Origin of the sequence: Janthinobacterium sp. HH106, from assembly GCF_001758725.1 — a bacterium.
Classification (GTDB): domain Bacteria; phylum Pseudomonadota; class Gammaproteobacteria; order Burkholderiales; family Burkholderiaceae_D; genus Janthinobacterium.
In genome coordinates this window covers 57,672-108,955 of the sequence record NZ_LRIC01000031.1, presented here as the reverse complement: position 1 = coordinate 108,955, position 51,284 = coordinate 57,672, and the positions used below count along the sequence as shown (strand labels likewise).

Below are 51,284 nucleotides of genomic sequence, written 5' to 3'. Positions count from 1 at the left end.
CGCCGATGATAGTGCTGCAACCAGTGTGAAAGTAGGTTATCGTCAGGCTTGTTATACGCAGTAAGAGAAAAACCCCGCCGGATTCCGGTGGGGTTTTTTTTCGTCTGGCGATTCCTCGCCACTCCTCCTCTTTTCAGCTACCCCCTGCTACTTTGTGCATAAAATGCAACAGCTTTCAGTATTTATATAAGTGCTTATGTAAATGCTGTTACTATCGCTACATGAAACAAGGACTCGGAACACAACTACGCCACCTGATCGAACTGCTGGACGGCGCCGTCCAGCAAGCCTACGCGGACGCGGGTCTCGATTACCGGCCGCGCTACACGCCCGTGATGCGGGTGCTGGCGCAACAGCAGAGCGCGACCATCGGCCAGTTGGCCGAGCTGGCGGGCATCACGCAGCCAGCCGTCACGCAAACGGTGGCATTGATGAAAAAGGAAGGCTTGCTGCTGGTGGCAGCCGGTGGCGAGGATGGCCGCCAGCGTGTGGTACGCCTGAGCAGCCAGGGCGAGGCCTTGCTGCCCCATCTGCAGAGGTGCTGGCAGGCGACCAAGTGTGCTGCCGATAGCCTGGATGCGGAATTGGCATTTCCTTTATCCACATGCCTGGCGCAAGCCATCACGATGCTGGAACAGCGCTCATTTGGCGAGCGCATCCGCGATACAAGCAAGCAGCTAAAAACAACGCCCTGAAAACTGTCTGAGGAAAGCGACGATGGACAATACCCTGAGCATGGCAACAAAAAAATCCCCTCTGGCCCGCCTGATGGCCTATCCCCTGGTGCAGATTGTGCTGGGCATGGTCCTTACCTTTGCCGGGATACCGCTGGTAATGGGCACCGCTTCCCAACTGGTGGAAAAGCCCTACCGCATCCTGTGGCCGCAGTTGCTGGCGGCGCTGCTGGTGTGGTGCGGCTACCGTTTCTATGTGCGGTGCATCGAGAAGCGCCAGCCGGCCGAATTGGCAATGCCGGGCATGGCGCGTGAACTGGGACGCGGATTGCTGCTCGGCGCCGGACTGGTCTTTCTCACCTTTGTCGTGCTGGCAGCGCTGGGCGTATATCAGTTTAGCGGCGTCAACGCCCCGAGCTTCATGTTGCTGCTGCCGCTGGCGGAACTCGTGCTGGTCGGCATGGCCGAGGAGATGATGTTTCGCGGCATCCTGTTCGGCGTGACGGCACGTGCGCTGGGCAGCAAGGCCGCCATCGTGATTTCATCGCTGGTGTTCGCCCTGGCCCATTTTCCCAATGCCGGTTTTTCGCTGCTGGCCATCGCCGCGATTGTCGCCTATGGCGTGCTGCAGGCCGCACTGTACATGCGGACGCGCCGCCTGTGGGTGTGCATCGGCACGCATGTCGGCTGGAATTACTGTGTCAGCCAAGTGTTTTCCTCGACGGTATCGGGCCACGCGGCCACGGACGGCCTGCTGCGCGGCGAACTGGCGGGCAATGCCATGCTGACGGGCGGCGCCTTCGGTGTGGAAGCGTCGCTGGTGACGATCCTGCTAATCGGCGCCGTCGCCGCGTATGTGCTGCGCCTGGCGTTTGCCAGCGCACCACGCTAGGCCGCTACCGGCCTTATTGGCCGGCCACCACCGGCACGGCGCCGCTCCTGGCCACCCACTCGATCAGCGCATCGACGGCGGCGCGGCCATTGCCATTGCCCGCCAAGTCGCTATTGATCATGGCGACCACTACGCACTGTTGATTATTCGCATCAGGTACGTAGCCGGCGATGGCGACCACATTTTTTAATGTCCCCGTCTTGATGCGGGCCCGCGCGGCGGCCGGGCTGTTCAGCAGGCGCTTGCGCATGGTGCCGTCCAGCGCCACGATGGGCAGGCTGGATTGGAACTCGGGCGCCCACGGGCTTTGCTGCATCGCCTGCAGCACGCCAGCCATTTGCGCTGGCGCAATGCGTCCCGTGCGCGACAAGCCGGAACCGTTGTCGACCAGCATGCCCTGGGTGTCGATATGGTGCCGCTGAAACCATTCCTGGATCACTTGCCGCGCCCGGCTGGCCGTGTCTTCCGGCGCAGCCATGGCGACGGGGCGGCTGCCTAGCCAGCCATCGCTTTGCAAGCTGCCCAAGCTGAGGAACAGGGTGCGGGCCAGGGTGTTGTCGGAGGTCTTGTTGATATCGCGTAATACTTCCGGCAAGGCGCGCGCCACGTGGTCGGCCAGCATGCGCGTGCCGACGGGTTCGGCCGTCGGCGGCAAGCCGGTCAACGGCGCTTCGCGCACCGTGCCCGTAATCGTGCCGCCCAGGCGTTTCCACGTGGCGCGGAACAAGCGGTCTGCATAATCGTTGCGGTCAAGCACATTGATGCTGGTCGCCTTGCTGCAGTTTTGCGGGAAAGTGCCGTGCAGAATCACTTGCAGCTTGCCGCTCGCATCGCGCCGGTATTCTGGCGGACGCCAGCCATCTTCCCATCGCGCGCAATTGCCCTTGACCAGTTTCATGTCGCTCGTGATGCTGACATTCTCGAGCGGCGGCTGCATGAGGATGCTCAATTGCCGGTCCGTCGAGTTCATATTGATATCGAGCAAATTAGTGTTCAACAACAAGGCATCGGGGATGACGTTGTAGCGGAACTCGGCCGACTCGTCGAACGGCGGCACGCCGATATCGGGCCGTGCCGGCTGGAACAACTGGCGGTCGAGGATCAGATCGCCCTTGATTTTCACGATGCCCTGGTTGCGCAGGGTTTGCAGCATGTGTTCCAGCACGTCCGCGTTGAAATCCGTGTCGGCGCCGCCGCGCAGGATCAGGTCGCCCTTCAGCACGCCATTGATGACGTCGGCGCTGGTGCGCAGTTCCGTGCGGCCGCGGAAGATGGGGCCCAGCTGCTCCAGGCCCACGGCCGTCGTCACCAGCTTCATGGTGGATGCGGGTTGCATGCTGCGCTCGGCCCCATGCGACAGCACGGTGGTGTTGCCGCGCAAGACGATGGCGCCCATGGCGTCTTCGGGAATATTCGCGCCGCGCAGCAGCAGGCTGACGGATTCGGGCAATTGCGCCTGTGCATTCGACAAGCCGATGCCAGCCAGCAAGGCGGCGATGAGGATGGGACGGAACATGGCTCTCCTTAGTGGAAAAAGACGTAGGCAACGAAGACGGCGGTGATCACGCCGGCCAGATCGGCGATCAGACCGGCCGTGATGGCATAGCGCGTCTTGCGGATGCCCACCGAGCCGAAGTACAGGGCCACGATATAGAAAGTGGTGTCGGCCGAGCCCTGGAAGACGCAGGCCAGGCGGCCGACAAAGGAGTCGACGCCATAGGTATTCATGGCGTCGATCATCATGGCTTTCGAGCCGGAACCGCTAAGCGGCTTCATCATGGCAGTCGGCAGGGCGGGCACGAAGTCCGTATTGATGCCCAGGTTGGCGAAGAACCAGTTCATGCCGCTCATCAGGAAATTGAACACGCCCGCGTTGCGGATCACGCTGATGGCCACCAGCATGCCGACCAGGTAGGGAATCACGGTGATCGAGGTCTGGATGCCGCCCTTCGCCCCCTCGATGAAGGCGTCGTACACGTTCACCTTCTTGCGCAAGGCGCCGATAATGAAGATGGCGATGACGCTGATCAACACCAGGTTGCTGACCACTTTCGAGACCAGCTCGATTTCCTGCTTCGTCAGGTATTGCGTGAAGTACCAGATCATGGCGACGATGGCGCTCGTCATGCCGCCCATCCAGCCCAGCACGACCCTGTTGAGCAAGTTGATGCGTTGCTTGATGGAGACCGTGATGATGCCGACCATGGTGGCGACATAGGTGGCGATCATGCAGGGGATAAAGATGTCGGACGGGTCGGCCGCGCCGAGAATTGAGCGCTGCGCCATGATGGCCAGCGGAATCAGGGTCAGGCCCGAGGTGTGCAGCACCAAAAACATGATTTGCGCATTCGTCGCCTCTTCCTTGTTCGGGTTCAAGGTTTGCAGGCTTTCCATGGCTTTCAGGCCGAAGGGCGTGGCCGCATTGTCCAGGCCCAGCAGGTTGGCCGAGAAATTCATCACCATGTGGCCCGTGGCCGGATGGTCCTTGGGAATTTCCGGGAAGATGCGCGAAAAGAAGGGCGCGATGACTTTTGCCAGCCAGCCGACGATGCCCGCCTTTTCACCGATGTTCATGATGCCCAGCCACAAGGTCATCACGCCCGCCAGCGGCAGGGCGATATCCATCACTCCCATGCGCGCCGTTTCGAACGTGCCGTCGATGATGCGCTTGAAGATATCGGTATCGCCGAGAAACAGCCACTGCAGCACTGCGGCCAGGAAGCCAACGAGGAAAAAGCCGGACCAGATGTAATTAAGTGCCATATGCGATCAGTTCTGTCTTTCGGGGAGGTGAAAAGGTACTGCAAACAAAGTATAGAGGCAGCCCGATACGAGTTGATGAAAGAATGCAGCAATCGCATGCCAAAAAGTTATAAGCTGGCAGCCTGTTTTCATTGGCGCCCCGTAGCTTGCCCGCGTAGTGTGGGGGATGTCTGTCGCTTATCGCTGTTCGTTACCCTTGTCTGCACTGGATCACTGATGATGTTTTTACGCAAAACCGCCTGCGCCGCCGGCCTGGCCCTGTTGACGCTGTTTACCGCGCCCGCCGAGGCCGCCACCGATGCCCGCGCGAACAAGACCCTGCACTTATTTTTAAGCACCAGCGAGACGGGCCTGGACCCGGCCGTGGCCTCGGACCTGGCCAGCCTGAATTTGATGGAAAACATTTTTGACCCCTTGCTGCGCTACGACTACCTGGCGCGCCCGGTACAGCTGCAGGGCAATACGGCGCGCGGCTTGCCGACCGTGGAAGATGGCGGCCGCATGTATACCTTTCACTTGCAGCCCGGTATTTTTTTCACCCCTGATCCCGCCTTCAAGGGCCAGCCGCGCGAAGTGACGGCGCAGGATTATGTGTACAGCCTGACGCGGCTGTATGACCCCAGCCTGAAGTCGCCGTGGCTGTTCTTGCTGGAAGATAAGCTGGTGGGCGACGCGGCCCTGAAAAGCAAATTCAGCTACGACACGCCGATCGCCGGCCTGCAGGCGCTGGACAAATACACCCTGCGCATTCGCCTCAACGCCATCGACCCGAATTTCCTGTTCTACCTGGCCATGCCGGCGACCGCCGTGGTGGCGCGCGAAGTGGCCGAAGCGTACCCGGCGGCAGGGCAGATCGGCAACCATCCCGTGGGCACGGGACCGTTCCTGGTGAAGGAATGGAAGCGCAGCGACAAGATCGTGCTGCAAGCCAACCCGACTTTCCGCCCCACCGTGTTCCATACGGAAACCACTGCGCTGGCCGCCTTGCCGGTCGACGCGCGCGCCATCGCCGCCGCGCTGGAGGGTAAACGTTTGCCCCTGGTCGAGCGCATCGAGGTGCGGATCGTCGAGGAATATCAATCGCGCATGCTGGGCTTTCTGAAAGGCGAATTCGATTACCTGGAACAAGTGCCGGAATCGATGACGGACATGGTGCTGGAAAACGGCGCCTTGAAACCGGCGCTGGCCGCCAAGGGCTTGCAGCTGACGCGCTTTCCCGTGCTGCAGACGTATTACATGTGGATGAATATGGACGATCCCGTGCTGGGCGGCATGAGCAAGGACAAGCTGGCCCTGCGGCGCGCCATTGCCCTCAGCTACAACAGCCGCGAAGACATCGCGCTATTAAAGAAAGGCCTGGCCTTGCCGGCGCAGTCGCCGCTGCCGCCCAACGTGCTCGGCTACGACAAGCATTACCGCAGCCCCGTCGGCTACGATCCGGCGCTGGCGCGTGCGCTGCTGGACCGCTTCGGCTACAAGGCGGGCGCCGACGGCTTTCGCACGCAGCCGGACGGCACGCCCCTGATCCTGACCATGCACACGGAGCCGAGCACGGTGGGCCGGTTGCGCGATGAATTGTGGCGGCGCAACCTGAACGCCATCGGCCTGCGCGTGGAGTTTAAAAGCGACAAGAAGACGGAAATCATCAAGGCGTCGCGCCTGGGCAAGGTGCAGATGTTCGAGACCAATTGGATCGCCGACTTCCCCGATGGCGATAACTTTATGCAATTGTTGTATGGTGGCAACGTTGGCCGCGCCAACTATGCCCGCTTCAATTTGCCCGATTACAATAAACGTTATGAGGAGGCGCGCCTGCTATCCGATACGCCGCGCCGACGCAGTCTGTACTTCGACCTGTTTCAGCTGATCCACGCTTACACGCCGTGGGTGCTGCTGACGCATCCCATCTCTGCCGACCTGCAGCAACCGTGGCTAAAAAACTACAGGCGCCACCCTGTGGAATTCACGTCCTGGCGCTATCTGGACGTGGACAAAACCAAGGGTAGCCCCGCAGGCAAGTGACCACGTCGCTGAAAAGGGCATTCATTCCAAAAAGTTATGGTTAGGAAAGCATTTTTCATTGGCTGGGCCCGGACGCATCGCGCTACTCTGAAAATGAAAACAAATAAAGTAAAGCGCTGGCGTCATAAAAAAATGTACCGCGAGACAGACGCCGCGACCTTACAAAACAGCCTGGACTTGAGAACTCAAGTTTCGATTGCCCAACAAGGAGAGACCAGTGAAATTGAAGAAACTAGCGCAGTTGGTGGCATTGATGGGGGTGGCGGGGCCGGTGATGGCACAGGAAGCGGCGGCGCCAGCGATGCAACGGGTCGAAGTGACGGGCAGCAGCATCAAGCGCGTGGCCAAGGAAGGCGCGCTGCCGGTGCAAGTCATCACCTTTGATCAGATGGAAAAGCAGGGCATCACGACGGCCGAGCAACTGGTGCGCACCCTGTCGGCGAATGGCACAGGTGCCGAGAACATGACTTCGGGCAATAACGTGTTTGGCGCCGACGCCGACCGTCTTGCCGGTGGCGCCTCGTTCGCCTCGCTGCGCGGGCTGGGACCGGGCGCGACTTTGGTACTGCTGAATGGCCGCCGCGTGGCCACGCATGGTGCCAGTGGCCGTGCCGTCGACTTGAATTCCATTCCGCTGGGCGCAATTTCTCGTGTGGAAATCCTCAAGGATGGCGCCTCGGCCATCTACGGCACGGACGCCATCGGCGGCGTGATCAATTTCATTCTGAAAACCAATTACAGCGGCGTGGAAGCGTCCGTTTCCACCAACGATACGCAGGCAGGCGGCGGCGCCACGCGCCGCGCCTCGCTCCTGGCCGGCACGGGTTCGCTGGAAGAGGATGGCTACAACCTCATGGCCAGCCTGACCGTCGACAAGGCGCAGCGCCTGAACGGCAGCGACCGCTCCTTCGTGAACGGCTACCAGCCTGGCCGGGGCCTGTCGCCCGACACCACGGGCACGCCATTCGCCAACCAGATGTCGGGGCCGGGCACGGCACTGCAAATCCCCAATCCTGATCCGACAAAACCAGGGACGTTTATTGGCGGTTACACCTTGCCTGGCGACCCGACGGTGTATCTGCAAGCCAATCCCCTGAGCTTCCAGGGCAAGTGCGACAGCATCGCCGGCATGTCGCAGTATCAGACGGCACTGTGGAAAGACGTGACCTCACCGCGCAGCACCACGCATTCGTGTGCGTATGATTACGGCGCCGACTATGTGCTGCAATTTCCCGTCGAGCGGGCCAATCTGCTGTCGCGCGGCACCTTCCAGCTGGCACCCGACCACCGCATGTTTGTCGAAGTGCTCGGTTCGCGCACCAAGGCCACGGCCATCCTGACGCCGATGCAGGTGCAGACGAGCATCGCCAACAAGGCCGTGTATCCGGTCGGCGGCGCGTATTACCAGGATTTGTCGGCCTATATTCCCACGTTCGACAATACCAAGCCGATTGCCTACAAATGGCGCGCCAATGAGATCGGTAACCGCACGCAGGAAAACACCACCGACAATGCGCGCGTGCTGCTGGGTTTTGAAGGCAACTTCGGCAAGTGGGATTACAAGACCGGCGTTTCCTACGCACAGAGTACCACCAAGACCAAGCTGACCGATGGCTATTCCTACACGGACAAGTTATATGCGGCCTTGGGGACAGGGATCATCAATCCATGGGTGGGCGCCGGCCAGAGCCAGACGGAAGCGGCCAAGCAATTGATCGAATCGACCAAGTTCCGTGGCGACTTCCAGCATGGCAAGACGACCCTGACGCAGATCGACGGTTCCGTATCCGGCGAGCTGTTCCAGCTGCCGGCTGGCGCCGTGGCGATGGCCGCCGGCTTTGATTTACGCCGCGAGGGCTACAGTTTTGGACAGGATGTCGATGCCAACCTTATTCTATTGGCGCCAGGAAATGCCGCCTTGAAGGATGTCAGCCGCAACGTCAAGGCCGTGTATGCCGAGTTGCTGGTACCCATCATGAAAGACCTGGAAATGCAGCTGGCCGTGCGTCGTGACGATTACAGCCAGGTGGGCGCCACCACGAATCCCAAGATTGCCTTGCGTTACCAACCGGCCGATTTCGTCCTGTTCCGCGCCTCGGCCAGCAAGGGATTCCTGGCGCCGAGTTTCGACCAGCTCTATTCAGGTGTATTGACGCAGGAATTGCCGAATGGTGTGAAAGATCCGGAAGGCTGTATCAAGCATCCCGGCGTGACCGAATACTGTTCCATTCCCCGCCTCATTTACACGACGGGCGGCAACCTGAACCTGAAGCCGGAGACGTCGAAGCAGGGCAGCGTAGGTATCGTCATCGAACCGGTGAAGGGTTACTCCGCCTCGTTCGATTACTGGGCCATCAATACCCAGGACCAGCTCCTGAAACGCACGCCGCAAGTCGTGCTGGCCAATTACCAGGCGCTGAACCAGTACATCTTCCGCAAACCCGATGGCACCATCGATTACGTGCAGGCGGGCTGGTTCAATGCGGGTGGCAGCCGCGTGCGCGGCCTGGACGTGAGCTTGCGCGGCGAAGGCAAGGTCCAGGACGCGAAATGGACTGCAACCCTGGACGGCACGTATATGGACAGCTTCAAGTTTGCCGAATACAAGGGGCAAGAATACAAGGAGCTGGTTGGCAACTTCTACACGCGTGATTTGTACTTGCGCTGGAAACACAATGCCAGCTTCAGCGTATCGCGCGGCGACTGGAGCGGTTTGCTCGTGCAGAGTTTTGCTTCCGGCTACAAGGACCAGGTACCGAATGATGGCAAGGGGACGCCGCCACCAGGTTTCAAATCCGATGTGTCCAGTTACACCACGTACAGCTTGTCGGGCACGTACACGGGCTTCAAAAATACCACCATCACAGTGGGTATCCAGAACTTGTTCGACCGCGACCCGCCATTCACTGCGCACAACGTGGATGACGTGGTGGGCGCCGGCTGGGACCCGCGCGTGGCCGACCCGCGCGGCCGCTCGCTGTCGTTCCAGCTGAAGTACAAGTTCATGTAAGGCGGTCATGCCGGCGGCGATCCCGTCGGCATGCTAACCTCGTGCGGCGGCGCCTGGCGTCGCCGTTTTTATTCCAGGAAAGGGCCGCATGTCCAGTCAGACCAATCTCAGCCGGCGCCGCTTCGGCGGCTTGCTGGCCGCCACTCTCGGGGCGGCAGGTACACCGGCATGGGCGGCGGCCGCGCAAGGGAAGGGCAAACGCATGCAACAGCCACACGCATTGATCAAACCGGCGCGCTTGCGCGACGGCGACCTGGTGGCCATTATCGCGCCGGGCGGTTTTACGGATGAGGAATCCATCGCCAAGGCCCAGCGCAACATCGAATCGCTGGGACTGCGCGCCAGTCTGGGCGCTAACATCCGCGCCGTGCACGGCAACTATGCGGGCACGGTGCGGCAGCGCCTCGACGATCTGCACGCGGCGTTCGCCGATCCCGAGGTCAAGGCGATCTGGGCCATCCGTGGCGGCTCAGGCTGCATTTCGCTGCTGGCGCTGCTCGATTACGCCTTGATCCAGCGCAATCCGAAAGTGCTGATCGGCTATTCCGATATCACGGCCCTGCACCTGGCCATCGCCAGCCAGACGGGCCTGGTGACTTTCCACGGGCCCGTGGCTTCGTCCACGTTTTCCGACTACACGGTGACGCAGCTGCGCAATGTGCTGATGACGCCGCAAGACAGCTATACGATACCGATGGCGCTGGACAACCACCGCCGCGCGCAGACGCAGCCGAACTTCGCCATCCGCACCGTGCATGGCGGCCAGGCGACGGGGCGCCTGACGGGCGGCAACCTGTGCATGGTCAGCGCGCTGGCCGGCACGCCGTATGCGGCCGATTTCCGTGAGCATATCTTGTTCCTCGAAGAAATCAATGAAGTGCCGTACCGCATCGACCGCATGCTGTGCCAGCTCGACCTGTCCGTCGGTTTCAAGCACGCGGCGGCCTTGATGCTGGGCATTTTCGAGCATTGCGAGGCGGCCGAGGGCGATACGGCGCTGACCCTCGATGCCACCCTGGACCAGCATTTGCTGCCCTTGAGCGTGCCGGCCGTCAGCGGCTACTCGTTTGGCCACATCCGCCACCAGTTCACGCTACCGATGGGCATATTGGCCACCCTGGATGCGGACCGGCAAACCTTGACCTTGCTGGAGCCGGCCGTCTGCTAGCGTACGGTGCAGCGGGGCGATTGTCAGTATGCTAGTGTGATAAGGCGTGGCACGAGGCCGCGCCGCCTTCTACACCGCTTCCGCCATGATCAACCGCCACGCCAGTACCTACATCCTCAGCCACCCGCTGGCCTTCGCGCTGCAGGTGCTCAAGGGTTTCCGCGCCAACCAGGGCTTGCTGCTGGCGGGCGCCGTCGCGTATTACTCGCTGCTGTCCATCGTGCCCCTGCTGATGCTGGTGGTGGTGGCCCTGTCGCACGTAATCGCGCAGGATGAATTGCTGCAAACAATCGGCCACTACCTGGAATGGCTGGTGCCGGGGCAATCGAAGGCCATCGTGGGCGAGATCGCGCATTTTCTCGACAACCGGGGCGTGATCGGCTGGCTGCTGCTGCTGACCATGCTCTTTTTCAGCTCGCTGGCGTTTACCGTGCTGGAAAACGCCATGAGTGTGATCTTTGTCCACCGCGTCGCCATCCGCCGCCGCCATTTCCTCATTTCCGCCGTGCTGCCGTACTGCTACATCCTGTGCCTGGGCGTGGGCATCTTGCTCATCACGCTGGTGGCGGGCGGCTTGCAGGTGATGGGCGAGGAAAGCGTGCGCTTTTTGCGTCATGACTGGGGGCTGGAAGGCGTGTCCGGCGTGCTGCTGTATCTGCTGGGGCTGGGCGGCGAAATCCTCGTGCTCAGCTCGATCTACCTGGTCATGCCGGTGGGAAGATTGTCGATCACGCATGCGCTGATCGGCGGCGTGACGGCGGCCCTGCTGTGGGAAATTGCCCGCCACGTGCTGGTCTGGTATTTTTCCACCTTGTCGCAGGTCAATGTCGTGTACGGCTCGATGACGACGGCCATCGTCGTCATGTTCAGCCTGGAAATCGGCGCCACCCTGCTGCTGCTGGGCGCGCAAGTGATTTCCGAGTACGAAAGAGTGGCCCGTGGCGGCGAAGAAGACAAGCCGCTGGCGCTAAGGACTTGATTTAACGTATGGCTTCAATTCATTGTTGCATTGCACAAAAAGCTGTGCTATACTCCGTTCAGTGATTGAGATTTGGCAACAAATTATCTCACCATCCAGTTTCAGCGCGGCGACCGACAGGTGTAATGTCGATGGCGTGACAGTGCGAAGAAATGGATTTTGTAATTCCGGATACGATGGTCGATTTACACCTTGGAGTCACCATGCAGATAGCATGGGAGTCCGAAAATCAGGAGGCACTTTGCAGATAGCACTGGCGTCCATGACACGATTAAAGCATTGGTAATACATTGGAACAAGCCCGCGTTTTAGCGGGCTTTTTTTCGTCCATCGTTGGCGTATGGGGTCAGACCCACAACAACGCTAACGCAAAGCTCCGCGCCAACGCATATGGGGGGTCTGACCCCAGCTTTTGCCTGGGGTTTACAGCGCCCGCGCAATCAAAATCTTCTGGATATCGCTCGTGCCCTCGTAAATCTGGCACACGCGCACGTCGCGGTAGATGCGCTCGACGGGGAAATCGGACACATAACCGTAGCCGCCGTGCACCTGGATGGCGTCCGAGCACACTTTTTCCGCCATTTCCGACGCGAACAGCTTGGCCATCGCCGCTTCCTTCAGGCAGGGCAAGCCCGCATCCTTCATGGCCGCCGCGTGGCGGATCAGCTGGCGCGCCGCTTCGATCTGCGTGGCCATGTCGGCCAGGCGGAATTGCACGGCCTGGTGTTCATAGATGGGTTTGCCGAAGCTTTCCCGTTCGCGCGCATAGCTCAGCGCTGCTTCATACGCGGCGCGCGCCATGCCCACGGCTTGCGAAGCGATGCCGATGCGTCCGCCTTCCAGGCCGGACAGGGCGATCTTGTAGCCTTGGCCTTCTTCGCCTATCAGATTTTCCGCGGGGATGCGGCAGTTCTCGAACAGGATTTGCGCCGTGTCCGACGAATGCTGGCCCATCTTCTGTTCCAGTCCCGCCACGATGTAGCCGGGCGTGTTCGTCGGCACCCAGAAGGCGCTGATGCCGCGCTTGCCGGCCGCCTTGTCGGTGACGGCCATGACGATGGCCACGTCCGCATATTTGCCACTGGTAATGAACTGCTTCGTGCCGTTGATGACGTATGCATTGCCGTCGAGGGTGGCCGTGGTGCGCAGGGCGGAGGCGTCGCTGCCCGTGTGCGGTTCCGTCAGGCAAAACGCCCCCAGCATCGTGCCTTGCGCCAGCGGGCGCAGCCATTGTTCCTTTTGCGCGTCGTTGGCGTACATCATGGCGATGCTGCACACGGGGCAATTATTCACGGAAATGATGGTCGACGTGCCGCCATCGCCGGCGGCGATTTCTTCCAGCACCAGGGCCAGCGATACATAGTCGAGGCCGGCGCCACCGAGCGCTTCCGGCACGGCCACGCCAAAGGCGCCCAGCGCGGCCAGTTCCTGCAATTCTTCTTTCGGGAAATGATGTTCCTTGTCCCAGCGGGCCGCATTGGGCGCCAGGCGCTCGCGCGAAAAACTGCGCAGCGCTTCCTGGATCATCGATTGTTCTTCATTGAGTATCATGGGACGTCGTCTCGTTTGTTTTTATGGTGTGTGGGGAGTTACCAGCCTATGGGCTTGCCGTCGTAGTTGCGGAACACGGCCTTGTCCGTGGCCGACAGGCTGGCCAGGGTGGCGCGGATGCCGGCAGCACTTTCTTCCGGTGAAATATCCGCGCCGGCGCCGCCCATGTCCGTGCGCACCCAGCCCGGGTGGAAAGCGACGCAGCTGACGCCTTGCGGGCCATGCACGAGGGACGTGTCGATCAGCACGGAATTCAAGGCGGCCTTGCTGGCGCGGTACAGCGAACCGCTGGGGTTGCCGCGCTCGCTCAGGGAGCCCATGTGCGAGGACAGCACGGCCAGCTTGCCCTTGGCGTTAGCCACCAGCGGCGCCAATATCGGCAGCAGCCGCATGGCCGCCAGCACGTTGGTGTGCATGACGAGGTCAAAATCGGCTTGCGCAGGAAAACCGTCGTGACGGGGGCCATACACGCCCGCGTTGAGGATGGCCACGTCGAGTTTTTCATCGTCGAGCTTCCAGCCCAGGCCGGCACAGCCTTCCACATCCGTCACGTCGAGCTGGTGCGCTTCCGCACCCAGTTGCTTGAGAGCCTCGCAGGCGTCCGGCGTGCGCGCCGTGGCGATCACACGCCAGCCATCGTGGCGGTATTGACGGACGATTTCGTGGCCGATGCCGCGCGAGGCGCCGATGATCAATGCGGTAGGCATATTTTTCTCCCTGAAAATAAAATGAAAGGCGCGCACCGTGAACCGCCGTGCGCGCCCGTGCTCAGGAACAGCTTATACCAGTTCGATCGCCATCGCCGTCGCTTCGCCGCCGCCGATGCACAGGGCCGCCACGCCGCGCTTGCCGCCGGTTTTCTTCAGGGCGCCCAGCAGGGTGACGATGATGCGCGCGCCCGAGGCGCCGATCGGGTGGCCCAGCGCGCACGCGCCGCCGTGGATGTTGATCTTGCTGTGCGGAATGTCGAGGTCATGCATGGCGGCCATCGGCACGGCGGCGAACGCTTCATTGATCTCGAACAAGTCCACATTGCTGCTGCTCCAGCCCGTCTTGGCGTAGAGTTTTTTCACGGCGCCGATGGGGGCCGTGGTGAACTCGTTCGGCGCCTGCGCGTGCGTGGCGTGGCCGTGGATTTTCGCGATGACGGTGCAGCCCAGTTTTTTCGCCGTCGATTCGCGCATCAGCACCAGGGCTGCCGCGCCATCGTTGATCGACGACGACGAGGCGGCCGTGATGGTGCCATCCTTCTTGAAGGCGGCTTTCAAGGTCGGGATTTTTTCCAGGCGGGCTTTTTGCGGGCCTTCATCGATGCTGACGACGGTGTCGCCGCCGCGGCCGGAAACGGTGACTGGCACGATTTCCCATTCGAAACTGCCATCCTTGGTAGCGGCCTGCGCGCGTTTCACGGATTCGATGGCAAACGCATCCTGCGCTTCGCGCGTGAAGCTGTACTGGCTCGCGCACTCTTCGGCAAACGTGCCCATCGAGCGGGCATTGCCCTTTTCATCGCGGCTGTAGGCGTCTTCCAGGCCATCCATCATCATGTGATCATAGATCATGCCGTGGCCGATGCGGTAGCCGCCGCGTGCCTTCGGTACCAGGTAGGGGGCGTTGGTCATCGATTCCATGCCGCCCGCCACCACCACGTCGGCGCTGCCGGCGAGCAAGGTGTCATGCGCGAACATGGTCGTCTGCATGGCCGAGCCGCACATTTTCGACAGGGTCACGGCGCCCGTGGAATCGGGCAAGCCCGCCTTGCGCAAGGCCTGGCGCGCGGGCGCCTGGCCTTGGCCAGCCATCAGGCAGTTGCCGAAAAACACGTGTTCAACGGCATCCGGCGCCACGCCGGCCCGCTCGACGGCGGCGCGGATGGCCACGGCGCCCAGGTCGCTGGCGGTGACGGTGGCAAAGTCGCCCTGGAAGGCGCCCATGGGGGTGCGCGCGGCACCGACGATTACGACTGGATCATTCATGTTGGATCTCCGTTTGAGGGGTGGGAAGGTGACTGCATACAAAAACGCAGGTGCTGCGGATACGGGAAGACGTCCTCGATATGGCCGTCTTCGATGCGCTGCTTGCGCGCCAGCCAGTAGGCGGCCGTCAGCAGGTCGGCATGGTGCTGCATGAAATATTTACGGATACGGGGATTGCCCAGCAGGAAGGTGCCGAATTGTTCGGGAAACACATCGTGCTTGCCGATGGGATACCACGGTTCGGCCGACATTTCTTCCTCCTCCGTGCGGGCTTGCGGGATGACGCGGAACTGGCAATCGGTGATGTACTCGATTTCATCGTAATCGTAAAAAACGACACGCTGATGACGGGTCACGCCAAAATTTTTATACAGCATGTCGCCAGGAAAAATATTCGCCGCCACCAGTTCCTTGATGGCGTTGCCATACTCGACGATGGCGTGTTCCACCAGGTCATCGCGGCCTTCTTTCTCGGCATTGCTCAGCCACATGTTCAGTGGCACCATGCGCCGCTCGATGTACAGGTGGCGGATGATGATCTGCCCGTGCTCTTCCTCGATCAGCGAGGGGGCGAACTGCTTCAGCTCGGCCAGCAGTTCCGCGGCAAAGCGGGCGCGGGGAAAAGCCACGTTGGAATACTCGAGCGTGTCGGCCATGCGGCCCACGCGGTCGTGGTGTTTCACCAGCAAATACTTTTGCTGGACTTGCGCGCGCGTGGTTTCCTTGGGAGGAGGAAAGAAATCCTTGATCACCTTGAAGACATACGGAAACGACGGCAGGGCAAATACCAGCATCACGAGGCCGCGAATGCCGGGCGCGCTCTCGAAGTGGTCCGACGAGTGTTTTAAATGCTGCAGGTAGTCGCGGTAAAACAAGGTCTTGCCCTGCTTTTGCAAGCCCAGTATCGTATAAATCTCACTGCGAGGCTTGCGCGGGAGCAAACTTCGGAGAAATTGTACATAGGCGGACGGTACTTCCATATCCACTAGGAAATACGCGCGCGTAAACGAAAACAGCACGGCGATCTGCTGCTGCTCGAACAGCACCGTATCGAGCACCAGCTTGCCGTGGCGGTTGTGCAGGATGGGCACGACAAACGGGTATTCGCGGTTGCCGTTGATGGCCTTGCCGACCAGGTAGGCGCCCTTGTTGCGGTAGAACAAACTGGTCAGGACCTGGAGCTGGTGGTTCGGCTCCAGCCGGTCGCTGCCGAACAGCTGCTGCAGGCGCGCTTCCACCTGGGCTACGTCGCGCTCCAGGTTGGCAAATGCGCAGTCCAGCTGGAAGTTGTTCACCATGCGCGTCAGGGTATCGCGCAAGCCGTCCTGGCCCGGGTAATACACGCGGTAGGTGGGTGCGGGGTCTTGCGTTTCGATGTATTCCGTGGAAACGACGGGGCGCACGAAAATATAGTCGTTATTGAAATACGTGCGGTGCAGGATGTTGCAGCAGACGGAATTGAAGAAGGTTTCCGCCAGTTCCGGCTGCTTGTGTTCCGTCAGCATGCCGATGTAGTGCAGCTTGAGTTCACGCCACACTTCGTCGCTCAACTCCGACTCTTCGTACTCATCTTCAAGCATCTGCACGCATTCCTGCACGCGCTTGTCATAGAAGTCGATGCGTTCGCGGGCCGCCGTCTGTGCCGCGCTCCAGGCGCCTTGCTCGAAATACCGCTTGGCTTGCTGGCTCGTTGCGCGGAACAGGCGGTAATGCTTGTCGAAGCCGTCGCGGATGGTGCGCGCGATATCGAATGCAATCTGGGAAGAGAGCAATTTGGGGAAGGCAATGTGCGTCATAGCTGTGCTCGCATGAATGGCTCCTCACCCAGTCGATCGCCGCGCGCCCGTGCTTACTTGGTTTCCGCAAACAGTTCGCGGCCTATCAGCATGCGGCGGATTTCGCTGGTCCCGGCGCCGATTTCGTACAGCTTGGCATCGCGCCACAGGCGGCCAGCCGGATACTCGTTGATGTAGCCGTTGCCGCCCAGCGCCTGGATCGCTTCGCCCGCCATCCAGGTCGCCTTTTCCGCACTATACAGAATGGCACCGGCCGCATCCTTGCGCAACTGGCGCACGGCTTCCGGCGTGGTGGCGCGGTCGCAAGCCTGGCCCACGGCGTAGACATAGGCCTTGCACGCCATCATGGTCGAATACATATCGGCCAGCTTACCTTGCATCAACTGGAATTCGCCGATGGGCTGGCCGAATTGCTTGCGGTCATGCACGTAGGGCACGACCAGGTCCATGCAGGCCTGCATGATGCCCAGCGGGCCGCCGGACAGCACGGTGCGCTCGAAATCGAGGCCCGACATCAGCACGTTGACGCCCTTGCCCAGGCCGCCGAGTACGTTTTCGGCCGGTACTTCGCAATCCTGGAATACCAGTTCGCCCGTGTGCGAGCCGCGCATGCCCAGCTTGTCGAGCTTTTGCGCGATGGAAAAGCCCTTGAAATTCTTTTCGATCAGGAAAGCCGTCATGCCGCGCGGACCGGCTTCCAGGTCGTTCTTCGCGTACACCACCAGCACGTCCGCGTCGGGACCGTTGGTGATCCACATCTTGGTGCCGTTCAAGACCCAGCGGTCGCCCTTGAAGTCGGCGCGCAGCTTCATGCTGACGACGTCCGAACCCGCGTTCGGTTCCGACATGGCCAGCGCGCCGATGTGTTCGCCCGTGATCAGTTTCGGCAGGTACTTCGCCTTTTGCTCGGCCGTGCCGTTGCGCTTGATCTGGTTCACGCACAGGTTCGAGTGGGCGCCGTAGGACAGGCCGACGGAAGCCGAGGCGCGCGAGATCTCTTCCATGGCGATGATGTGCGCCAGGTAGCCCATGCCGGCGCCGCCGTATTCTTCGCTGACGGTGATGCCGAGCAAGCCCATGTCGCCCATCTTGCGCCACAGGTCCATGGGGAACTGGTCGGTGCGGTCGATCTCGGCCGCGCGCGGCGCGATTTCGGCGGCGGCAAATTGTTGGATCGCTTCGCGCAGGGAGGCGATGTCGTCGCCGTGGTCAAAGGTCAAGCCTGGGAGATGGAGCATGTCGTCCTCGTCGTCGTTATAAGTGTGGCGGTCATGGGTGCCGGGTCAGTGAAGCTATGATACTCAGTTGTGACGTTTACGTAAACGTAAAGTGGCGCGCGCGGCAGGTGTGCGCCGCTTGCCTTGCTAGCTTGTTTGCGCCTTATCAAGGTTCAAGTCCGCCAGCATGCGCGCGCACGCGTCTTCATGCGCGCTGATTTCCGCCAGCGCCATTTCGATATCGATGCGCTGCTGCTCCAGGGTCTGCCGGTGCTGCGCCAGCACGCCCAAGAAGCGGTCCATCTGCGCGCGCGTGTCCTTCGGCGACTCGTACATGTCGACCAGGCTCTTGATCTCCGACAAGGCCAGGCCCAGGCGCTTGCCGCGCAGGGTCAGTTTCAGGCGGGTGCGGTCGCGCGGTGTGTAGACGCGGCTGCGGCCGCCGGCGCCTTCGCGTTTCGGGCTGAGCAAGCCCTGGTCTTCATAGAAACGGATGGCGCGCGCCGTGATGTCGAATTCCCGCGCCAGTTCGGTAATGGTATAGGTCGTCATGGGTGCGGGCGGTGTCGGTTGCATGGGTGGTCGGTCGTCAGATGGGATGCGGCGAGACAGGTGGTGGCAAAGTGCCGTTTACGTCAACGTCAATACTATTGTAGCGTGCCCTGCCCGTGCTGCAACAAAGAAAAAAGAAGGCGTAAAGGGAGAATTTGGCGAATCAGACAACAATTACTGAAAATAAATTGATTCTTCTTGCACAAACGCGCTTAAGATCGAGAGTTGGTGGCCAAGATGACACCAAAAAGAGCTTTCCTGGCATAACGGCGACATTCTTTTCGCTGCGATGGCAGTAAAATTTTTTAGGTGCAGATTCTTTCCAGTAGGCACGATCAAAAAACAACGTTTCACTATGAACACGTCGTTCATGTCGTTTCCATATTGGAAACAAAATGGCCCTTCTGAAAACTTTGTCTACAAGAAATTGTATGACATGGGCATTGCATGTATCGGCAGAGGAGGGCATTATCCGATACCGTACGTTGTAATGCCAAACCGAGGCTTTGAATCGTGCTGCAGTGCGAAAATCAAGGCTAGCCGCGAATTTGACCCGAAGCCACGCAGAATCGCAAGAGAAAATTCGGCCCACTTTTTGACCTGAAAAGCCCGGCCGGAGTGTTAATTGTTAATTGATACTCTTTTCAAATGTAACAATCTGTATGGTCATTCAAGAAACTGACTTTCATGTTACAACATGAAATAGTACACCTATGAATTCTTCTAACGAACGCGAAAGCTTCAGCCAGCGACTTCAGTTGGCTCTCAAAAACGCCCATTACTCTCCAGACAGCCCGACCAGACTGGCCCGGGAATTCAACATCCGTTTCGATGGACGCCCGATTACTGTGCATGCAGCTAGGAAATGGTTAGTAGGTGAAGCAATTCCCACGCAAGAAAAATTGCGCATGATTGCCCAATGGTTGGGCGTTCCCGCGGAATGGTTGCGTTTTGGCGGCCCGGAAAGCGCCACGCCGAATGGTGAAGCGGGCAGCGCTTTATCGCGCTTTGAGTCCGCCGATGTGAAATTAATTGCCGATTTGCAAAGATTGGATGAACATCATCGTCAAATCGCGCGAGAATTTATTCGCATGCTGGTGAGAGTCAACTACCAAAAGTAAGCATTCAGGCCCTCCCCGGCCGGCGCCGTCCGCCTTACGCTGGCGGCGCTCCCCCTGTCCTTTTATTTGCGCAAGGTCATACTGGAGACATGATTTTGCCGCACAATAAGACCTCGCATGTTGCGCTGCAGCGGAATTATTTGACAATAATCCCGTACGCAGCGGCGCAGCGGCCAATACCAGCGCATAATCACATCAGAAGCAGCCAGTTCATCCACTACGGAGCCGAGCATTTGAGCCGTCTTATGAAAAGTAACTACAGCAATACCGCGCAGCTGAAGGACTTGATGACCGTGCCCCCCATGACTGCCGCGCAACATGCGGAAGTGATGCGCAAACGGATCGCCCACCGCAGGATGGTTGAAGAAGCCAGGGATTTGAAGCAGGCCAGTGCTCATCAGTTCGACAAGAGGTGAGGGATGCCTGACCAAAGCTACTGCGCGTCGCGCTTTGCGGCCGGCGATGCTCACCGTGCTAGAGCACGGTTGCGCTTCTCGGCCACAAATCACTGCCGCTCGCTACGCTTTTGTCAGGCATCGTGATGCCAGTTAATTCGTGACGCCAACTAGAGGATAGGGGTGTCGCCAGCGGACTTCAAACCATTCCACCGCGGTGCCAGGGCGTGCTCGATGCCGAGCAGGTCGATGACCCTCGCCACCGTATGGTCGACCATCTCCGCAATGCTCTGCGGGTGGTGATAAAAGCTCGGTAAGGGCGGGAAGATGATGCCGCCCATTTCGGTCACGGCCGTCATATTGCGCAGGTGCGCCAGGTTGAACGGCGTTTCGCGCACCATCAGGATCAGGCGCCGGCGCTCCTTGAGCACCACATCGGCGGCCCGCGTGATCAGATTATCCGACAAGCCGTGCGCGACGGCCGCCAGGGTCTTCATCGAGCACGGTGCGACGACCATGCCATCCGATTGAAACGAGCCGCTGGCGATCGACGCGCCGATGTCGCGCAGCTTGTGCACGACGTGCGCCTGCGCTTCGACGTCCTTGCGTCCCACGCCCGTTTCCTGGTGCAGGGTCAAAACAGCGGCATCGGACAGGACCAGATGCGTCTCGACGCCGGGGATGGCGCCGAGCAATTGCAGCAGCCGCAAGCCATACACGGCGCCCGTGGCGCCCGTGATGGCCACGACGATACGGCGCGGCCGCTGCGTTTGGCTATCAGGCATCCAGCAGGGACTTCAGTTCGCCCGATTCAAACATTTCATTCATGATATCGGAACCACCGATGAACTCGCCTTTGACATACAGCTGCGGAATGGTCGGCCAGTTCGAGTAATCCTTGATGCCCTGGCGAACTTCCGGATCATCCAGCACGTTGACGGTAGCGATGTTTTCCACGCCGCACGCTTTCAGGATCTGGATGGCGCGGCCGGAAAAGCCGCACTGCGGGAACTGGGCCGTGCCCTTCATGAACAGCACGACTGGCGTGTTCGTCACGGTTTCTTTGATCCAGGTTTGTACGTCGCTCATAGCTGCCTCTGATGGGTAAATAAATAGATGCCGTCATTTTATAAGAAAACGACGGCACGGGTATGCGCTCAAGTCATAAATCGGGCAAGTCAGCCACGTTGACGCTTATAAGGTCTTGCCCAGACAGGTCGATTGTGCCGCGCCCACGTATTTGCCCCAGGCAAGGACCGGCACATAGCCGTGCCTGGCATAAAACGCTACCGCGCGGGCATTTGCCACGCGGGTGGACAGGTGCAGGGCCTGATAGCCATGCCGGCGCGCCTGCGCCTCCACGTGGGCCAGCAGGGCCGCGCCCACGCCTGTGCTGCCGGGATGCGCATACATGCGCTTGAGTTCGCCTATGGAACTGTCCGGCCCGCCCAGCGGGCGCAGGGCGGCGCAACCGAGCAGTGCTCCAGCCGCATCGCGGGCCAGGTAAAAGCCGCCGCGCGGCGTTGCCGCTTCGACATCGAAGGAGGAACGGCCGCTGTCGCCATTGATGCGCAGCAGCGCGTCCGACAATGCGTCGAGCAGCAGCTGGGCATCCGGGCTGGCGGCGTCCACCGCCAGGATGACGAGGTCACGCCCGGCGGCCATGGGCTTAGCCGCGCAGCTTGGCGAAGGCGGCGGCCATGCTGCCGGCCGGCTCGGGCGCGTTGCGCGACTGCGACTGGTGCTGCGCCATGCTGCGGCGGTCGTTGCGGTCGCCACGCTGCTCGGGCTTGCTGCCCGCTTGCGGCGCGCTGTCCGTCAGGCGCATGGTCAGCGCGATGCGCTTGCGCTTCTCGTCGACTTCCAGCACTTTCACGCGCACGACCTGGCCTGCTTTCACCACCGTGTGCGGGTCTTTCACAAACGTGTTCGACAGGGCCGAGATGTGCACGAGGCCATCCTGGTGCACGCCGATATCGACAAAGGCGCCAAAGGCGGCCACGTTGGTGACCACGCCTTCGAGAATCATGTCCGGGCGCAAGTCGCGGATTTCTTCCACGCCTTCCTTGAAGGTGGCGGTGGTAAATTCCGGACGCGGGTCGCGGCCCGGCTTTTCCAGTTCCTTCAGAATATCGCTAATGGTCGGCACGCCGAAGGTTTCATCCGCGTATTTTGCCGGGCTGAGGGTTTTCAGCAAGGCGGTCTCACCGATGACGGCCTTGATATCCTTCTTGATGTCGGCCAAAATCTTTTCCACCAGCGGGTACGATTCCGGGTGGACGGCCGAGGCGTCCAGCGGGTTCTCTCCGCCCATCACGCGCAGGAAGCCCGCCGCCTGTTCGTAGGTCTTGTCGCCCAGACGCGGCACGGCCTTCAAGGCCGCGCGCGAGGTGAACGCGCCCTTCATGTCGCGGTAGGTGACGATGCTTTGCGCCACGCTGGCCGACAGGCCGGACACGCGCGCCAGCAGGGGAGCGGACGCCGTGTTGACGTCCACGCCCACGGCATTCACGCAATCTTCCACCACGGCATCGAGCGAGCGAGCCAGCTGGCTTTGACTCACGTCATGCTGGTACTGGCCCACGCCGATCGATTTCGGGTCAATCTTGACCAGCTCGGCCAGCGGGTCTTGCAGGCGGCGCGCGATCGAGACGGCGCCGCGCAGCGACACATCCATGTCCGGCAATTCCTTCGAGGCGAATTCGGACGCCGAATACACCGACGCGCCCGCTTCCGAGACGACGATCTTCGTCATCTTCGCTTCCGGATGCTGCTTGATCAAATCCTGCGCCAACTTGTCCGTTTCGCGCGAGGCGGTGCCGTTGCCGATGGAAATCAAGGACACATTGTGCTTGGCGGCAAGACGACCCAGCGTGTGCAAGGAGCCATCCCAGTCGTTCTTCGGCTGGTGCGGGTAGATCACGGCCGTGTCGACCACTTTACCGGTGGCATCGACCACGGCGACCTTGACGCCCGTGCGCAGGCCAGGATCGAGGCCCATGGTGGCGCGCTGGCCGGCCGGCGCGGCCAGCAGCAGCGCTTTCAGATTGGTGGCGAAGACGTTGATCGCGTCGAGTTCCGAGCGTTCGCGCAGCGCGCCCATCAGTTCAGTTTCCAGGTGCATGAAGCTTTTCACGCGCCAGGTCCAGCGCGCCGTGTCTGCCAGCCATTTGTCGGCCGGGCGGCCTTGCTGCTTGATGCCGAAGCGGGCGGCGATGCGGCCTTCGCACGGATTGTGCGGCGCATCCCATTTCGGTTTTTCCGCTTCTGTGTCCAGGCGCAGGGTGACGTCGAGGATGCCTTCGCGGCGGCCGCGCAGCAGCGCCAGCGCGCGGTGCGATGGCACGGTGGAAATGGTTTCCGAGTAATCGAAATAATCGGCGAATTTTTCGCCTTCGTCCTGCTTGCCTTCCACCACTTTCGACTCGACGATGCCGTGTTCCTGCACGTATTCGCGCAAGGTTTGCAGCAGGGTCGCGTCTTCGGCGAAGCGCTCCATCAGAATCTGGCGCGCGCCGTCGAGGGCCGCTTTGGTGTCGGCCACGCCCGGGTTGTTGCCGTCGGCACTAGTAAACGCGTCGCGCAGGAACTTGCCCGCTTCCATTTCCGGCGTCAGTTCCGGGTTTTCCAGCAAGCCGTCGGCCAGCGGCATCAGGCCCGCTTCGATGGCGATCTGCGCCTTCGTGCGGCGCTTCTGCTTGTATGGCAAATACAGGTCTTCCAGGCGTGTCTTGTCTTCCGCGTGCATGACGGCGTCGAGCAGCTCGGGCGTCATCTTGTTCTGTTCCGTGATCGAGGCCACGATGGCGGCGCGCCGCTCTTCCAGCTCGCGCAGGTAGCGCAGGCGCTCTTCGAGCAGGCGCAGCTGGATATCGTCGAGGCCGCCGGTCGCTTCCTTGCGGTAACGGGCGATGAAGGGCACGGTAGCGCCTTCGTCGAGCAGTTCGATGGCGGCGGCAACCTGCACCGGTTTGGCGGCAAGTTCAAGGGCAAGGCGTTGTTCGATAGTGGGCAGCATGGTTGTTTCCAGAGCGATCAAGCCTGGAATGATACGCAATCGGCGCGATTGCGCAATCTTGACAGCGCAAATGGACTGTGCGTTGACAAGCGCTTCAACGGGGCGGCAGCAGCGGGCTGGCGGGCGCGGGAGCCGGCGGCCTCTGCGGCGTGACGGACTTGCCAAAGGCATTGCCCATGCGGTGTTCGAGGGCGGCGCGGTTGTACAGGCCCAGCTGGTTGGACGGACGCTGCATGATCGCTTCGGCGCCGGACAGGGCGGGCGGCGGCCGGTTCATGGTGTTGCTATTCGGCAATAATTTTTCATTCAAGCAAGACATCGATGGCGCGCGCTGGCCGTTCGCTTCCACTTCCACGCAGCCCTTTGGCGGCGCGGCGGCCTTCACGACGACGGTGTGCTCGTCCGCCTGCGCGGGCAGGGCGGCGCAGATCAACAGCAACAGTGATAACAGGCGTGCCATGGCGGCTCCCGGAGCGGTGAATAAGCGTCCAGCATAGCAAGGTCATGTGTCGCGGCGATGACACAGAGCGGGACGCGGGCTGGCGCCATGTCATGCAGTTGTCATTTTATGAAGCTACCATCCTGCCATTCTGCAGACAACATTGCAGTCAAGACACTTCATGAGCAGGATTTTTCGTTGCGTCCCCTGGAAAATGACACTAAGCCACCGCCGCGCCGCAAGGGGCAATGCCCTGTCCGCCTGCTTGCTGATGACATTGATGACATTGATGACATTCGCGCGGCCCGCTACCGGTGCGGATGGCGCTGATGCCAGCGCGCACTCTACCCTGCGCTTCGACTTGCCCGCCCAGCCGCTCGACGCGGCCCTGGTGGCGTTTGGCGAAGTGACCGGGTATTCCGTGCTCGTCAGCAGCCAGCTGGCGGCCGGCAGAGTGGCAGCGCCCGTGCGCGGTGACTACACGCCGGCCGAGGCGCTGCAGCGCCTGCTGGCCGGCACGCAACTGGGCGCGCGCTTCAGCGGCAGCAATGCGTTTACCTTGCTGGCGCTGGCCGACGCCCCGGCAGCGCCGGCGCCCTTGCCGGCCCAGGCCGCTCCTGCCGCGCCACCGCTGCAAGGCTATGCGGTCATCCTGCAGCGTTCGCTCACGCGCGCTCTGTGCCGTTTGCATCCGGACGCTTTCGGCCGCTACCGCCTGGCCTTCCAGCTGTGGCTCGACGAGCGGGGCAAGGTGCGCGCCGTGCACGTGCTGGAAGCGAGCGGTGTGGAACAGCGCGACAACGCCGTAGTGCAGCGCCTGCGCAGCCTGTTGATGGACGGCGCGCCACCGGCGGGCTTGCCGCAGCCGCTGACGATCCTGTTGACGCCGCGGCCCGACCCAGCTGCCGATTGCGCGCCCTACCTGCCGGCCGGAGCGACTTGAGCATGTCGGACTTGCTGAAAGCCACCTTGCGCAAGCTGTTCCTTGAACGCTATGGACAGTTTCGCCGCCACCTGCAGCGCCGCCTGGGCTCGGAAGACCTGGCCAACGACGCGCTGCATGAGACATATTTAAGAGTGGAAAAGATGACCGCGCCCGAAGCGATCAGCTATCCGTCCGCGTATCTGATGCGCATCGCCATCAACATTGCGGAAGATCAACGCCGTGACAATGCGCGCCTGCTCAGCCTTCCCGATATCGACGACTTGTACGAGATGGCCGACGAGCTGGCCGACCCGGCCCGCACCTTCAGCGCGCGCGCCGAACTGGAAGAACTGGAACGGGCCTTGCAGGAGTTGCCGAAACGCCGGCGCGCCATCGTCATCGCCGCCCGCGTCGACCAGTTGCCGCACCGCGACATCGCCGAACGCTTCGGCATTTCCGCCCGCACGGTGGAGAAGGAATTGCGCGCCGGCCTCGAACATTGCTGCGAGCGCATGGGACGCGATTTCATCCAGCGCTTCGGTCCCGGCGCGGGAAAAACGTCTAAACATCATGATTGAACAAGCGGAAGACGACATGGGTGTCATCCAGAAGGAAGCGCAGGCATGGGTCGTGCGCCTGGCCTCGGGCCAGGTCAGCGAACGCGATGCGCAAGTGTTTCGCCACTGGTGCGCGCGCAGCCGCAGGCATGCCAACGCGTTTGCCGAGGCGCGCGCCGTGTGGGGCGCCATGGCGCCGGCCGCGCGCGCCGTCAAGCGGGCACAGGCGCCGGTGAATACGGCGCGGCGCGCCTGGCTGGGTGGCGCCGTGGCCGCCTCGCTGGGCTTGCTGGTGCTGCGCCCGCCGACGGACCTGTGGCCGGCCGTGGCGGGCCTGGCCGCCGACTACGCCACGGGTACGGGCGAGCAGCGCGAAGTGGCGCTCGATGGCGGCGTGCTGGTGCAGATGAATACGCAGACGCGCCTCGACGCGGCGCCCGTGCAGGACGGCGCCGCATCGCTGGTGCTGCTGGCGGGCGAGGCGGAATTCCAGGCCGGCCTGCGCGGTGCGGCGCGGGTGCGCGTGCAGGCGGGCGACGGCAGCGTGTCGGCCGGCAGCGCGCGCTTCAATATCCGCCTGTTCGGCCAGGAAGTGTGCGTGACGTGCCTGGCGGGCCGCTTGCGCGTGGCGCAGGCCGGCCACGATGCTGAACTGGCGGCGGGCCAGCAGCTGCGCTACCGGCCCGAGCATTTCGGCATTGCCCGCGCGGTGGCCAAGAGCGACGTCAGCGCGTGGCGCCACCGGCTGCTGGTTTTTAAACAAAGCACCCTGGCCGAGGTGGTGGACGAGGTGAACCGCTACCGTCCCGGCAAGCTGATCCTCAATGGCGACGCCTTGAAACAGACGCGCGTGCAAGCGAGCTTTTCGCTCGACCGCCTCGACGACGTGATCGCCCTGATCCAGGATGCGTATGGCGCGCGCGTGACGCGGCTGCCGGGCGGCATCGTGCTGTTCGGCTGAACCCCGTCTTGGCGCGCCAAGGCGGGGCGCCAATTATGACATTTTGATGACCTTTTGCAGTCCCGGACCTTGTTCCCTGTCAATGCTGCTGGAAGCCGCGAATCAGTGCCTGCCGCCCGCCCCGTGCGTGGTGCGCGCCGCCTCGCGATATCGGTCAGCAACGGAACATGAAAAGGGAATGTCGCCATGCAGCGAAGCAAGTCGGTCACGAAACACGCATCCTCCTCCGCCATGGCGGGCAACCGGACCGGTCTCCCGGTGCGTCTGAAACCGCTGGCGCTGGCCATCGCCATGCTGCTGCAGGCGGGCGGCGCGCAGGCGCAGCAGCCGTTCAGCGGCGCCTGGTTCGCGGGCAAGGGCGCGCAGCAGGGCACGGCCGCCACCACGGGGCGCTTGCCGAATGGCCAGCCGGCTACTTCGCTGAACAATCCCCTGCTGCAGCAGCAAAAGGCCGAAGGCAAGCTGCAGCAATCGCTGAATAACCTGTTGCTGGCCGCGCGCGGCATCGCCGCCGAGCAGGCGGTGCAGGCGGCCGCGCGCCAGGCGGCGCTGGCGGCGGGCGGCGCGCCCGATGGCTTGGTCAAGGGCGGCTTGCAGGTCGACACGAACAGCCTGACGGCCGGCTGGCTCAATGCCCAGGGCCCCGTGCAGACCCAGGCCGACGGCAAGACCGTCGTGAAGATCGTGCAGACGGATGACAAGGCGATACTGAACTGGGAAAGTTTTAACGTCGGCAAGAACACCAGCTTGCAATTCGAGCAGAAATCGAACTGGTCCGTATTGAACCGGGTCAATGATCCGCTGGCACGCCCCAGCCAGATCCAGGGCCAGATCAAGGCCGACGGCACGGTGATGATCGTCAACCGCAACGGCATCGTGTTTACGGGCAGCAGCCAGGTCGATACGCGCAACCTGGCGGCGGCCGCCATGGGCATGAGCGACAGCCAGTTCAAGAGCGGCCTGTACGGCAAGGCGCAGGGTACGGGCGCCGTACCGACCTTCGCGAATGACTTGCTGCTGGGCCAGAATACCTCCACGCATGGCAAGGCCGAGGCGGACGTCGTCGTCGCCGCCGGCGCGCGCATCGACACGCGCAAGCCGCAGACGGTGACGGAAGGCGGCGGCTACGTGCTGCTGGCCGGCCGCAGCGTCGACAACGCGGGTGCCATCACTACGCCGAATGGCCAGACCACCCTGGCCGCCGGCGACGCCATCATCGTGCGCCCGGGCCAGGGCACGGACAAGAACCAGTACTCGAGCACGCGCGGCAATGAAGTCGAGATGCTGCGCGTGGCGGACAGCAAGGCGGGCAGCGTCGTCAACAATGGGCTGATCCAGGCGGCCGGCGGCGACATCACGCTGAGCGGCAACACGCTGCGCCAGGATGGCGTGCTGCTGTCGAGCACCAGTGTCAACGGACGCGGCAGCATCCACCTGGCGGCGGCGGGCGAGAATGCCGGCGTCACCCTGGCGCGCGGCAGCGTCAGCGCCATTGTCATCGACGACAACGGCGCCACGGCGCTCGACGTGCAGCGCGACACCTTGCTGAAAGATACAGGCAAGGGCACGGACACGCCGCAGGACCGGCGCGACCAGTCGCTGGTGCGCATCGTCTCCGCTGGCAATGTCGAGTTCGAAGGCGATTCGCTGACCCTGGCCACGGGCGGCCAGGTGCTGGTCGACGCGGCCCGCCGCAGCCACGTGGCGCGCGACGCCGCCATCGACGTCTCGGGCGCCGTCGGCGTGAAGGTCGACATGAGCAGCAACAATGTGCTGATCAACGTGCAAGGCAACGAACAGCGCGACGCACCGGGCAGCCGCGACGCGAAATACCTGAACAACAGCGACGTGTGGGTTGACCGCCGCGACCTGGTGCTGGTGCCGGCCGGCACCAACGGCTACGCCACGGACCGCTGGTACACGGCCGGCGGCTTACTGGAAGTGAGCGGCTACCTGAACACCAGCGGCCACGGCATCGGCGAATGGGCGGCCCAGGGCGGCACCGTCGGCTTTGGCGGCGGCGAAGTGGTGACGCAGGCCGGTTCGCGCATCAACATCGCCGGCGGCTCGCTCGACGTGCAGACGGGCATGGTCAAGCAGACGTGGCTGAAGGGCGCCGATGGCGCGATGTACAAGCTGAGCACGGCGCCCGGCGACAATTTGTACACGGGCCTGTACCGCGGCTATGAAAGCACGCATGCGCGCTGGGGCGCGAACACGACGGAAACGTACGCGAATGCCCTGATCGGCCCGCGCGAACGCCTGGAAAACGGCTATACGGTGGGCCGCGACGCGGGCCGCCTGATCGTGTCCACGGGCGCCGCCGTGCTCGAAGGCGATATCGACACCTCCGTCTTCCAGGGCGAGCGCCAGCAGCGCAAGCGCGATGACGGCATGGACAGCTACAAGCAGGCGCAGACGGCGGCGGCGCGTGCCGGTCAATTGATCGTTGGCAAAATGACGCCCGTCTTCGATCCGAAGGCGGGCCGGCTGCGCGACAGCCCGCAAGCCGTGCTGGAAAAGGTGCAAATCGGCAAGGTGGCGGGCATCGCCGATGGCCAGCTGCTGGGCGAAGCCTTGCCGGCCGCGCGCAGCAAGACCTTGCAGCTCGATGCCGACTGGCTCAACGGGCTGGAGCTGGGTGCCCTGAATATCTACGCCTACGACAAGCTCGACGTCAATGCCGACGTGCGCGTGGCCGATGGCGGCGACATCGCCCTGCACGCCACCGACGTGGCCATCAAGGCGAATGTCAGCGCGCGCGGCGGCAGCATCGCCGCCGGCGACATCGTCTCGCGCTACCTGGCGGGGGCGGGCGACGTATGGGCTGAAGGCAAGCTGGTGCCGGACAACCGTCCCACGGGAACGGCCGGTGTGCGCGTGGCGCCCGGCGTGCGCCTCGATGCGCGCGGCCTGTGGAGCAACCTGGAACTCGACCCGGGCGCGGTCGCCGGTTTGCCGTATGTGAATGGCGGCAAGGTTACCCTGAAGAGCTCCGGCGGCATCGACCTGACGGGCGGCAGCGTCATCGACGTCTCGTCCGGCGCCGCCCTGATGGGCAATGGCAGCCTGCAGGGCGGGCGGGGCGGCGACATCACCCTGGCCGTCGACCTGCCGACGGAGAAAGCGCCGACGGGCGCCATGCTCAAGCTCGACGGCGAATTGCGCGGCCATGGCGTGAAGGGCGGCGGACGCCTGGTCATCGACAGCGGCGCGGCCGTCAGCATCGGCGGCAAGCTGCAGGGCGGCGACGTGCTGGCGGCGGGGACCGGCGCTGCGCCAGGCCTGCGCCTGGCCGATGAATTCCTGATCGCCCAGGGCGAGAAGATCCCCTTCGATCTTGCGCTCAGCACCAGCCTGATCAAGCCGGGCCAGGTTTTGAGCAAACCCGTGACGGCGGACGTGTCGGTGCAGAAACCGCTGGTGCTGGGAGCCGACCTGCTGGTGCCGTCAGGCGCCTATGTCGTCACCGCCGGCGGCACGTCTGTCTACCAGGGTTCCATCGTTCGCGCCGGCAGCGTGCTGACAGCCGTCAACAACCTGCCGGTCGGTTTCGTGGTCTCGGCGGCGGTCTTTCCGAACGGCTTGCCGATCCCGCCGGTGACGACGCAGTATGCGGCCGGCAGCATCGCCACCGACGACCTGCGCGCGCCGCGCGGCATGCTGCTGCCGGCCGGCACGGTGCTGGGGCGCGACGTGACCGTCAAGCCGCTGCTGGCGCTGGACGCCAGCCTGTTCCAGAGCGGCTTTGCCGACTATGCCGTCACGGGCCGCGATGGCGTGGTGGTGGTCAAGGACGCGCACATCGACGTCACCATGCCCGTGCTGCGCTTTAATCCCGCCACCGGCCACACGGTGGCAGGCGGCACCGACCCGGGTGCCGCGCTGGAAGTGTGGACGCCGCCGCTGTACCAGGAGGATGCGCGCAAGGCCCGCTTGACGCAGCGTACCGGCGCCGACCTGTCGCTGACGGCCGGCAGCTCCTACGTGAAGGGAGCCCTGGCGGTGCAGGAAGGCGCCGCCATCAAGGTCGATCCGGGCCGCCAGATCAGCCTGACGGGCAATGACCAGATCACCATTGACGGCCGCCTCGACGCCTGGGGCGGCAAGATCGCCGTCCTGCCGGGCACGTTTGGCACGGGCAATGAGGTGGATGTGCCGAACGGCAAGGGACAAGCCACCTCGATCTGGATCGGCGACAAGGCCGTGCTCGACGTGGCCGGCCGCGCCACGGTCGCCACCGACATGCGCGGCGGGCGCTATGGCCGTGCCGACCAGGGCGGCAGCATCGAAATCGGCGCCCGCTACAAGGCCGATGCGGCCAGCGTCGACGCGGCCGATGCCTTTGTCGTCGTGCGTCCGGGCGCGCTGCTCGACGCCAGCGGCGCGCACGCCACGCTGGACTTGCCGCAGCAGGGCACCGTCAACGTGGCCGGCAACGGCGGTTTGATCTCGCTCAGTTCGTATAACGGCATCTTCGCCGACGGCACCCTGCGCGCGGCGGCCGGCGGCGCCGGGGCGGCCGGCGGCACCTTGGCACTGGCGCTGGACACGCCCAATTATGGCAAGGTCAACCGCTACACCTTGCAAGGCGACAACGTGGACAACGCGGTGCGCGTGCCGCGCGAAATGCAGCTGGCGCAGGTGCAGGGCGAGAGCGCCTTGCCCGACGACTTGCGCGCCGGCCAGCAGGATGCGGCGCTGCGCTACGGCAGCGCGCGCCTGGGCGCCGACCGCGTGCAGGCGGGCGGCTTCGACAACCTGGCCCTGCACGTGAACGGCATGCTCAGCTTTGACGGCGACGTCAATCTGTCGCTGGGCCAGAGCCTGCGCCTGAGCGCCAGTTCGCTGGGGCTGGCGCAGCAGCCTGTGCCCGATGGCGAGGACAAGGCGGGCAGCCTCGCCAGCCAGGTGCATCTGGCGGCGCCGTATGTGCGCCTGGGGACGGCCGCGCGTGCGCAGAAGGATGACTACATCGTGCCCAATGCCGTGAAAGGCTCGAAGAACCTGGGCAAGGGACGCGGCATGCTGGGCGTGCCGCTGGTGGCCGAGGATTCCCTGCTGCAGATCGATGCGGGCATGCTCGACATCGCGGGCGAGGTCAACATGGGCACGCGCGGCACCATCGCGCAGAGCAGCGGCGCCGACCTGGTGGTCGAACGCGACGCCTTCGAGCAGCTGACCCTGAGCAGCCGCGGCGACATGCGCCTGTCGAACAGCGCCGCCCTGTACCAGCCCGGCAATGCCACCCTGGTCGCCGCGCAGATCTACCCGGCCACGGGCGACAGCGGCATGGTCACGGTGGGCCAGAAGAGCGGCATCGACGAGTATGGCAATATCCGCGTCACGCTCGACCCGTTGCGCACGCTCAATATCGGGCGCAGCGGCGACGGCGCCACGCCGAACCAGCCGTTCTCCGTGTTCGGCACCCTGAGCCTGGTTGCACCCACCATCAACCAGCATGGCGTGCTGCGCGCGCCGCTGGGCCAGATCAACCTGGGCGCCGAAGGCTTTGAAGCCAATACGGGCCGCGTCAATCTGTTGCCTGGCAGCCTGACCTCGGTCAGCGCGAAAGGCTTGACGATGCCCTACGGCGGCACGCTCGATGGCTTGAGCTACCTGTATGACGGCAACGATGTCGTCTTCAAGGGCGTGGGCAACGGCCCGGAGATCGCCTTGACGGGCGCCGCCATCGACGTGCAACAAGGCGCCGTGCTCGACATGTCGGGCGGCGGCACCTTGACGGGCGCGGCCTTCCTGGCCGGACGCGGCGGCTCCACCGACGCGCGCCTCAATCCGCTGGTGCAGATGAAGCCGAACGGCGGTTTTACCCTGCCCGGCCTGAACACCAACCCCGTGTACGCCATCCTTCCCGGCGTGCAGCCGGACGTGGCACCTTTGACGGCCGAGCAAGGCGCGGGCAAGCCCGCCGTGGGACGTCAGATCACTATCGGCGCGGGCGTGCCCGGCCTGGCGGCCGGCACCTACACCCTGCTGCCGTCGAATTTCGCCCTGCTGCCCGGTGCTTTCCGCGTGGAATTGAATGGCCTGGCCGGCGCCGTCGAGGCGGGCGGCACGGTGGCCATGCGCAATGGCTCGTATGCGACGGCGGCTCAGACGGGCGTGGCCGGCACGGCGATCCGCGACGTGGTGGCGCGCCAGGCCATCCTCACGCCGGCCGACGTGCTGCGCACCTATTCCCAATACAACGAGACGGGCTATGCCGCCTTCGCCGTGGCGCAGGCCACGCGCGACGGCGTGCCGCGCGCCGCGCTGGAGCGCGATGCCAAGGGCGTGCGCGTGCAGCTGATCGCCCCGTCCGTGCACAGCGTCAAGGACAACCATACGCCGTTGATGATGGATGGCAGCGCCCTGTATGCGCCGGCCGAGGGCGGCTTCGGCGGCTCCCTGCTGCTGGGCACGGGCAATCATGCGTCGACGCGCTACGAGGTGCTGGCCGACGGCACGGCGCCGCTGGCCGATTTCAATGGCGTCTCCGTGCATGCGTCGCAGATCAATGCCTTCGGCGCCCAGCGCGTGGGCATCGGCGGCTTGCCGCGCGTGACCTACAGCGACTTTGGCACGGGCAGCAACCAGCGCGCCAATATCGCCGCCATCAAGGAATCGGCGGGCGGCATCGTGCTGCGCGACGGCGCCGTGCTGAAGGCGGCCGAAGTGTTTCTGGTGACGGCGAGAAAAGACGACGGCATCATCCTGGAGCAGGGCTCCGGCATCAATACGCTGGGCCGCGGCAAGGCGGCCTGGGATTCCCGCGACGGCTATGTGTACGAGCCCATGGGCAGCGTGCTGGCCGTCTCGAACGGCTGGCTGGACATGCTGCCGGCCGCGCCGCCGTCGTCCGAATCGTATGGCCCCGGCATCATCGATATCGGCGCGTGTGCGAAGGCGGGCGGCGCCTGCGGCGGCAGCACCTCGCTGTATTCCGAGGGCACCATCGCCGCCGTGACGGAGCGCGCATTTACCCTGCGCGACAACGTGCGCTACGGCACGCGCAACCTGGTGCTGGCGATGGGGTCGATCAATGTCGGCAGCGAGGCGTCGCTGGCGGACGCCAGCGCGCGCGGCGCCCTGCCGGACGGCCTGGCGCTGAACCAGGGCGTGCTCGACCGCCTGCTGCGCGGCGACACCAGCACGGGCGCACCGGCGCTGGAAAACCTGGGTTTGACGGCGCGCAATTCCTTCAATTTCTATGATTCGTCGCAGCTGTCGACCATCGATGCGGCCACGGGCAAGTCGTCGCTGTCGCGCCTGGTGCTCAACACGCCTGCCATCTACGGCTATGGCGGCACCGACGCGCTGGCGCGCATCCACACGGACACCCTCGTGTGGCAGGGCGCGACGAATGCGCCCGGCGCCGTCGTCGCCAATGGCCCCGGCACGGGCAGCGGCCGCCTGCAGGTCGACGCCAGGCGCATCGAATTCGGCTTCACGCCGGACAGCCGTCCCGACACCATCCACAAGCTGGACCGTCTGGTGCTGGGCTTCGGCCAGGTGGCGCTCAATGCCAGCGAACAGCTGACGGCCAACAACAAGGGCAGCCTGTCCGTCTACCAGTCGCAAAGCGCGTGGGATACGGCCACCAATGGCTACCGCTACAGCGGCGGCGATTTGCTGATCAACACGCCGCTGTTGACGGGCGCGGCCGGTTCCGTCAACCGCATCACGGCGGGCGGCGCCGTCAAGGTGAGCGCACCGGCCGGTGCCGCCGCCGCCACGCCGACGAATGCGGCGCTGGCCGGTGCCCTGGGCGCAGAAGTGGCCCTCAGCGGCAACAGTGTCAGCGTGGATACGTCGGTGGTCTTGCCGAGCGGAAAATTGACCCTGTCGGCCGAGCGCGATGTATTGCTGGGTGACAAGGCCAAGCTGGACCTGGCGGGCCGCAAGATCGATTTCTACGACACCAGCAAGTACAGCTGGGGCGGCGACGTGATCCTCGACAGCCGCGAGGGCGACGTGCGTCAGGCGGCCGCTTCCGTGATCGACGTGTCGGCCGTGAACAACCGCGCCGGCAAGCTCAGTGTAATCGCCACGGGCGAGGCGGCCGGCACGGCCGACTTGCGCGGCAGCCTGCTGGGCGGCGCCAGCGGCAGCTATGACGCGGGCGGCACTCAGGTGGCCTACGCGGCGGGCGGCCTGGAACTGCGCGCCCAGCATGTCGGCGATTTCGCCGGCTTGAACCAGCGCCTGACCACGGGCAAGGTGTTCGGCAGCCGCAGCTTCCAGCTCAAACAGGGCAATCTGGCCATCGGCGACGAGCTCAAGGCGCGCGAAGTGAGCGTCTCCGTCGATGCCGGCAGCCTGACGGTGAACGGCCGCATCGACGCCAGCGGCGAACAAGTGGGCAGCATCCGCTTGGCCGGCCGCGACGGCGTCACCATCCAATCCGGCGCCGTGCTCGATGCGCACGGCACGGTGCTGCGCACGGACAGCTATGGCCAGGTGATCGAGGCGCCGAACCGCGCCGTGATCGAACTGGCCGCGCCTGGCGGCCGCCTGACCCTGGAAAACGGCGCGCGTTTCGACCTGCGCAGCGGAGACAAGGGCGGCAACTACGGCAGCATCGACCTGAACGCGCGCCGCCTCGGCGGCGCCACGGGCGACGACATCGACATCGACGCGGCCGGTGCGCTGAACATCGCCGGCGCGCGCACGATCAACGTCAATGCCTTCTGGCAATACAAGGATGCGCCAGCGGGCACGGGCAAGGATGCGGACGGCCGCAGCTACCAGAGCATCAACCAGGCTTACCTGAACGAGAAGCACGCGGACAGCCAGGCCTTCATGGCCAATGCGCTGGCGAACGGCAACTTGATGAACAACAAGCTGCGCGGCTTGCGCGGCGACGCCAATGCTTTCCACCTGCGCCCTGGCGTCGAGATCGTCAGCGCCACGCCGGGCGGCGACCTGCATATCGATGGCGACATCGACCTGTCCGGCCACCGCTATGACGGCGTCAATCCGCTGGCGCGCCTGAGCGGCGTGTACGGCTCGGGCGAGGCCGGTGCGCTGGTGCTGCGCGCCGGCGGCAAGCTCAGCGTCTTTGGCAGCATCACCGATGGTTTCGATACCAGCGTCCTGCCCGTCACGATGGATGACAAGGGCTGGCAGCTGGTGAAAGGCCGGCTGCCGTGGGGCGGCGAGGTCGTCGTGCCACAAGCGGGCCTGGTGACCCTGGCCGAAAACACCTATTTCAAATCGGGCACGAGCGTCAATTTCGCCGTGCCGATGAAAGCCATGGAGTTGCGCAGCGGTACCTTGCTGGCGGCGCGCGCCACCTTGACGGCGGAGCTGAACTTGCCTGCAGGCAGCGTGCTGGGCGGCGCCGTGCGCAATGCCGACGGCAGCGTGCTGTACGCGGCCGGCACGGTCTTGCCGAAGGCGCTGACCTTATCGAGCGGCATGCAGCTCGATGCCGGCCTGCGCCTGCCTGGCGCGGCCCAGGTGGCGGCCATGGTGTGGCCGGCGAACGTGGCCCTGCCTTTCCCGGAAGGCCGGCCGTGGGACGTGGCCGATGGCACGAATGCCGTCAATGGCGTGGTGCTGGCCTCGGCGCTGGCGCTGGACAAGGGCAGCGTGCTGCCCGCCGGCACCGTGGTCAGGCTGCCGGGCGACGTCACCATGGTGTCTCTGCGCAGCGCGGATGGCAGCGGAAGCCAGGGCCGCAACCTGGCGCTGGCGCCCATGCTGGCCCAGGGTTCGCAAGCGTGGTCGCTGCGCCTGGTGGGCGGCGCCGATACGGCGGCGGCCGACACGCGCGCGTTGAAACCGCATGCGAAGGACGCCCATCTGATGCTGGCCGATACGCATTACGGCCTGGACGCGGTGACTTCCATCGTGCCGGGCACGGGTTCGCCGGCCAAATATATCTTCAGCGAAGCGGCTCTCCTCGAAGGATATCCCGAAGGCGAGGTTGACATCAGCTGGTTTGGCGACGAGGCAAACATGCTGGAAAACTATGGCTATCTGGTGGTCAAGGTGGCCGACGGCACGCCGCCTGAGAAGGTGACCAGCGTGGAGCCGGCGCGCCAGCCCCTGTTCAGCGTGCTGCGCACGGGCACGGGCGACCTCGATTTGCTCGCCGCGGGCGACTTCGACATGCGTTCGCTGTATGGCGTCTACACGGCGGGCACGCAGTCGGCCTCGCCGCTGGTCGGCGGCAAGGATCTGTTCAACCTGCCGCGCGGCCTGAACGCCAAGGGCCAGCTGCTCGGTGCGCTGGGCACGGACTTTACGCCGTTTGTCGATGGCGGCAGCCAGAGCCTGTACCGCGCCTGGTATCCCGAGCATGGCGGCAATCTGCTGCTGCGCGCCCAGGGCGACGTCAAGGGCGATACGCTGGGCACCTCCACGCAACGCCGCGAGGATGCCATCGGCTGGCTGCGCGCGCAGCAGGACAGCAGCGATATCGGCACCTGGCTGTGGCGCCAGGGCAGCGGCAGCACGGGGGGCGGCGTGCCGACGGCATGGTGGATCAATTTCGGCACCTATGTCGCACGTCCCGAAGGCGTCGACCTGTTCTCGGGCTTGCCGGGGCTGTCGGGCTTTACGGGCATCGGCACCCTGGGCGGCGGCAATCTGCTGCTGCAGGCGGGCGGCGACGCCGGCATGCTGGCCTCGCGCGCCGATCCGGGCGGCGAGTTCGCGCCGCGCAGCCAGGGCCTGAACGTGGCCGTGGGCAGCACGGGCAGGGTGACGCCGGACGGCAAGCTGCTGCTGACGGGCGGCGGCGACCTCGATATCCGCATCGGCGGCGGGCTGAACCCCGTGGCCGAGGTGCGCAGCTTCGACCGCAACGGCGACTTCGCGAATGCCGATACACGCTTCGAGCGCCAGTACCCCACGCTCAACAGCACCTTCACCAACCTGCGCGGCGCGCTGCGCCTGGAGGCGGGCGCCGTGGGCGGCATCGAATTGCGCTTCGACCGCGCCGATCCGACGGAATCGCGGCCGTACGAAACCTACACGGCGGGTACGGCGATCGCCAGCGGCGGGCCGATCCTGGTGCCGGGCGACAGCGGCGTGCGCATTGATGCGCGCGGCGACGTGGTGCTGGGCGGCGTGGCCGATGCGGGCCGCGTGAAGCAACTGGGCTATGGTTCGCCGTTCAGCTACCAGGGCGTGGAGCGCACGGGCGAAGGCTGGAGCTGGTTCTCGCTGTGGACGCCGGCCACGGCCATCGACCTGTTCAGCGCGGGCGGCAACCTGACGCCCACCTCGTCCTGGATCAATGCGATGGCCGGCGACAACCACGCGCCGACGGACGGGCGCTTCGTCATGCCGTCCGTGCTGCGCGCCGTGGCCGCCAGCGGCAGCTTGTACTACGGCAATGCCAGCCTGGGCAGGCTGGGTGATGGCGGCAAGGTGGACATGCCGCAAAACGGCGTGATCCTGGCGCCGTCGCCAGTGGCGCCGCAATTTGTCAGGACGGGCACGGGGCAGCTGGAAATGCTGGCCGCCGACTCCATCCATGCGGCCGGTTATCCGATCACGCCATCGGGCGCCGACCCGCGCCTGCTGCCGAATCCATTCAATCCGGGCTTCGTCGGCGCACTGGACAAGGTCTGGTTCGGCCTGCTGCCGCTGCATAACGTCAGCGCCGATGCGCTGGCGCCGGGGCCATTGAAATGGTTTGGTACGACGTCGAATGGCGCCAGCGATGCCAATCAGCAAGTGTATCCGCTGTTCAGCATGACGCCGCCGACGGTTTCCGACTATGTGCCGGCAGGCCAGATGCCTGCGCACTTCTATGCCAACAACGGCGACATCGTCGGCCTGCGCACGGGCGGCATCGTGTACCGGGCGAAGCTGAAGGGCGAAACGGGCCCGCTGGGCCTGTGGTACGAGGGCGGCGGCGCCGTGGCCGTGCGCGCCGGACGCGACATCGTCAACTCCGGCACGCCGCTGGGAACGGTCGAGAGCGTGCCGGACGGCGCGGCGGGATGGACCGGCCAGCCCTTTGCCAACAGTCCCGAGCTGCCGGAAAAGCCGGTCGTCTTCGGCAGCTCGTCGGCGCGCGGCAATCTGTTCGTGCACCGCCATGCCGATGACGTTTCCGTCGTCAGCGCCGGGCGCGACATCCGCTACAGCACCTTCTATGTGGCGGGGCCGGGCCAGCTCAATGTGAGCGCCGGGCGCGACCTGTACATGGCCGACAAGGCGGAATTGCGCAGCCTCGGCTCCATCGTCAATGTCGGCCAGGACAAGCGCGGCGATGGCGCCGGCATCAGCGTGGCCGCCGGCGTGGGCCGCAACGGTCCCGACTATGCGGCCTTCGCGGCGCGCTACCTGGACCCGGCCAAGCTGGCCGACCCAAGCAAGCCGCTGGCCGACCAGGCCGGCAGCGCCGTGTATGTCTACGGCGGCAAGCTGACCCTGGCCGACTGGCTGCGCGGCCAGTTTGCCTACAGCGGCGACGAGGCGGGCGCTGCCGCCTTCCTCGGCACGAAGCAGGCCGAACTGGAAAAGGCAGGGGCGCAGACGGGCGGTGTGCGGCGCGACCTGGCGCGCGAATACGCGCAGGTCAGCCAGCTGCACCTGGTGAACTGGCTGACGACGCGCTTTGGCGGCGACAGCGGCCTGGGCATCCGCTACGACCCGGCCACCGATGCGCGCAGCTTCTTTGCCGCCTTGCCGAAGGAACAGCAGCAGGTGTACCTGAGCAATGTCTACTTTGCCGAGCTGAAGGCGGCCGGACGCGAGTACAACGATGCGGACGGCGCGCGCCGCGGCAGCTATCTGCGCGGCCGCGAAGCCATCGCTACCCTCTTCCCGGCGCAGGACAAGGCGGGCAAGAAGATCGAGTACAAGGGCGATCTGACGATGTTCAGCAGCGCGCTGTACACCGTCAGCGGATACGGCGGCGTGTTCACCAAGCGTCCCGTCGCGGGCGTGCGCTACCTGAGCCCGCAGGAATGGGCCGAGGCGGGCCGTCCCGACTACAACGTGCCTTACGTGACCGTCAACGATGCCGGCATCCACACGGATTTCGGCGGCGACATCGGCATCACGGTGCCGGGCGGCCGCGCGCTGATCGGCGTCGACGGCGGCTATGCGCCGGGCGAAGGCTCGGGCGTGCTGACGCAGGGACAGGGCGACATCCAGATGTATGCGAAAGACAGCATCCTGCTGGGCCAGAGCCGCATCTTTACTACCTTCGGCGGCAACATCCTGGCCTGGTCGGCCACGGGCGACATCAACGCGGGCCGCGGCACCAAGTCCACCGTCGTCTACACGCCGCAGCGCCGCGCGTACGACAGCATCGGCCTCGTCAGCCTGTCGCCGAGCACGCCGACGACGGGCGCCGGCATCGCCACGCTCAATCCGATCCCGGAGGTGCCGCCCGGCGACATCGACCTGATCGCCCCGCTGGGCAGCATCGATGCGGGCGAGGCGGGCATCCGCGTCTCGGGCAACGTCAATCTGGCCGCCCTGCAGGTGGTGAATGCGGAAAACATCCAGGTGCAGGGCAAGTCCACGGGCGTGCCAACCGTCGCCTCGGTGAACGTGGGAGCACTGAGCAATGCCAGCGCGGCCGCGACGCAGGCCGTGACGGCGGCGCAGGACGTGCTGCAGCGCGAACGGGCCGCCACGCGCCAGGCGCAGCCATCGTTGTTCACCGTGAAAGTGTTGGGTTTTGGCAACGAGCAGGCGGATGAGGGCGGCACCGGCAAGCAGCAGGGCGGCGAGCCGCACGCGTCCAGCTACCAGCCGGCCGGCGTGGTGCAGGTGCTGGGCGCGGGACCGTTGACGGCGCCGCAGCTGCAGGCGCTCACGCCGAACGAGCGGCGCGGACTGCAACCGTGAGTTTTATGAACATTTGATGACATTCGGCAGTCGTCGCGCGCGGCGGCTGTCTAGGCATCAGTAGATGAACATCAGCAACAAAAAAACGCCGGCCCAGCGCCGCAATACAGGGCAACCGTTTGATTTTAAGGTGAATGGAAGATGCGTGAAATGACAACCAAGGGCAGGGGCGTGCCGCCAGCGGCGCCTGCAACCGCCTTGACGATGCTGTGCCTGGCCATGCTGGCGCTGCCCGGCATGGCGCGCGCGCAGGATACGGTGCCGGCGGCGGCCCCCGTGGCCGCGCCGGAACGGCAAGTGACGATCGAGGAATACCTGGTGCGCGGCAATACCGTGCTCGACGCCCGCGCCATCGAAGAGGCGGTCACGCCCTTCCTGGGGCCGGGCCGCACTTTGAAGGACGTGGAAGGGGCGCGTGACGCCCTCGTTGCTGCATATCAAGCCCGGGGCTACCAGTCCGTCTACGTGGACTTGCCGGAGCAGCAGGTGGAGCAGGGCGTGGTGGTGCTGCAGGTGAGCGAAACGAAGGTGGGGCGCTTGCGCGTGGTCGGCGCGCAATACAACTCGCCGCTCGACGTGCGCCAGCAAGTGCCGGCCCTGACGGAAGGCACGGTGCCCGACTTTACGCAGGCGCAAGTGGAACTGACGGCCCTGAACCGCGGTCCCAAGCGCCAGGTGATGCCGCTGGTCAAGCAGGGCAGCCTGCCCGGCACCATGGACGTGGACCTGAAAGTGGACGACAGCAGCCCGTGGCGCGCCAGCGTGGGCTTGAACAACGATTACAGCGCTGATACGAAGAAATTGCGTACCAGCATGTCGGTCGGCCACGACAATCTGTGGCAGCTCGGGCATAGCGCCACCATCAGCTTTTTCGGCACGCCGGGCGACCTGAACCAGACCAAGGTGTGGTCCGCCTCGTACGTGGCGCCGATCGGCACGCAGGGCTGGAGCGTGGAAGCGACCGGCTACCAGTCGAACAGCAACGTGGCCAGCACGGGCGGCACCAGCGTGCTGGGCAAGGGCCATGCGCTGGGCATGAAAGTCAACTACACGGTGCCCAACAGCGGCATCTGGTGGCACAGTTTTTCTGCCGGCATCGATTTCAAGGATAACCAGGAAGCGCTCAAGCTCAATGGCACGGGCAGCAATATTCCGCTCAAGTACGTGCCCCTGAGCGTGTCGTATAACGGCTTTGCGCAGACGGAGGCGGCGACGTATGGCCTCGGCCTGTCGCTGGTGGCCGGCACGCGCGCTTCGTTTGGCTACGGCAGCGACAGCGCCGCCTACGACAACAAGCGCTACAAGGCCTCGCCCAGCTTCCTCGTCCTGAAGGGCGACGCCAATGCCACCACTACCCTGGGCAGCGGCGCGCAGCTGTACGGCAAGCTGGCGGGCCAGCTGGCCGATGCGGCGCTCGTGTCGGGCGAGCAGATGGCCGCCGGCGGCGCCAATTCCGTGCGCGGCTATCTGTCGGCCGAAGCGACGGGCGATTACGGCGTGTCCGGCACGGTCGAATGGCGCACGCCCCAGCTGACGTATTTCAGCCGCCTGGAAAACTGGCGCCTGTTCGCTTTTGCCGATGGCGCGCGCCTGCGCCTGCGCGATCCGATGATCGAGCAGAAAGACCTGTTCGGCCTGGCCTCCGTGGGCGTGGGCAGCAGCTTCCAGTTCCTGCGCTACCTGAATGGCCGCATCGACTTTTCGTATCCGCTGCGCGATGGCCCGCGCACGCACAAACACGTGCGCCGCATCAATTTCAACCTGTCGGCCAGCTACTGACGGGCCAGCTCAACAGCACTGCACTTTTTTAGACTTTTCTTCGGAGAATCACTGTCATGCAACGTTTTCTTTTTCTGCTCACGATCCTGGGCACGCTCGTTCCCGGCCTGGCGCATGCCTGGTGGCAGCCCGACTGGGCTTACCGCAAACCCGTCACCGTCGACGCCGGCCCGAAGGCGGGCGCGGTGGGCGGCGATCCCGGCCGCATCCCCGTGCTGCTGCGCTTGCATTCGGGTAACTTCAACTTCGAAGGCGTCAGCGATAACGGCGCCGACCTGCGCTTCGTGGCGGGCGACGATAAAACGGTGCTGAACCACCAGATCGAGCAATTCAATCCGCTCTTGGGCATCGCCCTGATCTGGGTCGACGTGCCGGCCCTGACGGCCGGTACGCCGCAGCAGCTGTGGATGTACTACGGCAATCCGAAGGCGCCCGCCTCCGGCAACGGCCAGCGTACGTTTGACCCCGACTACAGCCTCGTATATCACTTCAGCGAACCGGGCGTGCCCTCGCGCGACAGCACCGCCTACGGCAACCATGCCCAGACGGCCGTGCCGGCACTCGACGGTTCCGTCATCGGTGCCGGTGCCCGCCTGGGCACCATGCCATTGATGCTGCCTGCCTCGCCATCGCTGGCGCTGGCCGCCGGCGCGCCGTTCACCTTTTCCGCCTGGGTGCGTCCGGACAACCTGGGCGCCCAGCAAGTGCTGTATGCGCGCCGCGACGGCGCCAATGAATTGCTGATCGGCGTGGACCAGGGCGTGCCTTTCGTGCAGGTCAATGGCCAGCGCAGCAAGCCGGGCCAGCCTATCCAGGCCGCGCAATGGTCGCACCTGGCCGTCAAGGCCGACAAGAACAATGTGGCCCTGTACGTGGGCGGCCGTCCGGCCGTCTCGCTGGCCACCGCCCTGCCGGCATTCAGCACGGCCGCCTCGGTGGGTACCGACGCGCCGCCGGTCGCCGGTGGCGCCGCACTGGCCAACTTCACGGGTGCCATCGACGAGCTGCGCCTGTCGCGCACGGCCCGTCCCGACGCCCTGCTGCTGGCCGACGCCGTCTCGCAAGGTTCCGAATCGCGCCTGGCCGTATTTGGCGCCGATGAACAGCAGGCGGGCAAAAGCCATTTCGGTTTCATCATCGCCGCAATGCCGCTCGACGCCTGGATCGTCGTCGGCGTGCTGGGCCTGATGATGGTCTTGTCGTGGATCATCATGATCGGCAAGGGCCGCAGCTATGGCGCCATCTCGCGCGCCAATGCCCAGTTCATGCAGTCGTTCCACGAAGCGGCCGGCGCGCCGCTCGATCACCTGGCGCGCAACGGCAAGCTGAGCGCTTCCGTGAAAACGGATTCCTCGCTGTGGCGTCTGTATGACGTGGCCATCGACGAGATGCGCCGCCGCCACGACCGCGGCTACGACTTGAACGCCGTCTCAAACGCGACGATCGGCGCCATCCGCGCCGCCATGGATGGCGTGATGGTGCGCGAAAGCGAGCGCATGTCCAAGCGCATGATCTGGCTCTCGACCACCATCGAAGGCGCGCCGTACGTCGGCCTGTTCGGCACCGTGATCGGCATCATGCTGGTGTTCGTCGTGGCGGCCATGGCGGGCGCCGTGGACATCAACTCGGTGGCGCCGGGCATGGCGGCAGCGCTGCTGTGTACGGCTGCTGGCCTGGGCGTGGCGATTCCCGCCCTGTTCGGCTACAACTGGCTGTCCTCGCGTTCGGATGCCATCGTCGCCGATATGGCCGTCTTCGTCGATGAATTCGCCACGCGTCTGGCGGAAGAGCAGGGCGACGGACGCCAGATGCGTCCCGCGCTGCATCAGGCGTGAGGGGCGCATAACCATGGCCACCTCCGCCAAGTTTACCCCCCGCAAGCGTAGCGGCGGCATCAACATCACGCCCTTCGTCGACGTGCTGCTGGTGGTGCTGGTGATCTTCATTTTGACCAGCAACGCCAGCATCCCCGGCATCAAGGTCGACCTGCCCAAGGCCAGCTCGGCCATGGCGCTGGAAAAGCCGAAGACCAAGGCCATCACCATCGACAACGCGGGCCAGGTCTTCCTCGACGCCTATCCCGTCACCCTGCCCGAGCTGGAAGAGCGGCTGCGCACGGAAAAGGCGCTGACGCCCGACTTCCCCGTGATCGTGCGCGGCGACGCCGCCGTGCAATACGCGAAGGTGGTCGAAGTGCTGGACCTGCTGCGCCGCATCGACCTGAACCAGGTGGGCCTGGTGACCGGCAAGCCGGCATGAGGAGCGCAAGGTGAAGCGTGACGACATGATGAAGACGGCCGGCTCGGAATCGTCGGGCGCGGCGCAGTGGTGGCGCCGCTGGGGCGGCGTGGCCGGCGGCGCGCTGCTGGCCGCTGCGCTGGCCGCGCTGGTCTGGTATTTGCTGTCCGATACGGCGGCCACCAAGCGCGAAGTGGCGGCGCCGCCGATGCTGATGCTGCCACCGCCGCCACCGCCGCCGCCGGAACCGGAAAAATTGCCGGAACCGACACCGGACAAGGTGGTGCCGGAAGTGTCCGAGCCGGAACCGACGCCTGCCGACAAGCCCATGGATGACGCGCCGGAAAGCCCGTCGCCGGACAAGGGCGACCCCGTCACCATCGACGGCGCGGCGCAGGCCGGCAGCGACGCGTTCGGCATCCAGGCCGGGCGCGGCGGCGGCATGAGCGGTAGCGGCGGTGGCGGCGGACTCGGCGCGGGATCGTATGGCCGCTATGTCGCCAACGCGCTGCAGCTGGCGTTCGCCCGCGACCCGCGCACGCGCCAGCTGGCGTTCGCCGACATCCGCGTCGACCTGTGGCTCGATACGGAAGGCAGGGCGACGAAAGTGCAGCTGGTGCAAGGCACGGGCAATGCGCAGACGGATGAGCAGGTGCTGGCCATGGTGCGCGACTTCCGCGCCGATGAGCGGCCGCCGGCGTCCCTGCGTTTCCCGGCCCGGGTATCCATTAAAGGCCGCCGGCCATAGCGTCCCCAATTCATATTAATTTTTTTCGAAAGAAACAATGAATTCCATATTTTCTTCCCCACAGCGTGCGCGCCGTCTTCCACTGGCGCTGGCAGCCCTGGCCCTGAGCGTGGCGGCGGGCGCAGTACAAGCGCAGGCACCGGCCGACAGCACCATGGTCAAGCTGATCCGCGGCCTGATCCAGAGCGGCGCCCTGAACAAGGATGCCGGCGAAGCCTTGCTGGCGCAGGCGCAGGGCGAAGCGCTGGCCGCGGCGCAAGCCCGTCCGGCCGCCGCACCGGCCGCCCTGGCGCAAGTGCAGCCGGGCGACGTGCGCGTGCCGTATATTTCGCAAACCGTGCGCGAGCAGATCCGCGACGAGATCAAGGGCCAGGTCATGGCCGAAGCAAAAGCGGGCGGCTGGGCGGCGCCGAATGAAACGCCGGCCTGGACCAAGCGTATCCGCCTGGAAGGCGACGTGCGCGCGCGCTACGAATCGCGCTATTACGACATGGCCAACAGCAATATCGAGATCGACTGGCGCTCGCTCAACAGCGGCAGCGGCTACGACGTCAATTCGAACACCAACCTGGCCCTGCCGGCGTTGCTGAACACGCGCGAAGACCGCAAGCACTTGCTGCGCGCCCGTGCCCGCCTCGGCATCCTGGCCGACATTTCCGACACCACGCAAGCGGGCATCCGCCTGGCCAGCGGCAACGACGACAGCCCGGTGTCCACCACGCAAACCCTCGGTGGCGGCCTGGGCAAGAAAAACATCTGGCTGGACCAGGCCTGGCTGTCCTACCAGCCCGCTTCCTGGCTGAAACTGACGGCGGGCCGCTTCGACAATCCGTTCGTGTCCGGCGACGAACTGTTTTCCAGCGAACTCAATTTCGACGGCATCGCCGCCAAGGTGCAGCAGCCGGTCGGCGAGAGCAAGGACGTCACCGTGTTCGGCACCCTGGGCCTGATTCCGCTCGAGTATTCGTCCGACAATGCGCCTAGCCGCAGCCAGGCAAAAATGTCGAGCGAAAACAAATGGCTGCTCGGTGCGCAAGTGGGCGCGTCGTGGAAGATCAATAGCGACCATCAATTGCGTGGCGCCTTGGCCTACTACAACTTCCGCAACATCAGCGGCGAGTATTCGCAGCCGTGCGCCTTGTACGCGGGCGCCGATGGCTGCAGCACGGACTGGTCGCGTCCATCGAGCATGCAAAAGGGCAATAGCTTGATGTTGCTGCGCAATATCGCCCTGAATCCGCTCGATCCGGCCAATACGCCGCAGCCGCAATTCGTGGGCCTGGCGTCGAAATTCCGCCTGGCCAACCTGAATGCGCGCTGGGATAGCAAGGTCGCGGGCGGCACGGACTTGCGCATCGAAGGCGACTATGTGCGCAACATGGCCTACGACAAGAATGAAATGTGGGCACGCGCCAAGGGCGGCATCATGAATAACTTCGGTGGCACGGGCGGCGTCTCGCAAGCTGATTTCAAGAGCGGCGGCAATGCCTACATGCTGCAGGCGACCCTGGGCAAGGCCAGCCCGGCGGCGCGCGGCGACTGGAACGTGCTGCTCGGTTACAAGCGCATCGAACCGGACGCCTTGCCTGACGCCTACAACGATTCCACCTTCCATCTGGGCGGCACGAATGCGCGCGGCTACTACCTCGGCGGCGCGTATGCGCTCGACAAGAATACCTGGCTGAACGGCCGCTGGACGTCGAGCCGCGAAGTGTTCGGTTCGGCACTGTCGATCGACACCCTGCAAATCGAATTGAACGCGCGTTTTTAAGGAGCCATGATGTTGATATCCAACAAAATGCGCCTGCCTTTATTGCTGTTGAGCTTGCTGGCCGCCGGCACCGCCCAAGCGCAAAAAGGGCAAAGCATGGAAGAGCGTTTGCGTGCCGAGTTGCGCAATGTCACGGCGCAGCTGCAGCAGACGCGCGGCGAACTGGAAGCGCTGAAAGCCAAGGGCGCGCCGGCCGCCAAGGCGACGCTCGCCGCCGCCGCGGCGCCTGCCAGCGATGGCGTGAAAAAGGAGCTGGCGCGCAGCCAGTCGCAGCTGGCGCAGGAACGCGCGCAGCGGGAAAAACTGGCCGCCGAGCAGCAGCGCAGCGCCGCCGCCGCACAGGAGGCAACCGCGAATTTGGCGCAGTACCGCCAGGCCGGCGAACGGCTGGCCGTCACGGGCAAGCAGATCGAAGCGGAGCGGGCGCGCCTGGACGGCGAAGTGGCGGTGCAGCGCAGTGCCCTGGCGCGCTGCGAAAGCAAGAATGCCCAGCTGTATGCGGCAGGGAAAGAGATCCTGCAAGCGTATGAAAGCCTGGACGTGCTGGACGTCATGAAAGCGCGCCAGCCGTTCGCCGCGCAAAGCCGGGTGAAACTCGAGCAAATCGCGCAGCAGTACGGCGACCAGCTGTACCAGGGCCGCTTTGATGCGCGTCAAACCGAAGCGGCAGCAACGCCGGCCGCGCCCGCGCCGGCACCCCAATAATTTTTACTTTTTGAAATGAATGGAATGACGATGGAAAACACGACTAGCTTGCTGACCACCCTGAATGCGGAACAAACGGCCGAGGCCATCAAGGCGGCCGGCTGCGCCGTCACCAGCATCGAACACGACGGTGTCGTGCGCCTGCACAGCGCCAGCCATGGCATCGGTTTCCAGGTGCTGTGGGGTAATGAAGCCGCGCCTGGCCAGTACGCGGACCTGACCCTGAGCTGCCCGCTGCGCGTGCAGGGCGGCGACTTGCCGGCCGGCTTGCTGGCCGAATGGCACCGCAGCAAGCGTTTTGCCCGCGTGGCCCAGCATGGCGATTTCGTCGTGCTGGAGATGGATGTGCTGGTCGCCGGCGGCGTCAGCAAGGAGTACCTGAATATCAATCTGCAACTGTGGACGCAGATGATGGGCCAGTTCTTCTTGTTTTTGCGCAACTTTACGCCGGCCGATACGAGCACGGCACCGGTAGTCGAGGCCGCCAGCGTGGCCGAAGAAGAAACTGTGCCGGCCTGATAAGCCCTCCACAGGCGGCGAAAAAAGGCCTATGACGGGCCTTTTTTGCCGTCAGCGGACCCCAAGTGTCGTATTAAATACTTATTTTTTAGGCATCGCGCATTAAAACTGCTCAAAGAGCGTGTGTGAATCAAGCCAGCAACGCCTGTATGGCGGATAATATTGCCTGTTGCCGATTTGGATACGACCTTTACACAAAAATGCGCCCCATGGATTTTACCCGCGACGAAACCAGTGAAACCCCAGTTGCCCCGGCCAGCGCGCCGGGAGCGCCTTTGCCGTATGCCGTCGCCACCTGGCTGCAGCGGGTGGAGGCTGCCGCCCATCCGAAGGCCGTGCTGACGATTGCCGAGCCCGATCCCAAACTCAACCAGCACCGCCTGATCTACGTGCTGGCGCCCACCAGCGGCGGCCGCCACGTGGCCCTGTGCCTGTACAAGGCGCGGCTGCGGCCGAACGGCGATGTGGCGGCGGCGTCCCCCATCAGCGAAATCTTTTCCCTGCTGTCGGCGCCGCCCACGTTTTTGACGCCGGCCGACGAAGACCTCGTGCGTTTCTTCGTGGCCATGCGCAGCGGGCAGAATTCGCAGACGGGCAGCGCCACGGAGCCGAAGGGCAAGGTGGGTGCGGCCCTGCTGAAAATGCTGGCAGAGCAGGATAAATTGTTGTGGGCCAATTCCTGGGCCGACGTCGGCAATGGTCTCGTGTATCCATTGAAGGAAGGTCCCGTGCGTCCCGCCCGCCTGTTCTGGCGCGACGAAGGCAAGACCATGCGCCTGGGCTGGCAAGTGGACCCGCCGGAAGGCGCGAAGCACCATGGCGCCGACCAGATCGACTACATGCTGCCCACCGATCCGCCGTGGTACATCGACAATCTGTCGTGCGGCGTGCTGGAACTGAACCAGGGCGGCTCCGACATTTCCCTGGCCGACCTGCAGGCGCTGGTGGCGCAGGCGCCGCCCCTGAATGCGAACGACAAGGTGCGCGTGTCGCAACTGCTGCTGGCGCAAGGCTTGCAGCATCTGATGCCGCTGCCGCAACCGTTGCCGCAGCGCTTGCGCAAGGACGTGCCGGCACAACCGGTGTTGCTGCTGGACAGCGCCATGCTGGCCGATGGCAGCCTGCAGCGCTGGAGCGACTTCGCCGTGCTGTCCTACGACTACGATGGCGAAAGAGTCTCGTTCGACCCGTCGCAGCGCGTGGTGCGGCAAGTGGGCGAGGTGACGGAAATTATCCAGAGAAATACGGTCGATGAAGCACGCGCGCTGGCCACCCTGGCCGAGCTGCAATTCAAGAAGCCGGGCTCCGCTCCCTTGAGCGGCTTGAAGGGCGCCTTGCTGCTGCCTTCCCAGGCGGAATGGCTGCGTTTTGCCGAGTCCGGCATCGACGCCTTGCTGGCGCAGGGCTGGATCGTGGAAAAGACGGCCAAGTACCGCTACGACGTGAGCGACGTGGGCGACTGGTACGCGGAAATCGATGACCAGGATCCGGACAGCGGCAACGCCTGGTTCGAGCTGGAACTGGGCATCGTCGTCAACCACGAGCGCGTGCCGCTGCTGCCCGTGCTGGTGCAGCTGATCCGCAACGCGCCCAACGATTTCAATCCGAAAGTCATCGAAGCACATGCGGACGATGACCAGATGCTGGCAACCTTGCCGGACGGCACGCGCGTCGCCCTGCCGTGGGGCCGCGTGCGTCCGATTTTGAACACGCTGGGCGAGCTGTATTTCAGCGACAAGATCAAGCGTGCCGTGCGCATGTCGACGCTCGATGCGGCGCGCCTGGAAGAGCTGGCGCGGGGCCTGGACATGCAGTGGACGGGCGGCGAACAGCTGCGCGCCATGGGCCGCAAGCTGAGCCAGTTCGGTTCCGTGCAAAAAGTGGCGGCGCCCGCCGGCCTGCAGGCAACCTTGCGCGACTACCAGGCCGACGGCCTGGCGTGGATGCAATTCCTGCGCGACCATGACCTGGCGGGCATCCTCGCCGATGACATGGGCTTAGGTAAAACGGTGCAAACGCTGGCGCATATCCTCGTGGAAAAGGAAGCGGGCCGCCTTACGCATCCGGCCTTGGTCATCGCACCGACGAGTCTGATGGGCAACTGGCAGGACGAGGCGGCCAAGTTCGCGCCCAGCCTGAAGGTGTTGCTGCTGCAAGGCAAGGACCGCGCCCAGCAATTCGACCAGATCGACCAGTGCGACCTGGTGCTGACCACGTACGCGCTGTTGCCGCGCGACGAGGAAACCTTGCGCGAGCACGATTTCCACCTGGTTATCCTCGACGAATCGCATTACATCAAGAATACGCGCAGCAAGGCGGCGCAAAGCGCGGGCCTGCTGCGCGCGCGCCACCGCCTGTGCTTGTCCGGCACGCCGCTGGAAAATCATTTGGGCGAACTGTGGTCGCAATTCCACTTCCTGCTGCCGGGCTTGCTGGGCGACGAAAAGACCTTCAATACGCAGTTCCGCCACCCGATCGAGCGCCAGGACGATCCGCTGCGCCGCATGCTGCTGAACCGCCGCATCAAGCCCTTCCTGCTGCGCCGCACGAAGGACAATGTGGCCAAAGAGCTCCCGCCGAAGACGGAAATGGTGCGCAAGGTGGAATTGACGGGGCCGCAGCGCGACCTGTATGAAACCGTGCGTCTTGCGATGGATCAAAAGGTCCGTGAAGAAATCGACAAG

General features: G+C 64.2%; 33 protein-coding genes (1 of these 33 only partly in view). 19 read left to right on the top strand and 14 right to left on the bottom strand.

Features of this window, described 5'->3' with window-relative positions; genetic code table 11:
* The first annotated feature begins 221 nt into the window (after nucleotides 1–221).
* Entirely contained in the window at nucleotides 222–695 is a 474-nt protein-coding gene (locus JAB8_RS14790) for a MarR family transcriptional regulator (protein WP_070221725.1), read from the top strand.
* Nucleotides 696–717: 22 nt separating this feature from the next.
* Complete coding sequence (locus JAB8_RS14785) at nucleotides 718–1,566, top strand: CPBP family intramembrane glutamic endopeptidase (RefSeq protein WP_070290367.1); 849 nt, start codon at nucleotides 718–720, stop codon at nucleotides 1,564–1,566.
* A gap of 13 nt (nucleotides 1,567–1,579) precedes the next feature.
* Here JAB8_RS14785 and dacB read toward each other — a convergent pair whose 3' ends face one another.
* Nucleotides 1,580–3,082, bottom strand: a complete 1,503-nt coding sequence (dacB, locus tag JAB8_RS14780; RefSeq protein ID WP_070290365.1) for a D-alanyl-D-alanine carboxypeptidase/D-alanyl-D-alanine-endopeptidase — start codon at nucleotides 3,080–3,082, stop codon at nucleotides 1,580–1,582.
* Nucleotides 3,083–3,090: 8 nt separating this feature from the next.
* Entirely contained in the window at nucleotides 3,091–4,329 is a 1,239-nt protein-coding gene (locus JAB8_RS14775; RefSeq protein ID WP_034753725.1) for a nucleoside recognition domain-containing protein, read from the bottom strand.
* 216 nt (nucleotides 4,330–4,545) lie between these two features.
* On the opposite strand from JAB8_RS14775, the gene JAB8_RS14770 reads away from it, so the two are divergent.
* From JAB8_RS14770 to JAB8_RS14755, 4 genes are all read left to right on the top strand, one after another.
* The gene (locus JAB8_RS14770; RefSeq protein WP_175445202.1) at nucleotides 4,546–6,351 is read left to right on the top strand and encodes an ABC transporter substrate-binding protein; all 1,806 of its coding nucleotides are present in this window, start codon (nucleotides 4,546–4,548) and stop codon (nucleotides 6,349–6,351) included.
* A gap of 217 nt (nucleotides 6,352–6,568) precedes the next feature.
* Nucleotides 6,569–9,361 carry a TonB-dependent receptor gene (locus JAB8_RS14765; RefSeq protein WP_070290364.1) on the top strand — a complete coding sequence of 931 codons (2,793 nt, stop codon included), beginning with the start codon at nucleotides 6,569–6,571 and terminating at the stop codon, nucleotides 9,359–9,361.
* 88 nt (nucleotides 9,362–9,449) lie between these two features.
* The gene (locus tag JAB8_RS14760) at nucleotides 9,450–10,529 is read left to right on the top strand and encodes an LD-carboxypeptidase (protein WP_070290362.1); all 1,080 of its coding nucleotides are present in this window, start codon (nucleotides 9,450–9,452) and stop codon (nucleotides 10,527–10,529) included.
* A gap of 85 nt (nucleotides 10,530–10,614) precedes the next feature.
* Nucleotides 10,615–11,508 (top strand): YihY/virulence factor BrkB family protein, encoded by an 894-nt coding sequence (locus JAB8_RS14755; RefSeq protein ID WP_070290360.1) that lies wholly within the window; start codon nucleotides 10,615–10,617, stop codon nucleotides 11,506–11,508.
* 423 nt (nucleotides 11,509–11,931) lie between these two features.
* On the opposite strand, the gene JAB8_RS14750 is transcribed toward JAB8_RS14755, so the two are convergent.
* The 6 genes from JAB8_RS14750 to JAB8_RS14725 all read right to left on the bottom strand — a co-directional run bounded on the left by JAB8_RS14750 (nucleotide 11,932) and on the right by JAB8_RS14725 (nucleotide 18,600).
* Entirely contained in the window at nucleotides 11,932–13,059 is a 1,128-nt protein-coding gene (locus tag JAB8_RS14750; protein WP_070290356.1) for an acyl-CoA dehydrogenase family protein, read from the bottom strand.
* A gap of 38 nt (nucleotides 13,060–13,097) precedes the next feature.
* Nucleotides 13,098–13,766, bottom strand: a complete 669-nt coding sequence (locus JAB8_RS14745) for an SDR family oxidoreductase (RefSeq protein WP_070290349.1) — start codon at nucleotides 13,764–13,766, stop codon at nucleotides 13,098–13,100.
* A 72-nt stretch (nucleotides 13,767–13,838) separates the two neighbouring features.
* Nucleotides 13,839–15,035 carry an acetyl-CoA C-acyltransferase gene (locus JAB8_RS14740; protein ID WP_070290347.1) on the bottom strand — a complete coding sequence of 399 codons (1,197 nt, stop codon included), beginning with the start codon at nucleotides 15,033–15,035 and terminating at the stop codon, nucleotides 13,839–13,841.
* The gene (gene aceK / locus JAB8_RS14735; RefSeq protein WP_070290345.1) at nucleotides 15,032–16,831 is read right to left on the bottom strand and encodes a bifunctional isocitrate dehydrogenase kinase/phosphatase; all 1,800 of its coding nucleotides are present in this window, start codon (nucleotides 16,829–16,831) and stop codon (nucleotides 15,032–15,034) included. The genes JAB8_RS14740 and aceK overlap by 4 nt, the downstream gene beginning before the upstream one ends.
* Before the next feature lie 53 nt (nucleotides 16,832–16,884).
* The gene (locus JAB8_RS14730; protein ID WP_070260712.1) at nucleotides 16,885–18,069 is read right to left on the bottom strand and encodes an isovaleryl-CoA dehydrogenase; all 1,185 of its coding nucleotides are present in this window, start codon (nucleotides 18,067–18,069) and stop codon (nucleotides 16,885–16,887) included.
* A 126-nt stretch (nucleotides 18,070–18,195) separates the two neighbouring features.
* On the bottom strand, nucleotides 18,196–18,600 hold the full coding sequence (locus tag JAB8_RS14725; RefSeq protein WP_046683171.1) for a MerR family DNA-binding transcriptional regulator: 405 nt from the start codon (nucleotides 18,598–18,600) through the stop codon (nucleotides 18,196–18,198).
* A 713-nt stretch (nucleotides 18,601–19,313) separates the two neighbouring features.
* On the opposite strand from JAB8_RS14725, the gene JAB8_RS28200 reads away from it, so the two are divergent.
* Nucleotides 19,314–19,721 carry a hypothetical protein gene (locus JAB8_RS28200; protein WP_034753756.1) on the top strand — a complete coding sequence of 136 codons (408 nt, stop codon included), beginning with the start codon at nucleotides 19,314–19,316 and terminating at the stop codon, nucleotides 19,719–19,721.
* A 62-nt stretch (nucleotides 19,722–19,783) separates the two neighbouring features.
* Here the strand turns inward: JAB8_RS28200 and JAB8_RS29530 are convergent, their stop codons facing one another.
* The 6 genes from JAB8_RS29530 to JAB8_RS14695 form a co-directional block, all read right to left on the bottom strand.
* Entirely contained in the window at nucleotides 19,784–20,119 is a 336-nt protein-coding gene (locus JAB8_RS29530) for a hypothetical protein (protein ID WP_162995524.1), read from the bottom strand.
* Between the two features lie 167 nt (nucleotides 20,120–20,286).
* Nucleotides 20,287–20,901, bottom strand: a complete 615-nt coding sequence (locus JAB8_RS14715; RefSeq protein ID WP_070290343.1) for a UbiX family flavin prenyltransferase — start codon at nucleotides 20,899–20,901, stop codon at nucleotides 20,287–20,289.
* The gene (gene grxD, locus JAB8_RS14710; RefSeq protein ID WP_034753766.1) at nucleotides 20,894–21,205 is read right to left on the bottom strand and encodes a Grx4 family monothiol glutaredoxin; all 312 of its coding nucleotides are present in this window, start codon (nucleotides 21,203–21,205) and stop codon (nucleotides 20,894–20,896) included. The genes JAB8_RS14715 and grxD overlap by 8 nt, the downstream gene beginning before the upstream one ends.
* 105 nt (nucleotides 21,206–21,310) lie before the next feature.
* Nucleotides 21,311–21,781, bottom strand: a complete 471-nt coding sequence (locus JAB8_RS14705) for a GNAT family N-acetyltransferase (RefSeq protein ID WP_070221738.1) — start codon at nucleotides 21,779–21,781, stop codon at nucleotides 21,311–21,313.
* A 4-nt stretch (nucleotides 21,782–21,785) separates the two neighbouring features.
* Nucleotides 21,786–24,134, bottom strand: coding sequence for a Tex family protein (locus JAB8_RS14700; protein ID WP_070221739.1), 2,349 nt, complete (start codon nucleotides 24,132–24,134; stop codon nucleotides 21,786–21,788).
* A 94-nt stretch (nucleotides 24,135–24,228) separates the two neighbouring features.
* Nucleotides 24,229–24,594 (bottom strand): hypothetical protein, encoded by a 366-nt coding sequence (locus JAB8_RS14695; protein WP_070290341.1) that lies wholly within the window; start codon nucleotides 24,592–24,594, stop codon nucleotides 24,229–24,231.
* Nucleotides 24,595–24,853: 259 nt separating this feature from the next.
* Here JAB8_RS14695 and JAB8_RS14690 point away from each other — a divergent pair, with 259 nt between their 5' ends.
* The 12 genes from JAB8_RS14690 to JAB8_RS14635 form a co-directional block, all read left to right on the top strand.
* Entirely contained in the window at nucleotides 24,854–25,516 is a 663-nt protein-coding gene (locus JAB8_RS14690; protein ID WP_175445201.1) for a secretin and TonB N-terminal domain-containing protein, read from the top strand.
* 2 nt (nucleotides 25,517–25,518) lie between these two features.
* Entirely contained in the window at nucleotides 25,519–26,076 is a 558-nt protein-coding gene (locus tag JAB8_RS14685; protein ID WP_070221741.1) for an RNA polymerase sigma factor, read from the top strand.
* Nucleotides 26,069–27,016, top strand: coding sequence for a FecR domain-containing protein (locus JAB8_RS14680; RefSeq protein ID WP_070290340.1), 948 nt, complete (start codon nucleotides 26,069–26,071; stop codon nucleotides 27,014–27,016). Before JAB8_RS14685 ends, JAB8_RS14680 begins: the two co-directional genes overlap by 8 nt.
* 186 nt (nucleotides 27,017–27,202) lie before the next feature.
* A complete protein-coding gene (locus tag JAB8_RS14675) occupies nucleotides 27,203–40,840 on the top strand; it encodes a filamentous haemagglutinin family protein (RefSeq protein WP_070290338.1) in 13,638 nt (4,545 codons plus the stop codon).
* A 141-nt stretch (nucleotides 40,841–40,981) separates the two neighbouring features.
* Nucleotides 40,982–42,619 (top strand): ShlB/FhaC/HecB family hemolysin secretion/activation protein, encoded by a 1,638-nt coding sequence (locus JAB8_RS14670; RefSeq protein WP_175445200.1) that lies wholly within the window; start codon nucleotides 40,982–40,984, stop codon nucleotides 42,617–42,619.
* A gap of 56 nt (nucleotides 42,620–42,675) precedes the next feature.
* Nucleotides 42,676–44,454 carry a MotA/TolQ/ExbB proton channel family protein gene (locus tag JAB8_RS14665; RefSeq protein WP_070290336.1) on the top strand — a complete coding sequence of 593 codons (1,779 nt, stop codon included), beginning with the start codon at nucleotides 42,676–42,678 and terminating at the stop codon, nucleotides 44,452–44,454.
* Nucleotides 44,455–44,467: 13 nt separating this feature from the next.
* Nucleotides 44,468–44,878 carry a biopolymer transporter ExbD gene (locus tag JAB8_RS14660; protein ID WP_034753784.1) on the top strand — a complete coding sequence of 137 codons (411 nt, stop codon included), beginning with the start codon at nucleotides 44,468–44,470 and terminating at the stop codon, nucleotides 44,876–44,878.
* Nucleotides 44,879–44,888: 10 nt separating this feature from the next.
* Nucleotides 44,889–45,605 (top strand): energy transducer TonB, encoded by a 717-nt coding sequence (locus tag JAB8_RS14655; protein ID WP_227742072.1) that lies wholly within the window; start codon nucleotides 44,889–44,891, stop codon nucleotides 45,603–45,605.
* Between the two features lie 37 nt (nucleotides 45,606–45,642).
* The gene (locus JAB8_RS14650; RefSeq protein ID WP_070290334.1) at nucleotides 45,643–47,376 is read left to right on the top strand and encodes a putative porin; all 1,734 of its coding nucleotides are present in this window, start codon (nucleotides 45,643–45,645) and stop codon (nucleotides 47,374–47,376) included.
* Nucleotides 47,377–47,382: 6 nt separating this feature from the next.
* Nucleotides 47,383–48,081 (top strand): hypothetical protein, encoded by a 699-nt coding sequence (locus JAB8_RS14645; RefSeq protein WP_070290331.1) that lies wholly within the window; start codon nucleotides 47,383–47,385, stop codon nucleotides 48,079–48,081.
* Between the two features lie 30 nt (nucleotides 48,082–48,111).
* Nucleotides 48,112–48,600 carry a YbjN domain-containing protein gene (locus JAB8_RS14640; RefSeq protein ID WP_227742071.1) on the top strand — a complete coding sequence of 163 codons (489 nt, stop codon included), beginning with the start codon at nucleotides 48,112–48,114 and terminating at the stop codon, nucleotides 48,598–48,600.
* A gap of 209 nt (nucleotides 48,601–48,809) precedes the next feature.
* Nucleotides 48,810–51,284 carry the 5' portion of a DEAD/DEAH box helicase gene (locus JAB8_RS14635; protein WP_070290329.1) on the top strand. 630 nt of this gene lie beyond the right edge of the window, so the window shows 2,475 of its 3,105 coding nt (coding positions 1–2,475); it begins with the start codon at nucleotides 48,810–48,812; the stop codon falls past the right edge of the window.

What these genes read in the sequence shown, in the direction of transcription:
- JAB8_RS14790 (WP_070221725.1), top strand. Translation starts at nt 222, where the DNA reads ATGAAACAAGGACTCGGAACACAACTACGCCACCTGATCGAACTGCTG.
- JAB8_RS14785 (WP_070290367.1), top strand. Translation starts at nt 718, where the DNA reads ATGGACAATACCCTGAGCATGGCAACAAAAAAATCCCCTCTGGCCCGC.
- dacB (WP_070290365.1), bottom strand. Translation starts at nt 3,082, where the DNA reads ATGTTCCGTCCCATCCTCATCGCCGCCTTGCTGGCTGGCATCGGCTTG.
- JAB8_RS14775 (WP_034753725.1), bottom strand. Translation starts at nt 4,329, where the DNA reads ATGGCACTTAATTACATCTGGTCCGGCTTTTTCCTCGTTGGCTTCCTG.
- JAB8_RS14770 (WP_175445202.1), top strand. Translation starts at nt 4,546, where the DNA reads ATGATGTTTTTACGCAAAACCGCCTGCGCCGCCGGCCTGGCCCTGTTG.
- JAB8_RS14760 (WP_070290362.1), top strand. Translation starts at nt 9,450, where the DNA reads ATGTCCAGTCAGACCAATCTCAGCCGGCGCCGCTTCGGCGGCTTGCTG.
- JAB8_RS14755 (WP_070290360.1), top strand. Translation starts at nt 10,615, where the DNA reads ATGATCAACCGCCACGCCAGTACCTACATCCTCAGCCACCCGCTGGCC.
- JAB8_RS14750 (WP_070290356.1), bottom strand. Translation starts at nt 13,059, where the DNA reads ATGATACTCAATGAAGAACAATCGATGATCCAGGAAGCGCTGCGCAGT.
- JAB8_RS14745 (WP_070290349.1), bottom strand. Translation starts at nt 13,766, where the DNA reads ATGCCTACCGCATTGATCATCGGCGCCTCGCGCGGCATCGGCCACGAA.
- JAB8_RS14740 (WP_070290347.1), bottom strand. Translation starts at nt 15,035, where the DNA reads ATGAATGATCCAGTCGTAATCGTCGGTGCCGCGCGCACCCCCATGGGC.
- aceK (WP_070290345.1), bottom strand. Translation starts at nt 16,831, where the DNA reads ATGACGCACATTGCCTTCCCCAAATTGCTCTCTTCCCAGATTGCATTC.
- JAB8_RS14730 (WP_070260712.1), bottom strand. Translation starts at nt 18,069, where the DNA reads ATGCTCCATCTCCCAGGCTTGACCTTTGACCACGGCGACGACATCGCC.
- JAB8_RS14725 (WP_046683171.1), bottom strand. Translation starts at nt 18,600, where the DNA reads ATGACGACCTATACCATTACCGAACTGGCGCGGGAATTCGACATCACG.
- JAB8_RS28200 (WP_034753756.1), top strand. Translation starts at nt 19,314, where the DNA reads ATGAATTCTTCTAACGAACGCGAAAGCTTCAGCCAGCGACTTCAGTTG.
- JAB8_RS29530 (WP_162995524.1), bottom strand. Translation starts at nt 20,119, where the DNA reads ATGAGCACTGGCCTGCTTCAAATCCCTGGCTTCTTCAACCATCCTGCG.
- JAB8_RS14715 (WP_070290343.1), bottom strand. Translation starts at nt 20,901, where the DNA reads ATGCCTGATAGCCAAACGCAGCGGCCGCGCCGTATCGTCGTGGCCATC.
- grxD (WP_034753766.1), bottom strand. Translation starts at nt 21,205, where the DNA reads ATGAGCGACGTACAAACCTGGATCAAAGAAACCGTGACGAACACGCCA.
- JAB8_RS14705 (WP_070221738.1), bottom strand. Translation starts at nt 21,781, where the DNA reads ATGGCCGCCGGGCGTGACCTCGTCATCCTGGCGGTGGACGCCGCCAGC.
- JAB8_RS14700 (WP_070221739.1), bottom strand. Translation starts at nt 24,134, where the DNA reads ATGCTGCCCACTATCGAACAACGCCTTGCCCTTGAACTTGCCGCCAAA.
- JAB8_RS14695 (WP_070290341.1), bottom strand. Translation starts at nt 24,594, where the DNA reads ATGGCACGCCTGTTATCACTGTTGCTGTTGATCTGCGCCGCCCTGCCC.
- JAB8_RS14690 (WP_175445201.1), top strand. Translation starts at nt 24,854, where the DNA reads ATGACATTGATGACATTCGCGCGGCCCGCTACCGGTGCGGATGGCGCT.
- JAB8_RS14685 (WP_070221741.1), top strand. Translation starts at nt 25,519, where the DNA reads ATGTCGGACTTGCTGAAAGCCACCTTGCGCAAGCTGTTCCTTGAACGC.
- JAB8_RS14680 (WP_070290340.1), top strand. Translation starts at nt 26,069, where the DNA reads ATGATTGAACAAGCGGAAGACGACATGGGTGTCATCCAGAAGGAAGCG.
- JAB8_RS14675 (WP_070290338.1), top strand. Translation starts at nt 27,203, where the DNA reads ATGCAGCGAAGCAAGTCGGTCACGAAACACGCATCCTCCTCCGCCATG.
- JAB8_RS14670 (WP_175445200.1), top strand. Translation starts at nt 40,982, where the DNA reads ATGCGTGAAATGACAACCAAGGGCAGGGGCGTGCCGCCAGCGGCGCCT.
- JAB8_RS14665 (WP_070290336.1), top strand. Translation starts at nt 42,676, where the DNA reads ATGCAACGTTTTCTTTTTCTGCTCACGATCCTGGGCACGCTCGTTCCC.
- JAB8_RS14660 (WP_034753784.1), top strand. Translation starts at nt 44,468, where the DNA reads ATGGCCACCTCCGCCAAGTTTACCCCCCGCAAGCGTAGCGGCGGCATC.
- JAB8_RS14650 (WP_070290334.1), top strand. Translation starts at nt 45,643, where the DNA reads ATGAATTCCATATTTTCTTCCCCACAGCGTGCGCGCCGTCTTCCACTG.
- JAB8_RS14645 (WP_070290331.1), top strand. Translation starts at nt 47,383, where the DNA reads ATGATGTTGATATCCAACAAAATGCGCCTGCCTTTATTGCTGTTGAGC.
- JAB8_RS14640 (WP_227742071.1), top strand. Translation starts at nt 48,112, where the DNA reads ATGGAAAACACGACTAGCTTGCTGACCACCCTGAATGCGGAACAAACG.